The sequence below is a fragment of the Streptomyces sp. NPDC059255 genome (assembly GCF_042752355.1).
Lineage (GTDB): Bacteria > Actinomycetota > Actinomycetes > Streptomycetales > Streptomycetaceae > Streptomyces.
Genome location: NZ_JBHYZP010000009.1, coordinates 110,694 through 167,398, shown reverse-complemented (window position 1 = coordinate 167,398; position 56,705 = coordinate 110,694). Strand labels below are relative to the sequence as shown.

The window sequence follows — 56,705 nt, the reverse complement described above, 5'->3', positions numbered from 1 at the left end:
CCAGGCTTCGGGCTGGTCGTAGTGGACGAAGTGGCCCGCGTCGAGCACCTCCGCGTACTCGCCCCTCGGGAGCACCCGGACCATTTCGTGGGCCTCCGCCCTGCCCAGCTCGCCGTCGAGTCCCCGGACCACCAGCGTGGGGCACTGGACCTGGGCCAGCTCCTCCCAGTGCGCGTCATGGACCCAGGTCTCGCGGGACGTCATCATCTGGCGGCGTGAGAAGACCGGGCGCCAGCCGTCCGGGCGCTCGGCCATGACCTCCGCGAAGAACTCGCCCCGGGCCGGCGTGGGGCGCTCGGCCCAGGGGTCTTCCTCGCCGAACCACTTCCGTACATCCGCGAGCGACGCGAACGGGACCGGCCAGGCGCGGAACCAGTCGCCCCACTCCCGCTGCGACGCGGCGCCCAGCGCCGAGGCCCGCATGTCGCAGATGACCAGGGCGCGGACGAGATCGGGGCGCGCGGCGGCGAGTTGCCAGGCCGTGAGCGCGCCCATCGAGTGGCCTATCAGCGTGACGGGGGCGAGCTCCAGCCGCTCGATCACGGCCGCCGCGTCGGCGACGTACGCCTCGCGCGTGAACGGCCCCTCCGGCGGCTTCTCGCTCTGGCCATGGCCCCGCTGGTCGAACGCGACCGCCCGGTGCCGGGCGGCGAGCCAGCGCGCCGTGGCGTCCCAGTGCGAGGCGCGGCCCATCAGGCCGTGCAGCAGCAGGACCGCCGAGCCGTCCCCCGGTCCACGCGCCTCCGGTCCGGCCTCGGGCGGATCGGCGAACTCCCAGGCAGCGAGGTGTACGCCGTCCGCTCCGGTCACATCGATGCGCCGCACCATGCGTCCCGGCACCCCCTTCGGTCTCACGGTCTCGCTCACGGTCCTGCGGAGTCCTGCACGATCCTGCTCGCGGTGCGGGGACCGGGCCCGTGTCACGTCCCGGACTCTCACCGCACCAGCCACACCAGGCTATCGAACCTTTATTCGAACGCGCGGTTTTCGCGCCCAACACCGCTCGTTCGAGTGACCACGGTCCAGGATTGCCGGGCGGCCCTCAGGGGAGATCTTCTCCGGGAGGCGGGCCGCTCGGGGATGACGGTCCGAAGGGGACGACCCTGGGAGCTCGGGGCTCCGGGTCGGCGTGGGGGCGGCCGGGCTCCGGTGCCGCAAGGCGCCGGGGCCCGGTTCGCGTGCCGCGTCGGAGCACGGCTCGCGTACAGCGCCGGGGCCCGGTTCGCGTGCGGCACCGGGGACAGGCGGCCGTGCGGCGTCGGGCGCGGCGGGACGCCATCGGCCCCCACCGCCGTACGCACAGATCACGCCACGCATCAGCCGCTCCCTCCCTGCCGCCGCGGACGTCCCCACGCCCGCCGCGGCTCACCCCCCGGGCACCGCAGGCACCCGCACCACCGACCGTCCGGGCCGTACCGGACACAGCCCGGCCCCGCCCGTCACGCTCGTCCTGCTCGACGTCACCGGTCTCGCCGGGCCCACCCAGTGACGTACGTACCTACGGTCGGCCCCGACCGATGCGCCCCGCTCTCAGCGCTTGGCGACGAAGACGTGCGACGCCACCTCGGACACCAGCTCCGCCGCCTCGCCACTGCTTCCTACCAGTACCCCACCCGCCGACTCCGTCACACTCACCACGGAGCCGGGCTGCACACCCGCGCGCCGCAGCGCGTACATGAGCTGGGCGTCCGTCTGGATCGGCTCGCCGATCCGCCGTACGACGACCGTCTTGCCCTCGGCGCCCGGATCCAGCTCCGCCAGACTCACCATCCCCGCGTCGAGGAAGGGGTCCGCCTCGGCCTTCTCGCCCAGCTCCTCCAGGCCCGGGATCGGGTTCCCGTACGGCGACTCCGTCGGGTGGCGCAGCAGCTCCAGCACCCGTCGCTCCACCGCCTCGCTCATCACGTGCTCCCAGCGGCACGCCTCCGCGTGCACCTGCTCCCACTCCAGGCCGATCACATCGACCAGGAGGCATTCCGCGAGCCGGTGCTTGCGCATGACCCGTGTCGCCAGCCTGCGCCCTTCTTCCGTGAGCTCCAGATGCCGGTCGCCCGCGACCTGCACCAGGCCGTCGCGCTCCATGCGCGCCACGGTCTGGCTGACCGTCGGGCCGCTCTGATCGAGCCGCTCCGCGATCCGGGCGCGCATCGGGACCACGCCTTCCTCTTCGAGTTCAAGGATGGTGCGGAGATACATCTCCGTCGTGTCGATCAGTCCGGACATTCGTGCCCCTCGAATAAATCGTGCGCTGGCCCTGACCCAATTCTGACGCATACCACCGACAAGCGTGCCTCGCCGGAGAGCACCACCCTTGACCCGCTTGCCCGCACCGGCCTCGGACCGGGCGGCGCCGGGCCCGTCACGGCGGCCGGCAGCGGTATTGACAGGGCAATGGTCCAGACCTCAACGTGATCGGCGGCACAGACATTCCCCGCCCCCTGGGCCACTCCCGGAAGGTCACCCGATGAGCGAGAGCACGCCTGCCGATCAGTTCTTCGACGCGGCGATCGGCCTGCTCCAGCGGGTACGGGAGAAACAGTCCGCCGCCGTCGCCGCCGCCGGCACGGCGGTCGCCGACACCGTCGCCGCCGGGGGCCGGCTCTTCGCGTTCGGCGCCGGGCACTCCTCGCTCGCCGCCCAGGACGTCGTCTACCGGGCCGGCGGCTTCGCCACCATGAATCTGCTCACCGTGCCCGGCGTCGTCGGCGTCGACGTGATGCCCGCCCCTCTCGGCTCGGCGCTGGAGCGGGTCGAGGGCCTCGCGGGCGCCGTGCTCGACTCCAGTCCGGCCGCCGCCGGGGACCTGCTGGTCATCGTCTCCCTCTCGGGGCGGAACGCGCTGCCCGTCGAGATGGCCCTGAACGCGCGGGCCCTGGGGCTGACGGTGATCGGGGTGACCTCCGTGGCGTACGCGACGGAGACCAGCTCCCGGCACCGCACCGGGACGTTCCTCAAGGACCACTGCGACATCGTCCTCGACAGCGGGATCGCGGTCGGCGACGCGGAGCTGACGGCCCCCGGCATCGAGGCGCCGTTCGCGCCCGCCTCCACGGTCGTCACCAGCGCCCTGATGCAGGCGATGATGGCGACGGCCGCCACGGAACTCGCCGGGCGCGGCGTCGAACCGCCGCTGCTGCGGTCGGGCAACGTCGACGGCGGCACCGAGTGGAACGGCCGGGTGATGACCGAGAACCGGGACCGGATCTTCTACCGCCACTGACGGTCTCCTGCCGACGGTCTTTCAGCCGACCCGGCCGTCTCCCCCCGCCGTCGCGGGCGCGCGACACATTCCCGAAACTATCGCCGCGGCGCGCCCGGGTGGCTCCGCGTCACCAATGCAACGCCTCTTCGCCCGTGCGATCGAATAACCGCAGAGCCTCCTGTGAATGCCGGGGCCTGCGGGAATCACCCCGAGTGACTTTGCTCGCACACTTGATCCAGAACCGCCACTTTGCGTCACGAAAGGCGCACTTGGCGGAATTTTGATCTTTCACCTAGAGGTAATGTTCAGGCAAAGTAGTGGAGGTTGCCATGCCTCATCATGGGAACCGGCACCGCGTTGCCGTGTAGCAACGTGTTCCGCGTACCGACCGAAGGAGAGGGCGAGCAGTGAGATTCCGACCGAACCACGCGTTCACCCTCAGACGCGGAATCCACGCCGCCTGACCCGGCGGCTCTTCATCTCGCTACACCCCCCACTGACCCGACCACACCGCGCCCCGGCAAGAGAAGACCGGGGGTGCAGGAGGCAGGCCATCATGAAGTCACTCATCGATCACGCCCGTTCATTTTCCGTGCAGGTGGCGGAACGCCCCGACGAGTTCCGTGAACTCGCCGCGGGGCAGTCGCCCGAAGCGCTCTTCATCACCTGCTCGGATTCCCGAGTCATCCCGTCCCTCATCACCGGCGCCCGCCCGGGTGAGCTGTTCGAACTGCGTACGGCGGGCAACATCGTCCCCCGGTACGACGAGGGGCGGCCCAGCGGCGAAGCCGCGACCATCGAGTACGCGCTGCGCGTGCTCGGCGTCCGCGACATCGTCGTCTGCGGGCATTCGCACTGCGGCGCGGTCGGCGCCCTGGTGCGCGGCGACGACCTGTCCGCCGTGCCCGCCGTGCGCGGCTGGCTGGACCTGGGCGGCGGCGAGCTGCCGTCCGCGCAGGGCCTCGCCCACTGCGTGCAGCACCACGCCGCGGCGCAGCTCGACACCCTGCGCGGCTACCCCGCCGTCCGTGAGCGGCTCGCCGACGGGCAGCTCTCGCTGCACGCCTGGTACTACGAGGTGGACACCGGCGCGGTGAGCAGTCACCGGCCGGAGCTGGACGGGGCGTTCAGACCGCTGTGAGCACGGCCCAGGGCACGACCTCAGCCACGGCGACCGGCCGTGGCTGAGCCGTCGTTCCCGGGCCGCACGCCGCACCGCGTCGCACGCCCCGTCTCACAGCTAGGACATCCCTCATGTTCAGCCTCTTGAAGGACCGTGAGGTCCTCAGGCGCGACTTCCTCGCGTCACTCGTCGTCTTCCTCGTCGCCCTGCCCCTGTGCGTCGGCGTCGCCGTCGCCTCCGGGGTGCCCGCCGAACTCGGCCTGGTCACCGGCATCGTCGGCGGCATCGTCGTGGGCGTCCTGCCCGGCAGCTCGCTCCAGGTGAGCGGCCCCGCCGCCGGACTCACCGTCCTCGTCTACCAAGCCGTCCAGGACTTCGGTCTGGGCGTGCTCGGCGCCATCGTCCTCGTCTCCGGGCTGCTCCAGCTCGCGCTCGGGGCCTTCGGCCTCGGCCGCTGGTTCCGGGCCATCTCGGTTGCCGTCGTCCAGGGCATGCTGGCCGGCATCGGCCTGGTGCTGGTCCTGGGCCAGGTGTACGCGATGGCCGACACCGCCCAGCCGTCCGGCGGCATCCCCAAGCTCACCGGCCTGCCCGGACTGGTCGGCGAGATCTTCACGAACGGTACGGCGCTCACCGCCTTCCTGGTCGGCGCCGGTACGGTCGCCGTCCTCGTCCTGTGGCCCAAGCTCCCCGCGAAGGTCCGCGTGGTGCCGGGACCGCTGGCCGCCGTGGCGCTCGCCACCGGCGTGACGCTGCTGTTCGACCTGTCCATCGCCAAGGTCGAGGTGAAGGGCCTGCTGGAGTCCATCAGCCCGCCCGGCCTCGGCGACTTCAGCCAGCTCGGGGGCGTCGCCGTACTCGGCACCGTCCTCGCCTTCACCCTGATCGCCTCGGCGGAGAGCCTGTTCAGCGCCGCCGCCGTCGACCGTATGCACGACGGACCGCGCACCGACTACAACAAGGAGCTGATGGCCCAGGGCGTCGGCAACACGATCTGCGGCGCGCTCGGCGCGCTGCCCATGACCGCCGTCATCGTGCGCAGCGCCGCCAATGTCCAGGCGGGGGCGCGTACGTCGCTCTCCCGGGTCCTGCACGGCGTGTGGCTGCTGCTCTTCGCGGCGCTGCTGCCCGCGGCGATCGGCGTGATCCCGCTGGCCGCGCTCGCGGGCGTCCTGGTCCACGCGGGGTGCAAGCTCGTGCCCGTACGGGAGCTGGCCCCGCTGTGGCGCGAACACCGCGGCGAGGCCGTGATCCTGGCCATCACGGCGATCGCGGTCCTGGTCACCAACCTCTTCGAGGGCGTGGTGCTGGGGCTGCTGCTCGCCGTGGTCAAGACCGCGTGGGAGATCTCGCACCTCCATGTGGACGTGCGGGAGCTCACCGGCGGCCGGCTGGTGGTGTCGGTCACCGGGAACGCGACGTTCCTGCGGCTGCCCCGGATCATGGAGCAGCTCGAAGCCCTGCCGAAGGACCGGCCGATCGAGCTGGACCTCTCGGAGCTGCGCCACGTCGACCACGCGTGCCGTATCGCCCTGGAGAACTGGGCGCTGCGGCACAACGACGCGGAGACCGAACCGGTCAGGATGCTGCCCCCGACGGCGTCGGAGGCGTCCCGACCGTAGCCGTACGGTCACGAGCGGGCGGGGCCGTACGCGTACGGCCCTGCCCGCTCAGGCGTGTCCGCTCAGGCGTGTCCGCTCAGGCGTGCGTGCTCAGGCGTGCGTGCTCAGGCGTGCGTGCTCAGGCGGCTCCGCTCAGGCGGCTCCGCTCAGGCCGGTCCGCTCGGTTCAGTCGTCCGCGGCCGGCAGCAGGGCCGAGAGGTCCAGGCAGGCGGCTATCCGTACGGTCACGTCCTCCGCGAAGACGGCGTCGGGGCGTTCGAAGGCGGCGCGGCTCGCACCCCTGAGGAAGGTCACCACGCCCAGCGACCTGCCCCGGCTGCGCAGCACCGTGCACAGGGCGTGGACGGAGTCCTCCGGCCACTGCCGGGACGACGCCCACGCGGGCGCGGGCACCGGCTGCCGCGCCGCGTCGCTCGCGCCGCCGCCGTTCCCGCCCCGGTTCCCACCCGCGTTCCCGCCCCTGTTTCCGCCTCCGCCCGCGTTCCCGCCGGTGTTCGCGCCCGCGGTCCCGCCCGTGCCCGTCGGGGCGCTCGCCCGGACCGAGCCGATCCGGTCCATCGCCTGGAGCGCCGGATGCCCGGCCGCGTACCGCACGGGTATGAAGCCGGACCCGGTCTGTGTGCTCGGCCCCGAGGCGCCCCCGGCGGGCGTCGCGACCGTACGGACCAGCCGTACGGGTCCCGGCGTACCGGAAGACGTACCGGAAGCGAACCCTCCGGAGCCGCGCCCCTCCGCCACCAGGTCGATCAGGGCGTGGTCGGCGAAGCCCGCCAGCGCGAAGTCCAGATAGACCGTCGCCGCCTCCATCGGGTCCTCGCACTCGGCCGCCGCCCGGCCCGCGCGGTGCAGCTGGCTGCCGCGGAACCGCAGCCGGTCCGCCTCCTGCACGGCCACCTTCATGTCGGTCACGTCCTGGAACATCCAGCCCACACCCAGCGGAACCGGTTCTTCCGCCAGTGGTGACGCCAGCCGCAGGAAGCCGCACCGCCAGCAGCGCCGCCGCTCGCCGTCCGGTGTGCGGACCGTCATCCACAGCTCGGCGACGGCGGACGGCGCGCCCTCCGACAGCACGTGGTGGAGCGCGGACTCCAGCTCCTCGACGCCCTGGGTGATCAGCTCGCCCAGCGGCCGTCCCAGTACGGAGGTGCGCCCGGTGCCGAGCAGCCGCGCCGCCTGGAGGTTGACGACCGTCGGCCGCAGATCGACGTCGACGAGGACGACACCCCAGGACGCGTCCTCGAAGAGCGCCTCGCTGAGCGCGACGGACCGTTCGAAATCCACCTGGTCATGGACCTCGCTGAAGGCGCTGTACACCCCGGCGGGCTTCCCGTCCGCGCCGCGCACCGCGGACGACTGCGTACGGATCAGGACCCGGCCGCCGTCCTTGCGCAGCAGCGCGAACTCGTCCACCTGCCGGTCCGGGCCGTCCATCACGGCCATCAGCCGCGCCTGGACCTCGTCCGCGTCGGCGGTCCGCACGGCCCACCCGGCGAAGCCGTGCCGTCCGACGGCCTCCTCGGCGGACCAGCCGAGGATCCGCTCGGCCTCACGGTTCCAGTGCGTGATCACGCCGCCCGCGTCGAACGCGCAGAGCGCCGCGTCCATCCCGTCGAGGAGCGCCGCGAGCAGATCGGACCCCGGCCCGTCGCGGCCGGGCACCTCCGCCCCGGGGCCCGGACCGGTGTCCGACCCGGCATCGGACTCCGGTTCGTCCGGCCCGGCAGGATTGGTGGTCTCACTCCGAGAAGCACTCACGCTGGCACCCCCTGCGGGACATCTCCGCCTGTGCTGCTGACTCTGCTGCCGCACCTACGATCATTCAACTCGAAAGTGGCCCACCTCACACATCGTTCCCCGAAATCGCCGCCGCGACCGGTCGCGAAAGTGATCCGTTAAATGGGTTGAGCCGGGACGGCCCCCTTCCTAGAGTGTGGAACACACTGAAAGGAGGTGATTCGGAAGTGATTTCTTTCCGGACTCGTGAGGTGGCTGCGGGCTGACAGCCCGACGTCGCACTCAGTGCGGAGCCGGTGAAGCGCCGGCCCAATCCACAGCAGTCACCGCCCCGCAGGCTCGCCGGTACGTCCGGCCGGCTCCTCCTCGGAGGAACCCGAGCCTGCGGGGTTCTGCTGTTCCCGAGGCTTCCCCCGCGTGGGCCCGTAGCACCGGGTTGACGGCGCTACGGGCCCGCGCCGCTACGGACAGAGCCGCTCGACCCGCCACCCGGGCCGGCCGTCCGGGCCCTCGCCGCGGACGTAACGCAGCCGGTCGTGGAGCCGGTTCTCGTGGCCCTGCCAGAACTCGACCGTCTCCGGCGTGACCCGGAACCCGCCCCAGTGCGGCGGCACCGGAACCTGCTCGCCCTCCGGGTAGCGGGCCGCCAGCGCCTCGTACCGCTGGAGCAGGTCCGCGCGGGAGCCGATCGGGGTGGACTGGTCGCTGGCCCAGGCACCGAGCTGGGAGCCGTGCGGGCGGGTGCGGAAGTACGCGGCCGTCTCGTCGCGGCCGGTGCGGGCCGCCGTACCGGTGACGATGATCTGGCGGGCCAGCGGATGCCAGGGGAAGAGCAGCGAGACCTGGCGGTTGGCCGCGATCTCCTGGCCCTTGCGCGAGGTGTAGTTCGTGAAGAAGACGAAGCCGCGGTCGTCGTACGCCTTCAGCAGCACCATCCGCGAGGACGGGCGGCCCTCGGGGGTGGCGGTGGAGACCACCATCGCGTTCGGCTCGTGGAAGGCGCAGGACGCGGCCTCCTCGAACCAGCGGGCGAACTGGCCCATGGGTGTGGCGGCGAGGTCCGTGTCCAGCAGCGGGGTGCCGCGGTAGTGCTCGCGCATCGCGGCGGGGTCCGCGGGGGCGACGGAATCCGCGGGAGCGGTGGGATCTGCGGGAGGCGTCGCATCGGCGCGGGGCGTCGAATCCGCAGGGGCGGCGGAGGGGTCCGGGGTCTCGTGAGGCACGGGATCATCCTGCCGCAGGGCCGAGTTTGCCCCGCACGGAGGACCGCCAATCCTCGGGGGACAAAAACTGGCAGTGTGCCGGTTATCACGCACCGCCGCGTCTTTCCGTACCGTCGAAACCCGCCAAAATCTGGGGACAGGTCGGCCACGCCACTGTGGTCTTCTCACACATCACGCCCCACACGTCACGGTGCGTAACATCGCGCACCGGGACCGTACGCCGCGGAGACGCGGAGACGCGGAGACAACGCCGCGTACAGCCGCACGCGTGCACGCATGCACGCACGCATCACGTCACGACCCGTCACGTACAGACGCGCAGACGCCGCACACAACGCGAGGAGCCGCCCGATGTCCGACTTCGACACTTCCTTCGTCCCCGGACTCGAAGGCGTCGTCGCGTTCGAGACGGAGATCGCCGAACCGGACAAGGAAGGCGGCTCCCTGCGCTACCGGGGCGTCGACATCGAGGATCTCGTCGGGCAGGTCTCCTTCGGCAACGTCTGGGGACTGCTGGTCGACGGGGCGTTCAACCCCGGCCTGCCGCCCGCCGAGCCCTTCCCGATCCCGGTCCACTCCGGTGACATCCGCGTCGACGTCCAGTCCGCGCTGGCGATGCTCGCGCCCGTCTGGGGACTGAAGCCGCTCCTCGACATCGACGAGCGCACGGCCCGCGACAATCTGGCGCGCGCCGCCGTAATGGCACTCTCGTACGTGGCCCAGTCGGCGCGCGGCCAGGGGCGCCCGATGGTCCCGCAGCGTGAGATCGACAAGGCGCACTCGGTCGTCGAGCGCTTCATGATCCGCTGGCGCGGCGAGCCGGACCCCCGGCACGTCAAGGCCGTCGACGCCTACTGGACGTCCGCCGCCGAGCACGGCATGAACGCCTCCACCTTCACCGCCCGCGTCATCGCCTCCACCGGCGCCGATGTCGCCGCCGCGCTCTCGGGCGCCGTCGGCGCGATGTCCGGGCCGCTGCACGGGGGCGCGCCCTCGCGGGTCCTCGGCATGATCGAGGAGATCGAGCGCACGGGCGACGCCACGGCGTACGTCAAGCGGGTCCTCGACCAGGGCGAGCGGCTGATGGGCTTCGGCCACCGGGTCTACCGGGCCGAGGACCCGCGGGCCCGCGTGCTGCGGCGTACGGCGCGGGAGCTGGCGGCGCCGCGGTTCGAGGTGGCGGAGGCGCTGGAGAAGGCGGCGCTGGAGGAGCTGCACGCGCGCCGGCCCGACCGGGTGCTGGCGACGAACGTCGAGTTCTGGGCGGCGATCGTGCTGGACTTCGCGGAGGTTCCCGCGCACATGTTCACGTCGATGTTCACCTGCGCCAGGACCGCGGGCTGGTCCGCGCACATCCTGGAGCAGAAGCGGACGGGACGGCTGGTCCGCCCGTCGGCGCGGTACGTGGGGCCGGGCACGCGGAGCCCCCGGGAGATCGAGGGGTTCGGCGACATCGAGCGGATCGCCTGACCCAAGGCATGGTGCGAGGCCGGGGCGGGGCCGGCGGCGCGGGGCGGGGCGGGGCGTCAGGTGCTCTCCCGCGCCTCCCGGTCCCGCGCCTCCCTGTCCCGCAGCTCCCGCCGGAGGATCTTGCCCGAAGCGGCGCGGGGCACGCCGCCGACGAACTCGACCCTGCGGACCTTCTTGTACGGGGCGACGCGCTCGGCGACGAACGTCATCACCTCGGCCTCGGTCAGCTCCTCCGCGCCCGAGCGGCGCACGACGAACGCCTTCGGCACCTCGTTGCCGTCGTCCTCGTACACGCCGATCACCGCCGCGTCCGCGATGGCGTCGTGGGTGAGCAGCAGGGCCTCCAGCTCCGCCGGGGCGACCTGGAAACCCTTGTACTTGATCAGTTCCTTCACCCGGTCGACCACGAAGAGCCAGCCCTCCCCGTCCACCCGCCCGACATCGCCGGTGTGCACCCAGCCCGCCGGATCGATCATCCCGGCCGTGGCCTCGGGGCGGCCGAGGTAGCCCTTCATCACCTGCGGGCCGCGCAGCAGGATCTCGCCCTCAGTGCCGGGGGCGGCGTCGCGCTCCGGGGCGTCCAGGGCGATCACCCGCATCTCGGTGCCGGGCAGCAGCTTGCCGACCGCGCCGGGCGGCGGGTGCTCGGCGGTGAGCGGGACGACATGGGTGCCGGGCGACAACTCGGTCAGGCCGTACGCCTGCCGTACGCAGGACAGGCCGAGCCGCTCGGAACAGGCGGCGGCGAGCCGTGCGTCCAGCGGCGCGGCGGCGCTCAGGACGTAGTCGAGCGAGGAGAGGTCGTACCGCGCGACGGCCGGGTGCTTGGCCAGGGCGAGCACGATGGGCGGCGCCACGTACAGCCCGGTGATGCGGTGCTTCTCGATGGCCGCGAGAAACTGGTCGAGGTCGAAGCGGGGCAGGACGACGACGGTCGCGCCGTGCCGCAGGGGCGCGTTCATCAGCGCGGTGAGCCCGTAGATGTGAAAAAAGGGCAGAACCGCAAGAATCCGGTCGCCCGGCTTCATCGCCATGACGGGTTCCAGCTGCGCCAGGTTGGTCGCCATCGAGCGGTGCGTGAGCATGACGCCCTTCGGGACACCGGTGGTGCCCGAGGAGTACGGGAGCGCCGCGATGTCCTCACCGGGATCGATGGCGACCTCGGGCACCGGCGCCGCCGACCGGGCCAGATCGAGGACCGAGCGGTGCCCCTGCGCCCGGTCGCAGACGAAGATCTCCTCGATCCCGCCGACCAGCTCGGCCGCCCTGCGGGCCACTTCGAGCAGCGGCGAGACGGTGACGACCCACCGCGCCGCGGCGTCGCGCAGTTGCGCGGCGAGTTCTTCGGGGGTGGCGAGCGGGTGGACGGTGGTGACGGACGCCCCGGCGCGGGTCGCCGCGTGGAACACCGCCGGGTACGCGACGGTGTTGGGGCTGTGCAGGGCGAGGACATCGCCCTTGCGCACCCCCGCGTCGGCGAAGGCGGCGGCGATCCGCCGGTGCGCCCGGTCGAGTTGGGCGTACGTGGTGGTCGCGCCGTTCGTCCCGTCGACGAGGGCGACGGTGTCGCCGTACGCGGCGGCACGGCCGAGCACGGCTTCGTGGATGGGCAGCTCCACGGCCGGGACGTCCGCGTACTCACTGCGGAACACACGGCCCCCGCCGGACCCGTCCGAACTGTCGAACTCCATGGCGATCCCCTTCCGCTCCGACTCGCACGAACCCGCTCGAACCAGCTCGAACCCGCTCCGACTCACTTCGTCTCAGTACGACTTGGGGAGACCCAGGGACTGGTGGGACACGTAGTTCAGAATCATTTCGCGGCTGACGGGCGCGATCCGGGCCACGCGGGCGGCGGTGACGAGTGAGGCGAGTCCGTACTCACGGGTGAGGCCGTTGCCGCCGAGGGTGTGCACGGCCTGGTCCACGGCGTGCACGCAGGCTTCCCCGGCGGCGTACTTGGCCATGTTGGCGGCCTCGCCCGCACCGGTGTCGTCGCCCGCGTCGTAGAGGAACGCCGCCTTGCGCAGCATCAGTTCGGCGAGTTCGATCTCGATGTGGGCCTGCGCGAGCGGGTGCGCGATGGCCTGGTGGGCGCCGATGGGTGCCTTCCAGACCTGCCGGGTCTTCGCGTACTCGACGGCCCGGCCGAGCGCGTACCGCCCGATGCCGAGCGCGTACGCGGCGGTCATCACGCGCTCGGGGTTCAGCCCGGCGAAGAGCTGGCGCAGCCCGGCGTCCTCGTCGCCGACGAGCGCGTCGGCCGGGAGCCGTACGTCGTCGAGTACCAGCTCGAACTGCTTCTCGGCGGTGTGGAGTTCCATGTCGATGGGGGTACGGCCGAAGCCTTCGGCGTCGCGCGGGACGATGAAGAGGCAGGGCTTGAGTCCGCCGCCGGCCCCGCCCGCCCCGCCGGCCCCATCGGATCCGGAGTTCCCGGGGTTCCCGGTCCTCCCGGTCCGCCCGACGATGAGCGTGGCGTCCGCGATGTCGACGCCGGAGACGAAGACCTTGCGGCCGGTCAGGATCCAGCCGTCGCCGTCCGGGTCCCGGCGTGCCGTGGTCGTGATCCGGTGGGAGTTGGAACCGGCGTCGGGCTCGGTGATGCCGAAGGCCATGGTGCGGGAGCCGTCGGCGAGGCCGGGCAGCCACTGCCGCTTCTGGGCGTCCGTACCGAAGCGGGCGATCACCGTGCCGCAGATGGCGGGCGACACGATCATCAGCAGGAGCGGGCAGCCGGCCGCCGCCAACTCCTCCATCACCAGGGACAGTTCGGCGATTCCGCCGCCTCCGCCGCCGTACTCCTCGGGCAGGTTCACCCCGAGGTAGCCGAGTTTGCCGGCCTCGCGCCACAGGGTCTCGCGGTCGTAGCCGCGTCCGTGGCGGCGGCCGAGGGCGGCGACGGCGGCGCGGAGCGCGGTGTGCTCCTCGCTCTCGGTCAGGAAGCTCGTACGGTCCGGGGTGCCGCTCATGAGGGATCTTCCTCCGGTGCGTCGGTGGCGGTGACGACGGCGAGCAGTGCGCCGACCTCGACCTGGCGGCCGGGGACGGCGAGGAGTGCGGTGAGCGTGCCGGAGGCGGGCGCGACGACGCGGTGCTCCATCTTCATCGCCTCCAGCCAGACGACCGGCTGCCCGGCGCCGACCCGTACCCCCTCGGCCAGCCCCTCCGCGACCCGTACGACGGTCCCGGGCAGGGGCGCGAGCAGCGAGCCCGGCTCGGCGCCCCGGCTCGGGTCGGCGAACCGGGGCCGAGCCCGCAGCCGGTACGAACCGGTGGCGGAGTCGACGTGGACCTCGTCGCCGTACGCGGCGACATCGAAGTGCGTGACGACGCCGCCGGTTTCGAGACCGACACGGGAGGGCGAGACGGAGGTGACCCGTACGGTGCCGGCTGCCCCGTCCCCCTCCACGGCCGCTTCGGCGCCCTCCGCCGTCACTTCGGCGTCCTCCGTCGCGTTCTCGACCACGAAGCCGTCGCGGGTCGCCCGGTAGCGGATCTCGTGCGCGCCGTACGTCTTGGTCTGCGGCGCCGACGGTACGTTCCGCCAGCCGCCGAGGCGGGCCGGGACGGCCCCGCCCCGGGACCGGGCGGCGGCGTCGGCGAGCGCGGCGGCGACGGCGGCGTGCCGCTCACCGGCGCCCGGGGCGGGGGCGGTGAGGGCCGCCAGGTGGCGGTCGTAGAAGCCGGTGTCGAGCCGCCCCGCGAGGACCTCCGGATGCTCCAACGACCGTACGAGCACGGCCCTGTTGGTGTCGGGGCCGTGCACCCGGGCGCGGCGCAGCGCGTCCCGGAGACGGCGCAGGGCGGCGGCCCGGGTGGGCGCCCAGGCGATGACCTTGGCGATGAGCGCGTCGTAATGGACGCCGATGGTGTCGCCCCCGGCGTACCCGGCGTCGACGCGCAGCCGGGGCGCGTCCCCCCGCGCGCGCCCGGGGTCCCCGGCCCCCGGCACCTCCAGCAGGTGCAGCCGGCCCGCCCGGGGGGCCCAGCCGTCCGCCGGGTCCTCGGCGTAGAGGCGTGCCTCCACCGCGTGCCCGCGCGCGGCCGGCGGCTCCGGCGGAAGGGGCGTGCCCTCCGCGACGGAGAGCTGCAGGGCGACCAGGTCCAGGCCGAACACCTCTTCCGTGACGGGGTGTTCGACCTGGAGGCGGGTGTTCATCTCCAGGAAGTAGGGGCGGCCGTCGGCCGAGATCAGGAACTCGACCGTGCCCGCGCCCCGGTAGCCGACCGCGCGGGCCGCGGCGACGGCCGCCCCGGCCAGCTCCGTACGGAGCGCGTCGGGCAGCGCGGGCGCCGGCGACTCCTCGATCACCTTCTGGTGGCGGCGCTGCAGTGAGCAGTCGCGGGTGCCGAGCGCCCATACCGTGCCGTGCGCGTCGGCGAGTATCTGCACCTCCACATGGCGGCCACCGGTCACATAGGGCTCGGCGAAGACCTCGCCGTCCCCGAACGCGGCCCGCGCCTCCGCCGACGCCTCCCGCGCTTCCCGTTCCATGTCGCCGAGTTCGCGCACGATCCGCATGCCCCGGCCGCCGCCGCCCGCGGCCGCCTTCAGCAGCAGCGGCAGGTCCGCCCGGGTCGCGGCGGCCGGGTCGACGGGCGCGAGCAGCGGCACGCCTGCGGCGGCCATCAGCTTCTTCGCCCGGGTCTTCGACGCCATCGCCTCGATCGCCTCCGGGGGCGGCCCGATCCACACCATCCCGGCATCGAGGACGGCCCGCGCGAACTCCGCGTTCTCGGCGAGGAATCCGTACCCGGGATGGACCGCGTCCGCGCCCGCCGCGAGCGCCGCACGCACCAGCAGATCGCCGCGCAGATAGGTGTCGGCGGGCGCGGCCCCCGGCAGTCGTACGGCCAGGTCGGCAGCGCGTACGTGCAGCGCGCCCGCGTCGGCGTCCGCGTGCACGGCGACCGTGGTGATCCCCAGCTCCCGGCAGGTGCGGAAGACGCGGCAGGCGATCTCGCCCCGGTTCGCGACCAGAACAGCACCGATCATCGTCTCTCCCTCATCTCTCGTCCCCCTCACCCGTCCCGTTCACCTCACATCAGGTCACATCAGGTCACATCCGGTCACATCCGGTCACATCCGGAAGACGCCGAAGCCGCCGCGCACGCCCTCGACCGGGGCGCTGTGCACGGCGGACAGGCACAGCCCGAGGACCGTGCGGGTGTCGCGCGGGTCGATGACACCGTCGTCGTAGAGCCGCCCCGAGAGGAAGACCGGCAGCGACTCGGACTCGATCTGCCGCTCCACCATCGCGCGCAGCGCCGCGTCCCCCTCCTCGTCGTACACCTGCCCCTTCGCGGCGGCCGATGCGCGCGCCACGATCGACAGGACGCCCGCGAGCTGCTGCGGTCCCATGACGGCGGACTTGGCGCTCGGCCAGGCGAAGAGGAAACGCGGGTCGTACGCCCGGCCGCACATGCCGTAGTGCCCGGCGCCGTACGACGCGCCCATCAGGACCGAGAGGTGCGGGACCTTCGAGTTCGCCACCGCGTTGATCATCATCGCCCCGTGCTTGATGATGCCGCCCTGCTCGTACTCCTTGCCGACCATGTAGCCGGTGGTGTTGTGCAGGAAGACGAGGGAGATGTCGCGCTGGTTGGCGAGCTGGATGAACTGCGCGGCCTTCTGCGACTCGGCGGAGAACAGCACGCCCTGCGCGTTGGCGAGGATCCCGACCGGATAGCCGTGCAGCCTGGCCCAGCCCGTCACCAGGCTGGGCCCGTACAGCGGCTTGAACGCGTCGAAGCCGGAGCCGTCCACGATCCTGGCGATCACCTCGTGCGGATCGAAGGGGATCTTCAGGTCGCCGGGGACGATGCCGAGGAGTTCGTCCTCGTCGTACGCGGGCGGCTCCACGGAGTCCGGTGCCGGATCGGCCTGCGCCTTGCGCCAGTTGAGGCGCGCGACGATACGCCGGGCCTGCCGGAGCGCGTCGGGTTCGTCGCGCGCGAGGTGGTCGGCGAGTCCGGACGTACGGGCATGCATCGCCGCCCCGCCCAGGGACTCGTCGTCGCTCTCCTCGCCCGTGGCCATCTTCACCAGCGGCGGCCCGCCGAGGAAGACCTTCGACCGCTCCTCGATCATGACGGTGTGGTCGGACATCCCGGGCACGTACGCGCCGCCCGCCGTCGAGTTGCCGAAGACGACGGCGACGGTCGGGATCCCGGCTGCGGAGAGCCGGGTGAGATCGCGGAAGAGCGCGCCGCCGGGGATGAAGATCTCCTTCTGGGAGGGGAGATCGGCGCCGCCGGACTCGACGAGGCTGATGAGGGGGAGGCGGTTGGCGTACGCGATCTCGTTGGCGCGCAGGGCCTTGCGCAGGGTCCACGGGTTGGACGAACCGCCGCGTACGGTCGGGTCGTTGGCGGTGATCACACACTCGACGCCCTCGACCACCCCGACCCCGGTGACCATGGACGCGCCGACCGGGTGATCACTGCCCCAGGCGGCGAGCGGGGAGAGCTCCAGGAACGGGGTGTCGGGGTCGAGCAGCAGCTCGATCCGCTCCCGGGCCGCCAGCTTGCCGCGCTCACGGTGGCGGGCGGTGTACTTCGGGCCGCCGCCGGCGAGGGCCTTGGCGTGCTCGGTGTCGAGCTGCGCGAGCTTGGCGAGCATGGCGGCGCGGTGGGCGGCGTAGTCGGCGGAGGTGACGTCGAGGGTGGAGGGGAGCACGGTCACTGCGGGGCCTCCGGTGCGTCGGTTCCGTGGGTTCCATGGGTGCCGTGGGTTCCATGGGTGCTGGGGGTTCCGTGGGTGCTGCCGGTACTGCCGGTACTGCCGGTGCTGTCGGTGCTGTCGGTGAGCTGAGGGGCATCCGGGAGCAGCGACACCGGGATGTCGAGATGGCGCGAGCGCAGCCACTCCCCCAGCGCCTTCGCCTGGGGGTCGAACCTGGCCTGCGCGGCGACCCCCTCGCCGAGCAGCCCCTCGACGGTGAAGTTGACGGCGCGGAGGTGCGGGAGGAGATGCCGCTCGACGCGTAACTCAGCGACCTCGGGGAGGAGTTGGCGGAACCGTTCCACTGTCATCTCATGCGCCAGCCACCGCCACGCGGCCTCGCTCTCCGTCCAGAGCCCGACGTTCGCGTCCCCGCCCTTGTCGCCGCTGCGGGCGCCCACGACGGCTCCGAGGGGGGCGCGGCGGGTGGACAGCCCGGCGGGCAGCGGCGGCGGAAGTCCGGGGGACGGCACCACGGGCGGCGAGGTGTCCGGCTCGGCCGTACGTAAGGGACGCGGGACGGACCGCCGGGTCCCGTCCGGCAGTACGGCCACCTGCGTCACCTCGCCCGCGTCGATGTAAGCCGCCTCGAAGACCCCGTACGGCGTGCCCTTGCCCGGCGGGGCCGTCACGTGGAAGCCCGGGTAGCTGCCGAGGGCCAGCTCGACCGCCGCCCCGGTGACCGCCCGCCCCACCGTCTCCGGGTCGCTGTCGCGCACGACGAGCCGGAGCAGCGCGCTCGCGGTCTCCTCGGTGGCGGCGTCCGGCCGGTCCGTACGGGACAGCTCCCAGCGGACCTCCGCCGGGCGGCGCCTCGGGGCGGGCCCGTCGAGTGCGTCCTCCACCTGGGTCCGGACGAGGCGGGCCTTGGCCTCGACATCGAGACCGGTGAGGACGAAGACGACCTCGTTGCGCCAGCCGCCGATCCGGTTGAGCCCGACCTTGAGCCCCGGGGGCGGCGGTTCGCCGCATACGCCGGTGATCCGCACGCGATCGGGGCCGTCCTGGTGGAGCCGTACGGTGTCGAGCCGGGCGGTCACGTCCGGGCCCGGATACCGGGCGCCCCCGGTCTCGTAGAGGAGCTGTGCGGTGACGGTGCCGATGTCCACGACCCCGCCCGTACCGTCGTGCTTGGTGATGACCGCCGAGCCGTCGGCGTGGATCTCGGCGAGGGGGAAGCCGGGACGGCGCACGTCGTGCCGGGCGAAGAAGGAGTAGTTCCCGCCGGTCGCCTGGGTGCCGCACTCCAGCACATGCCCGGCGACGACCGCACCGGCGAGCGCGTCGAGGTCGGGGCCGGGGTCGGCCCCCGCGTCGGCCGCCTCGTCCCAGCCGAAGTGCGCGGCGGCGGGGCCCGTCACCAGCGCCGCGTCCGTGACCCGCCCGGTGACGACGACATCGGCGCCGGCCCGCAGGCAGGCCGCGATCCCGGCGCCGCCGAGATAGGCGTTGGCGGCGAGGACGCCGTCGCCCCACTCCCGACGTCGCAGCAGGTCGTCGCCCTCGACATGGGCGACCCGTACGGGCACTCCCACCCGGTCGGCCAACTCCCGCACGGCGTCGGCCAGTCCGGCCGGATTGAGCCCGCCCGCGTTGGTGACGATCCGGACGCCCCGCTCATGGGCGAGCCCGAGCCCCTCCTCCAACTGCCGGAGGAACGTCTTCGCGTACCCCGCGCGCGGGTCCTTCCGGCGGTCCCGGCCCAGGATGAGCATGGTCAGTTCGGCGAGATAGTCGCCGGTCACGACGTCGAGAGGCCCGCCGGTGAGCATCTCGCGCAGGGCGTCGAAGCGGTCGCCGTAGAAGCCGGAGGCGTTCCCGATCCGCAGCACGCCGCCGCCGCTCACTCCGAGCCCTCCGGCGCCCGCCCCGCCCCCGGTGGCCCGGCGAACGCCTGCGCGATGTCCAGCCACCGCCCGGCGTCGGCGCCCTCGGCCCGTACGGCGAGATCCGCGCGATGGGCCCGTCGGGTCACCAGCAGACAGAAGTCGAGCGCGGGCCCGGTCACGTACTGGCCCGCCCCCTCGGGTCCGTACGCCCACAACACCCCTCCGGGGCCGGTCAGTTCGACGCGGAACTGCTCGGCGGGCGGCTGTTCCCCGCGTACCAGGAAGGCGTAGTCGCGGGCCCGTACGCCGATCCTGGCGATGTGTCGCAGCCGCGCGGTCGGCGCGCGCGTCACCCCGAGCGCGTCCGCGATGTCCTGGCCGTGCGCCCAGGTCTCCATCAGCCGCGCCGTGGCCATCGAGGGGGCGCTCATCGGCGGCCCGTACCAGGGGAAACGCGCACCGGCCGGCGCCTCGTCAAGGGCGCGCCGCAGCCGCTCGCGGCCGTCGCGCCACCGGGCGAGGAGTACGGGGGCCGGCAGCGCGGCCCCCGCCCGAGCACCGTCGTCCACGAAGGTGGCGGGGGCCGTGACGGCCTTCTCCGCCTCCCCGGCGAAGGCGGCCGGGTCGGTCGCGGCGAGCAGCGCCACCCGGTCGGTCCAGGCGAGATGGGCGATCTGGTGGGCGATGCTCCAGCCGGGGGCAGGGGTGGCCACGGCCCACTCCGGCTCGCTCAACCCGCTTACCAGCAGGTCGAGTTCGTCGCTCTCGACGCTCAGGTCCCCGAACACGGCGGTGGCGTCGGACACTGCGGCGTCGGACACGGGTGCGCTCCCCTCGGGGCACGGCGATGTGCGTGCCCCGGAGCATGGCAGTACCCGAATTGACAAGCAAGCACACTTACCCGTCGACGCCTTGCTCCCCGGCGCCCACTCTCCCGGCGTCCTACTCCCCCGGCGTCCCACTCCCCCGGCGCCGCGCCTTCCCCAGCGCCTTGCCTTCCCGTGCCCCGCTGCGGGTCCGCTCCCGCGCCCGCACCCCCACCTGGGTCCGTACGGCCCCCATGCTCGCCGCGATGACCAGCACGATCGCCAGCGCGTCCAGCGTGGAGAGCGCCTGGTCCAGGATGAGGAACCCGCAGGCCGCCGCGACACCCGGCTCCAGGCTCATCAGCACGGAGAAGGTGGGCGCGGGCATCCGCCGCAGCGCGATCAGTTCGAGGGTGTACGGCAGGACGGACGACATGAGCGCCACCACCAGGGCCAGCCCCAGCGTGGACGGCTCCAGCAGCTTCGCCCCCGACTCCAGGAAGCCCAGCGGCAGGATGAGCAGCGCCCCGACCGCCATCGCCAGGGCCAGCCCGTCCGCCTGCGGGAAGCGCCGGCCGGTGCGCGCGCTGAAGACGATGTACGTCGCCCACATCACGCCCGCGCCGAGCGCGTACCCGACGCCGAGGAGGTCGAGCCGGTCGAAGCCGCCCCCGCTGAGCAGCACCACCCCACCGAGCGCGAGCACCGCCCACAGCAGGTTGACCAGCCGCCGGGAGACGATCACCGAGAGGGCGAGCGGGCCGAGGACTTCGAGGGTGACGGCGACGCCCAGCGGGATACGTTCGAGGGCCTGGTAGAAGAGGCCGTTCATGGCGGCGAGGGTGGCGCCGAAGACGACGACGGTCCCCCAGTCGGTGCGCGAGTGCCCGCGCAGCTTCGGCCGGCACACGGCGAGCATGACGAGCGCGGCGAGCCCGAGCCGCAGCGTGACGATGCCGACGGCGCCGGTGCGGGGCATCAGCAGGACGGCGACGGCTGCCCCGACCTGCACGGAGAGCCCACCCGCGACGACGAGGGCGACGGGCCCGAGGGGCTGCCGCCGGGACCCGGGGGCCGCCGCACCGGAACCCACCGCGCCGACACCCTCGGCTCCGGTCCGACCGTCAACTCGTTCAGCAGTTCCTGCGGCAACTCCTGCGGCAGTTCCTGCGGCGACGGCTTCGGGCACCGGTACGGCGGCACCCACGGCGGCGGTACGCGACTCCTCCACCACAACTTCCTCCCCTCGGTCTCAACGACACGTCGGAAACGTCCAACAGACACCCGACGGAACATCCAACGAAACATCCAATGAACACGACAGTCCAACATGCTGGACGTTCAATCCAAGATACTGCACTCCGGCAGCTCGCTCATCCGCGCACCGCCCCCTCACGCTACGGCCGCCGTCCTCACCCCGGGAAATACGAAGTGGGCTGGGGTTATGCTCCAGAAGCATGAGCATCGAGCTGCGTCATCTCCGCTGCTTCCTCGCCATCGCCGAGGAGTCCAGCATGACCAGGGCCGCGGCCCGGCTCCATCTCACCCAGCCCGTCGTCTCCCGCACCCTCGCGGCACTGGAGAAGCAGCTCGGTGTGCGGCTCGTGGAGCGCTCCACCCACCATCTCGCCCTCACCGCCGAGGGCCGCGCCTTCCGTACCAGGGCGGCGGCCGCGGTCACCGCGTTCGACGAGGCGCTCGACACCGGCCGGCTGGGCCACCGCCCGCTGCGCCTCGGCCACGCCTGGTCGGCCTTCGGCCCGTACACCACGCCCCTGCTGCGCCGCTGGCAGCGGGAGCACCCGGAGGCCCCGCTCGAACTGCTCAGGATCGACGACCGTACGGCGGGGCTCGCCCGGGGGGAGGTCGACGCGGCGCTGCTGCGCGGGCCGGGGCAGCCGGGGGCGGAGACTCCGGGGCTGGTCGCGGAAGCGCTGTTCACCGAGGCCCGGACGGCGGCGGTCCCCGCCGACGGTCCGCTCGCCGCCCGCGCCTCGCTGACGCTGGCGGAGCTGGCGTCCGAGACGGTGGTCGTGAACACGGTCTCCGGCACGACGACCCCGGCGCTGTGGCCGGGGAGGACGGGCCCGACGAGCACGCTCACGGTCGGCAACACCGACGACTGGCTGACGGCGATCGCGGCGGGCCGGGGCGTCGGCGTCACGGGCACCTCGACGGCGGCCGTGCACCCGCACCACGGGGTCGCCTACCGCCCGCTGCCGGACGCGCCGCCGCTCCAGCTCTTCCTGGCGTGGCGGGCGGCGGCCCCGCACCCGGCGATCCACGATCTGGTGGCACTGGCGCGCGAGCTGGCGGCGGGATCGTAACCGCACGGCACCCCACCGGCCACATGGACGATTGAACCGAAACCGCCGCCGGTCCGTACAGTTTGGCGGCGGTCCCGGCCCGACGGGTCCGGTCCGCCGTGCCACAAGGGGTTTCGCACGGAAGGACCTTCAGGTTGTCGCTCTGGACGCGCGCTCGTCGGCTGCTGAACACGGACAATGCGAAGGCTCCGGAGCCGGCCCCGGAGCACACACCGAACACGCCTGATGCCCCGGAGGGCACACCGGACGCTCCGCAGGGCGCACCGGAACGGCCGGACGCATCGGCACCGACACCCACTCCGGCACCGGCACCGACACCGGCACCGGCACCGGCATCGGCACCCACCGGCCTGCGGGACCGGCACCCGTCCCTGGTCAGGGCCGCGTCCTGGACGCTCACCGGCCTGGCCGCCGTGCTGGTCTTCGTCGCCCTCCTCCTCCCGAACGAAGCCTCCCTCATCACCCCCGAAGCCTTCGCGCACCTGCCGGGGGAGGTGATCATCGGCGCCGCCGTGCTGCTCGTCCTGCCGCCCAGGGCGGGCCGGGTGGCGGCAGTCGTCGCGGGCGCGGGCCTCGGCCTGCTGACCCTTCTCAAATTCCTCGACCTGGGCTTCTACACGGTCCTGGACCGGCCGTTCGACCTGGTGCTCGACTGGATCCTGTTCGACGACGCCGAGTCCTTCCTCCGGGACACGCTCGGCCGGGCCGGCGCGGTCGCCGCCGTGATCGGGATCGTGGTCCTCACCTTCGCCGTGGTCGTCCTGATCACGCTGGCGGTCGTACGACTGGCCGGCCTCATGGTCCGCCACAGCGGCCCGACGACCCGTACCACCCTGCTGTTCGGCACGGTGTGGGTGACCTGCACGGCGCTCGGCGTCCAGATCGCCGGGGTGCCCGTCACGTCCAGGAGCGCGGCCGATCTCGTACGGAGCCACGCCGACCTGGTGAGTGCCGGGCTGAAGGACGGCAAGCAGTTCGCCAAGGAGGCCGCCGTCGACCACTTCCGCGACACCCCGCCCGACCAGTTGCTGACGGCGCTGCGCGGCAAGGACGTCATCTTCACGTTCATCGAGAGCTACGGCCGCAGCGCGATCGAGGACCCGGCGATGGCACCGCAGGTCGGCGAAGTGCTTGACGGCGGTACGGAAAGGCTCAAGGCGGCCGGGTTCGCCTCCGAGAGCGGCTGGCTCACCTCGCCGGTCGCGGGCGCCGGGAGCTGGCTGGCGCACTCCACCTTCATGTCCGGCATGTGGATCAAGAACCAGCAGCGCTACCGCAGCGCCACGTCGAGCGACCGCCTCACCCTCACCGGCGCCTTCGGACGCACGGGGGACTGGCGGACGGTGGGCATCATGCCGGGCGTCACCCGCTCCTGGCCGGAGGGGAAGTACTTCGGCCTCGACCACATCTACGACTCGCGGGACATCGGCTACCAGGGCCCGAAGTTCAGCTGGTCGCCCGTACCCGACCAGTACAGCCTGGACGCGTACGAGCGCCTGGAGCACGGCAAGAAGGACCGCGGGCCGCTGATGACGGAGATCGTCCTCGCCTCCAGCCACAACCCCTGGTCGCCCATCCCGAAGATGGTCGGCTGGGACGAGATCGGGGACGGCTCCATCTACCACGGGATCAAGAAGGAGGGCACGAACCCCACGGAGGTGCTGGCCGACCCCGAGAAGCTGCGCAACGAGTACCGCCGGGCGATCGAGTACTCGCTGAGCAGCCTCATCTCGTACGTGGAGAAGTACGGCACCGACGACACCGTCCTGGTCTTCCTCGGCGACCACCAGCCCAACGCGACCGTCACGGGCCCCGGCGCGGGCCGCGACGTCCCGATCTCGATCGTCGCCCGCGACCCGAAGGTCCTGGACCGGATATCCGGCTGGAACTGGCAGGACGGCCTGAAGCCGGGCCCGGACGCCCCGGTCTGGCGCATGGACACCTTCAGGGACCGCTTCCTGACGGCGTACGGCCCGCAGAAGAGCACCGCGCAGGCGGCACCCCGCCCGGACGCCGAGCCGGGCGCCGAGCCGGGCGCCGAGCCGTCGGGCAAGGTGGCGTCGGGCGGCCAGGCGAAGGAGTGACCGGACGGACCCGCGCAACCGTCAGCCAGGGGTGACGGGAGCCGACTGCCTGCCCAGCCCGAGGAGCGCGGGCCGTCACTCCAGGGTGATCCGGGCGGCGACCGGCAGGTGGTCGCTGCCGGTCGCCGGCAGGGTGCGTATATGGCCGACCGTTCCGCCGCGGACCATGACCTGGTCGATCCGGGCCAGCGGGAAGGCCGTGGGGAAGCTGAAGGCCATGCCCCGTTCCGCCACGTTCATCCGGGAGGTCACCGGGGCCAGCCCACGGTCGTCGACCGTGCTGTTGAGATCGCCCAGCAGGATCACCGCCTCGACCTTCTCCGCGGCGATTTCCCCGCCCAGCAGACCCGCGCTCTCGTCGCGCCAGGCGGACGCGAGGCCGGTCGCCCGGATACGTATCGAGGGCAGGTGGGCGACGTACGCCGCGACCTCGCCGTGCGGCGTACGGACCACGGCCCGCAGCCCCCGCCGCCACCCCTCCCCGATCCCCTGGGGGCTGATGTCCAGCAGCCCCGCCTCGGTCAGCGGATGCTTCGACCAGAGCCCGACGGTGCCCTGGACCGCGTGGTGGGGGTACTCCGCGGCGAGCGTCCTCTCGTAAACCTCCAGCGCCGGGGACACCAGCTCCTCCAGCGCGATCAGATCGGGCCCGGCCGCGGCCAGCGCGCGGGCCGTGCCCGCCGGGTCGGCGTTCTCGTCGCTGACGTTGTGCTGCACCACGACCAGGTCGCGCGGACCGGGCCCGGGGGCGGGCAGCAGCAGCCCGCCGAAGAGGTACGTCCAGGCCGCCACCGGCAGCAGCAGCGCCACCAGCGCGAGAGCGGAACGGCGCAGCAGCGCGAGGCCGAGCAGGACCGGGACCGCCAGGCCGAGCCAGGGCAGGAATGCCTCCAGCAGACTCCCCAGCCGGCCCGCGGAGTTGGGCACGGCCCGGTGGAACACCAACAGCCCGGCCGTCACCACCGCCACCCCGGCGACCACCCGCCCCCGCGCCCAGGCGGACCGCCCCTCGCCGCCACCCTCCCCACGCCCCGCCACACGCCGGAACACCGCCTTCACCGTCGACGGCGATGTCGACGCAGCACCGCTGTCCGCCCGTACCTGCTCCACCATGGCTTCCCGTCCACTTGACCTTGTCCCTCAGGACGAGTGGCCGGGCCGATCAGTTTCAGTCCGTCACCAGGCTGTCCGGGCACCATGTTTTCCTGGAGCCCGCGTTCCCCTTCAGGGCGGTGAGTGCCGTGTCCTCGGCGTGTTCCGGGGTGCTTGCCAGGCGTACGCTGCGGGTACTGGAGCCCTACTCGTCAAGGGAGCGCGCACCATGACTGATCTGCCCGCAGAGCTGACGACCGGTGAGCGGATCCGCATTCTTCGAGAACGCCGAGGGATGAGCCGGGCCGTGCTCGCCGCTCTGGTCGGCCGGTCTTCGGACTGGTTGAAGAAGATCGAGAACGGCGAGCGGGAGCTCAGGTCGATCACGCACCTTGTGCGGCTGGCTCAGGTGCTGCGCATCGCGGATGTGGCCGTACTGACGGGGGACGAATTGGCCATCCCCGCCGATGCGGTGGGCAAGCTCTCGCACACTTCCGTGACGCCCATCAGGGCGGCTCTGCACGGCGTCTCGTTCGGCGGACGCCCGACCCTGGGCACGTACTCCCCCGAGGCTCTGAAAGGCCGCGTGGAGGGCGCTTGGCGGCTCTGGCACGGCAGCACCCACCAGCGAACGGAAGTCGGCGCGCTGCTGCCTGACCTGATCAAGGACGCACACGCGTGCGTCAGGGCTCACCATGGCGACGACCGCCGCGCGGCTCATGCTGTGACGGCCGACCTGTATCGGCTCGTTCAGCGCCTGCTGGCACACATCTGTGAACCTGAGCTGTACTGGCTCGCCCTGGACCGTGGACGGGCGCACAGCGAGGAGGCGGACAGCCCCGTCGCCCTCGCGCTGGCCGCGTGGTCCACGGCTATTGGGCAGCGTGCGGCGGGCTTCGCGGAGGAAGCCGTTCAGACCGACGAAGCGGGTATGGCGCTGCTGCGTGATCTACTGGAGGACGGAGCAGCCGAAGTACTCGGAGTCTACGGCGCGTTGAATCTTCAGGCGGCCATCTCGTGTGGGCTGGAAGGCCGCTCCGGCGACGCTGAGCGGTACCTGGCCGAAGCGGACCGTACGGCGTCCCGTCTGCCCGCCGGGTACACGCACGGCCCTTCAGCGTTCGACGCGTCCAACGTCGCCATTCACAGTGTCAGCGTCGGTGTGGGACTGCTGACTCCCGGCGAGGCGCTGCGACGCTCCGAGCACCTCACGCCCGAATCGGTCGGCTCACTGGAACGCCGCTCCCGCCTACTGCTCGATATCGCGGCCGGGCACCACCAGAAGCACGAGACGGCGGCAAGCGTGCACTACCTGTCAGCAGCGCACAGGGTCAGCCCGGAAGGCGTGCGCTACGTGCCCTTCGCGCGTGGCCTGGCAGGAGACTTGGCCAAGGCTGCGAGTGGCCCGCTGAAGGCTGATGCCGTCGCGCTCGCCGAGGCCGTTGGGGTAGCTGCCGCTTAGCCCGAAAGAGTGAGGGGACAGTTTGGGTCCGGCACCAAGTCGCCTTCCACCTACCGTACTTCCAACTACGAAGGAGTACCTCATGGGTGGACAGCACAGCGGCGGCTCCGGAAGCGGCCAGGGCGGCAGCCAGCAGGACGACAGCAACAGCGGGGCCAAGCACGGTGGCGGCGGCTCCGACGAGGGCGGCAACACGTCCGACGGTTCCGGCCCCGCGACGGGTAAGTAGGCGCACGTGACCCCACGTACGGAGGAGGCGGGCTCTTCGGGGCTCGCTTCTGCGCTCGTGGAAGCGGGCGCCCTGACTTCTGACTGGCTGCCGACGTTCAAGGCGGTCCCACGCGAGCTGTTCGTGCCCGACCGCATCTGGCCGGGTATCGCGGACGGCACTCGGCAGGCCACGTTGGTGGACCGTGCCAAGGACGCCGACGCGTGGTTCCAGGCGGTGTACTCCGACATTCCTCTCACGACGCAGTGGGACGACGGACAACACGCGGGGGATGGACTGGGAGTCACACCGACAAGCTCCAGTTCCATGCCACGCATGGTCTTCTCGATGCTCGCCGACCTGGGCGTGCAGGAAGGACACCGTGTACTGGAAATCGGTACCGGCACGGGCTGGAACGCGGGCCTGCTCTCTCACCGCCTCGGCGGCGCGAACGTGGTCAGCGTCGAGTACGACGAGGACGTGGCCAAGGACGCCGGGGAGAACCTCCGGGGCGCCGACCTGTCCCCCCTGGTCATCGTGGGAGACGGCCGCTCAGGTCACGCCGGCGGTTCCCCGTACGACCGTGTCATCGCGACGTGCTCGGTCGGGGAGGTGCCCCGGACCTGGATCGAACAGACTTGCCCCGGCGGGGTCATCGTCGCTCCGTGGGGAACCGAGTACGGCGGTGAGCACATCGTGCGCCTTGTCGTGGGCGCCGACTCCACGGCGAGCGGCCCCTTCACCCGCTCCAGTGCCTTCATGCGCCTGCGGCAGCAGCGCACGGAGCGCCCGCCCTTCTCCGCCTACTTCAACGGCCGGAAGTGGCCCGCAGGCGGCGCGAGAAGCACGACCGCACTTTCCCCCGCCGACATCGGCGGGTGGCTGCAACAGTTCGTCATCGGCCTGCTTCTACCTGGGGCGTTCTGGCGGGTCGAACGCTACGACGACGGCTCCTACACCCTGTGGACGTACAGCACCGACACGGAGTCATGGGCGTCCGCCGACTATGTGCCGAAGGCAGACCGGTACGAGGTGGTCCAGTCCGGCCCGCGCAACCTGTGGGACGAGACGGAAGGTGCGTACCGCTGGTGGGAGGAGCAAGGCCGCCCCGGCTTCGAACGCTTCGGGCTCACGGTGGACGGTGACGGCGAACGGGTCTGGCTCGACTCCCCGTACCGCCCGGTACCGATCCGGAACCCCTGACAAGGGCGCGTGAGCCTGCCCCTGGCCGACCCCGGTTCGGCCATCAGCCGAGAGCGCCGAGCAACTCGCGCTCCCGCCGGGCACTCAGCCCGGCCCGCCGTACCCGGTCGAGTCCCTCCTCCCGCTCCCAGCGCAGCGTGTCGGCCAGCAGCTCCGCCCGGGGCCGATGGCGGAGCCCCGCCGCGCGCGCCGCCGCCCCGCTCCGGGCCTGCCACCCCTCCCAGCCGGGCTCGACCAGCCACAACGGCAGCGATTCGGCTCCCATGAACTCCCCGACGCCGTTCGCGACCAGCCAGGCCGAGTCGGCGGTGACCACCGGGCCGGTGTGCCCGCCGAGCTCCCGGGACAGCTCGATCCACTCCCCGAACGGAAGGACAGGGCCGACGGCGTCGTACGTACCCGTGCCGCCCTTCTCCGCGCTGTCGAGCAGCCAGGCGGCCAGGTCCCGTACGTCGACCACCTGGGTCGGCATGGCCGGTGCGTCGGGAACGAGCATCGGCCCGTGCGGATCACGCGCTCCACGGGCCACCCAGTAGCCGGAGCGTCCGCTGTGGTCGCCAGGACCACCGATGAGACCGGCGCGCGCGATGAGGAGACGGTCACCCACGACGGCCGCCGACTCCTGTTCGCAGGCCACCTTCGCCTCGCCGTACACCTCACGGTCGGCCTCGCCCAGATCAGCCGGGGTCGGAGGGAGCAGGGCCGTGGACTCGTCCGCGTCCAGCACACCATGGGAGGCGTAGGCGCTGACGGAGGAGACGTATGTCCAATGCCCGGCCCTGCCCCCGAGCGCGTCGAGCGCCCCGCGAACGAAACCGGGCTGCCAGGACACCTCCATGACCGCGTCCCACTCGCGGTCGAGCAGCGGTTCGTACGCCGAGGAATCACGCCGGTCGGCGGCCACCATCCGTGCCCCGTCCGCGACTTCACCGCTCTCGCCGCGCGCGAGGCACGTCACCTGATGGCCGCGCCTGAGCGCCTGCCGCGCCAATTCCCTGCCCAGCCAGGCCGTTCCGCCCAGAATCAAGATCTCCATGCCCGCAGCCAAGCACCGCGAGCAGCGGGTGCCCAGACGGATTAGCTGTCAGCAGAGCGTCCCCCGGCCCGTCCCTCGCACCGGCACCCGCCGATCGCAGCACCGTCGTCCGGGCCCCGGTCGGGCCGCCGGTGGCTCGGCGCCGGGGTGAAGACCAGCCCTCCCGCCACCAGTCCCAGACAGACGCCGGCCACCACCAAGTCCCACATCGGCCCGTCGGTCGCGGACTCCGTCACGCACCCGCCGCCTCACGCCCGGCCAGCGTGAACCAGACGGCTTTGTGCGAGGGCGAACATCCCCCGTAGATCGTCGCGCCCCACGCGGCGGCGAGGCGCGCGACGAGCAACAGCCCCTGTCCCTTTTCCCGTTCGACGTCCATGGCGGGCGCGGGAGCCCCCGGTACCGGGAGGACCCAGGGGTTCTCGTCGGCGACGAAGACGGTGACCCGTTTGCGGCTGACCGTCACCTGCACGCGGATCAGGCGCGTACCGGAGTGCCGGTGCGCGTTCGTCACAATCTCGGTGACACACAGACGCGCATCGTCCACGAGGCGGAGATGCCTGCTCACCGCGAGCAGCGAGGCGACGAAGTCTCGCGCGATCTTCGGCGCGGACGCCGTGTTGGGCAGGAGGAGCCGGTAGGTCTCGCCTCCCTGCGGCAGCGGGGGTACGGAAGGAACGGGAAGGGCGGTGACAGAAGCCATGTCGTTCTCCAACGCGATGCGATACGAAACGAACGGTTGCGCTGCGCTGCCCGCCAAGCGTGGCGATGGCCGTACCGGCGCGAGTTCAAGGCGCGCCGGGGCGGCTGCACTTCGGTCTTACTGACGGGCGACGCGGTGCCACATCAACGGTATGGGTAACTACATTCACCGGTCCATCTATGTAACTCGATCTGATGACCCTGAGTGGACCGGCGAGGCGGCAGCGCGGGAGACTGTTTCGGGAAGCGAGGAAAGTGACATGCCACCAAGGGACAACCCGAGCGTCCGCCAGGTACGCCTCGGCACGGAGTTGAAGAGGATGCGGCTGCGAGCAGGGAAGACAGCCCGCGAGGCCGCCGGCCTCTTCTCGACGGATCAATCCAGGATCAGCAACATCGAATGTGGCCGCCTCGGTATCAGCGAGGAGCGGGTCCGCAAGCTGGCGGTCTACTACGAGTGCGGCGACACGGCTTTGGTCGAAGCCCTGTGCGGAATTACGAACGAGCGTCGCGGCCAGCACTGGTGGGACGCGTATCGCGGTATCCTCCCTCCCAGCTTCCTCGACGTCTCCGAGACGGAACACCACGCGGTTTACCTGCGCTATCTGCAACCAGTGACGTTCCCCGGAATTCTGCAGACAGAGGACTACTCACGGGCGCTGTTCGACAGCGCACTCCCGAAGCTTCCCGCCGACGAAGTGAAGGCACGGACCGAGCACCGGATGAGGAGGAGTTCCCTCCTCGACCGCGAGAACCCTCCGAACCTTGAGGCCATCGTGCACGAGGCCGCACTGCGCATGCGTATCGGCGGGCGGAAGACCGCCCGCAGGCAGCTCGAACACCTCATAGAGATGTCGGAGCGCCCCGACATCATGATTCGCGTCATCCCGTTCGCCAGCGAGGACTTCACCCGCCTCACCCAGACTGCGCTCTACGCGGGCGGTGTCGTGCCGCAGCTCGACACCGTTCACCTCGACAACAGCTACGACGGCCGCTTCCTCGATACGCCCACAGATCTGGAGAATCACCGGACGGTGCTCGACGTTGCCGAGCAGGCTTCTCTGGAGCCCGCTGAGTCGCGCAGCTTCATTCATCACATCGCACGTGAACTGTAAGGGCAAGGCATGAATTCAGATATCAAGTGGCAGAAGTCGTCATTCTCCGAGGTGGGAGCGCAGTGCATCCAGATCGCCCACCACGACGGCGGGATCCTTCTGCGCGAGAGTGACGACCCGAACGTGGTAACAACCACCAGTCCAACCAAGTTCGCCGCGTTCATCTCAGGCGTCAAAACAGGCATGTTGGATCACTTCACAGACTGAGACTCACCCGACCTGCGCCAGGAGCCCTGCGCACCACTCCACCAAGGGAGCCCTCGACATACACCGGACGCCCCTCATTCCGGTACATACTTGCAAAGCTCCGTTCGGTGACGCTACGGTCACCACACGTCGTCAATCGGGGTCGGCTCCTCGGCAGGACCCTGCCCTGAGCAGCGGCGACTCTCCCCGCCCTGTGCGTTGTCGGGGAGAGCGCGAAGGGGTTGCCCCAGCCCGCCGCTCCTCATGCCGGTGGCAGGCCAGGGGCAACCCTGTTCCCCCGCACCGTGCGCGTCGAGGAGAAGGACCCCATCGCCATGAATCCACCTCCGCCCGCCGAGGAAAGCCCCAACGGCGCCCCGGAACACGGCAGTTCCGCACGGCAGCGCCTCTCCCTGCTGATCGCCGCGTTCGGGGTGAACGGCACGCTCGTCGTACCCAACGACGTGTGCACCGGCCCGGCGGCCGACGGGGATCGGCACGGTCAGCGCTTCGCTTACGACGCGGTCGGGGCGGCGGGCAGGCCGGCGAGGCGGCGTACGGCCGCGAGCCCGTCGGGGGTGCCGGGCCAGTGACGCTGAAGGGCGTCAGCTCCGGCGTGGCGGACGACGGAGCGCAGGACGGCGGCGACCATGATGGCGTCGTCGGCGTAGCCGAGGACGGGAATGAAGTCCGGTACCAGGTCGATCGGCATCGCCAGATAACCGAGCAGCAGCCACAGTCGCACCCGCACCCCGCGGGGCAGGCTCCGGTCGCGCGACAGTCGAGCGATGAGCCGCAGCAGGTCGGGCAGCAGCCGTATCGCCTCGGTGAGCAAGTTGCCGCGGGGGCGGACGAGGGCCAGCGCCCCGAGGGCGAGCAGCCACAGGAGCGCCAGGCCGCCGACGATGGCGAGTGCGATGGTCAGCCAAGGGTTCACGGTCGGCGCCCCTGCCCTTCGACGGCGGGCAGCCGGACCGAGGCGCGCCCGGTGCTGGTGTCGGGGATGGTCTCGGCCGCGAGGGCAGCGGCTTCGAACGCCTTCATCGCCTCGCGGGCGCGGTCCAGTTCGGCTCGGACCTCGGCGCCGATCGGGGCTGCGAAGTAGTCGCGGGCTTCGATCTTGGCGAGCCAGGTCTCGAAGCGAGCCAGGTCCGCCTCGGACTCCTCGACCTCGGCGTAGGTGGCGCGGCCCTTGGCCGTCTCGGTGGCGATCTCGGCGAAGAAGGCAGGCAGGCGTTCCAGCACCTCGCCGTATTCGGTGGCGACGGATGCGCGGAACTCGCCGATCAGCTCGCCGCGCTCGACCGGATCGTTCAGGGTCAGATGCAGGCAGCGGGCGGTGCCGCCCTCGGCGCGTACCTTGTCCACCAGCCTCCGTACCGTGCCGGTGACCTGGGGACGGTCGGGCAGCAGGCACACCGACTGCTGTATGTACACGGCCCCGAGCCCGCGCAGCTTGCGCCACACATGCACCCGCAGGGAGTCCGTGGCGCCTGCGGTGCTCACCGCGACCAGCAGCCAGGCATCTTCGGCTGCGGGGATCTTCCGCTGCCCCACCGGGCCGTTCTTCTCGCCATCGTTCATACCCTCGATGATACGTCCGTAACGACCACTGGTGACGGGCTGCGCGGCAGCTTTCGGCTCTGCGTAGAGCATGCTTCCTTGCAGGACGGACACAGCCCTTGATCAATATGTTACGGCCGTAACACCCGAATCTGTTCGTGAGGTCGCCCTCCCGGCGGGAAAAGTTGTCCGCTTGCAGGCGGCTCGCTGGCCGCATGCTGGCCGGCTCTTTGACTTTCTGTTTCTAGGGTCGTTGACGTTCCCCCGGCCCCGGCCGCGCACCGCTCACCGCACGGCTGAGAGCCAGTGATGTCCCCGAGCCACGGAGTTTCCATGAACGTCAAGACCCGCGCCCTGACCGCTCTGTCCACCGGTGTCCTGCTCTTCGGCCTGGTCGCCTGTGGCGGCTCCGATTCCGGAGAATCCCCCGCCGGTGCGAGCAACGCGCAGGCGTCGCAAGGGGCCCCCGCTCCTGCCACGGGCGGGGAGAAGGACACCGGGGGCGACGACGCGGGGGATCCGGTGGAGACGCCACTGACCGGGGAGGCGAAGCAGAAGACGGAGGCAGCCGCGCTGGCGGCCTTTCCGGGAACCGTGGTGAAGTCCGAGGAGGACAAGGAGAACCCCGGTCTGTACGCGGTGGAGATCAAGAAGGCGGACGGCACCGAGGTCGAGGTCTACCTCGACCCGAAGACCTTCGAGGTCGTCAAGACCAAGGACGAGGACGGCAGCTGACCCATGCGGCAACGGGGGGCGGGAGAGCCGCCCCCCCGTTCCGCACCCGGCGGTGCCCGGTGGATGCGGCAGGGCAAGGCGGTTTGCGTGACCACTCCACATGTGGCGGCCGGGCTGTGTGAGTCTGGCGCCATGCAGGTGTTGCTCATCGAAGACGACGAACGGATCGCCGGTCCGCTGGCCGAGGGCCTCGGCCGGTACGGCTTCACCGTCGAGCGGGCCGGGACCGGCGCCGCCGCGCTGGCCGCGCCCGAACCGGAGATGGTGCTGCTGGATCTGGGCCTGCCCGACATGGACGGCATCGACGTCTGCCGGGCCCTGCGGCAACGCTCCGACGTGCCCATCATCATGATCACTGCCCGGGGTGAGGAGATCGACCGCGTACTCGGCCTGGAACTCGGCGCGGACGACTACATGGCCAAGCCGTTCGGCGTACGGGAACTGGTGGCCCGCATACGGGCGGTGACCCGCCGGGCCCGTGCGGGCGCGACGAGTGACAGCACCGGGGTCCTTCCGCAGGTTCCCGGACAACTCCCCACGGCGACCACTGCGGGCGGCACCCCGGCCGCGGACAGCTCGCGACAGGTGGGGCCGCTCGCCGTCGACCCCCGCACGCGGCAGGTACACCTCGCCGGATCGCCCATCGCGCTGGCGCCGAAGGAGTTCGACCTGCTCGCCTACCTCGCTGAGGATCCTGGCGCGGTGTACTCGCGTCAGCAGATCGTGGACCAGGTGTGGGACCCGCACTTCTTCGGCCCCACCAAGACCCTGGACGTGCATGTGGCCGCCCTGCGCCGCAAGCTCGGTGACCCGGCCTGGATCGAGACCATCCGCCGGGTCGGATTCCGCCTGCGCGTACCCGACGGCTCCGCACCGCCGACCGGCCCGGAGGCGGTCTCCGGGCGTGGCATGGACGCCCGGTGACCCGGCGTCTGCTGGCCAGCTATCTCGCTCTGGTGCTGCTGGTCCTGCTGGGCCTGGAGATCCCCTTCGGCCTCGTCTACGCCCGCGGGGAGCTGTCCCGCTTCTCCAACACCATCGAGCGCGACGCCGGAATGCTCGCCGAACTCGCCGAGGAGCGCATCGAGGAAGGCGAGGCCGCCACACTGCCCCAGTTGGCTTCCGGCTACACCGCCGGCACCGGCGCCCGCGTCGTCGTGGTCGACAAGACCGGCACCGTCCTGACCGACACCGCAGGCCCCGCCGGCGCGGACCTGTCCGCCGCACCGGATATCGCCGCCGCCCTGCGCCACCGGCCCACCGTCGGCACCGCCCGCGATGCCGCCACCGGCGCCGAGACCCGTTACGCCACGATGCCCGGCTCCTCCGGCACCACGATCCGCGGCGCGGTGCGGCTGAGCCAGCCCACCACGGTGCTGACCGACCGCACCCAGGCCCTCTGGCTCACCCTCGCCGTCACCGGCCTGGGTGTGCTCGCCGCCGTGGCAGTGATCGCCTTCGCCCTGGCTCGTTGGATCATCCGCCCCGTCCACGCTCTGGAGCGTGCCACCGCCCAGCTCTCCGACGGCACCCTGACCGACCCGCCCGCCACCGATCTCGGCCCGCCCGAACTGCGGCACCTGGCCGCCTCCTTCACCGCGACCGCCACCCGCCTGCAACACCTGCTGCGCGCCCAGCGCGCCTTTGCGGCCGAAGCCTCCCACCAGCTGAAAACCCCGCTGACCGCCCTCCGGATACGTCTGGAGAACTTCGAGCCCTACCTCGACGCGTCCGCCCACGAAAGCCTCGACGAAGCGATCGACGAGACCGAACGCCTCGGCCGCATGATCCAGGGACTGCTCTCCCTGGCCCGCCTGGAAAACAGCGCTACCACTCCTGAACCGGCCGACTTCGACGCCGCAGTCGCCGACCGCGCCGCCACCTGGGACCCTTTCGCCGCCGAACAACACGTCCATATCGCCGTCACCGGCCGCCCGGCCGGGCAGGTCTGGGCCATCCCCGGGGCCCTGGAGCAGATCATCGACAATCTGCTCGCCAACGCCCTGCGCGTCTCACCTCCCGGCACCACCATCACCCTCGCCACAGCCATCACGCCCGGCGGCGTCGAGCTGCATGTGATCGACCAGGGACCGGGCATGACCGAGACCGAGCGCCAGCGCGCCTTCGACCGCTTCTGGCGGGCCTCCAGCACGCGCCATGACGGCACCGGCCTCGGTCTGCCCATCGTCGAACAACTCACCCACGCCAGTGGCGGCCACATCACCCTGGAGGCCGCCCCCGGCGGCGGCCTCGACGCCGTTGTCCGCCTCCGCCCCGCCACAGGCACGCCTCGTCCGGCGTCCGTTGTCGGGGCTGCTGCCCCGGGCCCTGCCGTCGGACGGCTGATCACCCGGTGACGGGGAATCGGTGGACGGGGATTCGTCGGACAGCGGGTAGTCGGACGGCGGTGCCGCGCACGCGGTGGGGGACCGTACTCCTCCGGTGACGAAGACGGAGGGGTAACCGGTGTCGAAGTGCATGTAGTCGGGCACCTTGATGTTCTGCCAGATCCAGTCTTCGTCGATGAAGGTCTGCCACACGAGGGCGCCGTCAAGGATGGCCCCCTTGGCACTTGTCGCTGGGGGACCAGCACTTGCAACGGAGGTCCTTCCAGGGGGTTCTGCAGCGGGTTGATGTCGATGGCGCGCCCGTTGGCGTGGGAGGGGATACCTTCGGCCAGGCGGCGGAAATTCTCGCCGAAGACGGCGCCGACCGCGTCGGTCAGGGCGGCGAAGGTCGCGCCGACGACAGTCAGTCTGCTCGTCGGCGACCGGAGCCGGATGGGGATCCTGGAGCGGCGCAAGGACGAGGCCGACCGGCGCCGGCGGATCACCGGCATCGCGGCCGAACGGCACCCCGCGATCCGGGACCGGCTCGCCCCGGGCGCGGCATCCTGGCGGAAGGCACTGGCTCCCCTGACGCCGGATCAGCGGCGCATGTCCGTCGACACCCTGCTCGCGTACGAAGCAGCTGTCAGCGGCGAGGAGCAGGGCTGAGGCGCACCCGGGGGCGGGCGACGGGCCAGGCGTCAGTCCTCCGGCGTCTCCTCCAGCGCCTCCGCCAGGACCTCCGCCAGGTGCCTCGCCCGGGTGCCGTTCAGCTGTTCCAGCTGCGTACGGCAGGAGAAACCGTCCGCCAGGATCTCCGTGCCGTCCGCGGCCGCCCTTACGGCGGGGAGCAGTTGGTCCTCGGCGCAGGCCACCGACACGTCGTAGTGGCCGCGTTCGAAGCCGAAGTTGCCCGCGAGTCCGCAGCAGCCGCCGCTCAATTCACCGGTGAGACCCGCGCTTTCACGCAGCCGGCGTTCCGCCGCATCGCCCAGGACCGCGTGCTGGTGGCAGTGGGTCTGACCGGCGACCGCGCGGTCCAGGCGCGGGGGACTCCACTGCGGGGCGCACTCCTCCAGCACCTGGGCGAAGGTACGGACGGACCCGGCGAGGCGGGCCGCGCGGGGGTCGTCGCCGAGGAGTTCCGGGAGGTCCGTGGTGAGCGCGGCGGCGCAGCTCGGCTCCAGGACGACCACCGGGAGGCCCGCGTCGAGGAGCGGCTCCATCGTGTCGAGGGTGCGGCGCAGGACCGTACGGGCCCGGTCGAGCTGGCCGGTGGAGATGTATGTGAGCCCGCAGCAGACCCTGCCGCGCGAGACCCTGCCGCGCGCGCCGGCCCCCGGTGTCACGAGGTCGAGGCCCGCCGCCTCCAGCACCCGTACCGCCGCCCGGCCGACCGACGGCGACAGGTACTCCGTGAAGGTGTCCGGCCACAGGACGGCCCTGGGCCCGCCCTCCGGCCTGCCCTCCGCCCCGCCCCTCGGCCCGCCCCCCGGCCCGTCCGGGGACACGGTCCGCCGGCCGCGGCGCAGCCAGCGGCCGAACGTCTCCGGTGCCAGCGCCGGGATCCTCCGCTCGGGGGCGATCCCGCCGAGCCGTTTCGCGGGCGCCGCCAGGGCCGGTACCCGCGCCGCCGCGTTCAGTACGCGCGCGAAGGGCGCCGCCGCGCGGAGCCACAGCGGCAGCCACCCCATCGCGTAGTGGGCCGCGGGGCGGCGCCGGCCCGCGTAGTGGTGGTGCAGGAACTCCGCCTTGTACGTGGCCATGTCCACGCCGACCGGGCAGTCGCTGCGGCAGCCCTTGCAGGACAGGCAGAGATCGAGGGCGTCCCGTACCTCCGTCGAACGCCAGCCGGCGTCCACCACCTCACCCGCGAGCATCTCGTGGAGCAGCCGGGCGCGCCCACGCGTCGAGTGCTGTTCCTCGCCCGTGGCACGGAAGGAGGGGCACATCACGCTCTCGCCCGAACTCGGTCCGGCCACGCGGCACTTGGCCACGCCCACGCAGCGCCGTACGGCCGCCGAGAAGTCCCCGCCGGCGGGGCCGTCGTGCGGATAGCCGAACGCGACGTCGACGGGCTCGCGGGGCAGCACGGCGAAGCGCAGGTTCGCGTCGAGGCGGGCCGGCCGGGCCAGTACGCCCGGGTTCATGCCGCCGTCCGGGTCCCAGATGTCCTTGAACTCGGTGAAGAGTCCGACCAGTTGGGCCCCGTACATCTTCGGCAGCAGCTCCGCGCGCGCCAGCCCGTCGCCGTGTTCGCCGGAGAGCGAGCCGCCGTGGGCGACGACGAGTTCCGCGGTCTCCTCGGAGAAGCGGCGGAAGCGCCGTACGCCCTCCTCGCTCAACAGGTCGAAGTCGATGCGGACATGGATGCAGCCGTCGCCGAAGTGCCCGTACGGCGTTCCCCGCAGGCCGTGTTCGGCCAGCAGCGTCCGGAACTCCCGCAGATACGGGCCGAGTCGGGCGGGCGGGACCGCGCAGTCCTCCCAGCCGGGCCATGCCTCACTGCCGTCCGGCATGCGCGTCGCGGTCCCGGCGGCGTCCTCCCGTACGCGCCAGAGTGCCCGCTGCCCGGCCGGGTCGGTCACGACGGCGGCGTCGAGCGCGTCGGCCGCGCGCACGATCTCCTCTGCGCGGGCGCGCGCCTCCGCAGGGGCCGCGCCGCCCGTCTCCACGAACAGCCAGGCGCCGCCGCGCGGCAGGTCGTGGCCGCCGCGCACCAGGTCCTCGGCCATGCCCTCGACGGTGAGCGGTCCGTACGGGAGGAGCCCGGCGGCGGCCTCGGCCGCGGCGCTCTCGTCCGGGTAGCCGAGCACGGCGAGGGCGCGGGCGGCGGGCGCCTCCACGAGCCGTACGGTCGCTTCGGTGACGACGCCGAGCGATCCCTCACTGCCGCAGAAGGCGCGGGCGAGGTCGGTGCCGTTCTCGGGGAGGAGCGCGTCGAGCGCGTAACCGGAGATGCGGCGGGGCATCGCGGCGGGGAAACCGGTGCGCAGGAGCGCCAGGTTCCGCTCCACCAGCGCGCGCAGCCCGGCGGGCGCGCCGGGGGTGCCGGGGGTGCCCGGGCCGGTGGCGTCCGGGCCCTTGGCGCCCGCGCCGGAGCCCGTGGGACCCCCGCCCGGGCCGTCGGGGCCCCAGCCCCGTTCCAGGCGCAGCGACTCGCCCCCGTACGTCAGGACCGACAGGCCGTGGACGTTGTCGGCGGTGGTGCCCCAGGCCACCGAGTGCGATCCGCAGGAGTTGTTCCCGATCATCCCGCCGAGCGTGCACCGGCTGTGCGTGGAAGGATCGGGGCCGAAGGTCAGGCCGTACGGGCGGGCCGCGGCGCGCAGTTCGTCCAGGACGACGCCGGGCTGGACGACCGCCGTACGGGCCGCCGCGTCCACCGACACGACGGAGCGCAGATGGCGGGTGAGATCGAGGACCACCCCGACCCCCGTGGCCTGCCCGGCGATCGAGGTACCCGCGCCGCGCGGCACCACCGGTACGCCGCGCTCGCGGCAGACCGCGAGGGCCGCGGCCACGTCCGCCGCGTCGCGCGGCGCGACCACCCCGACCGGTACCCGGCGGTAGTTGGACGCGTCCATGGTCATGAGGGCCCGCGTGGCGGCCCCGAAGTCGACCTCACCGCGCATGGCTGATTTCAGCTCCCGCGCGAGGACGGTGGACGTCCGGATCGCCGCTGCTGTCGATTCCCGCTGCTCAACCTGGTCGGCCATACCTCCAGGATGCCCCCGGGACGGTCACGGATCAGGGGTTTCCCTCTCCGCCACACCCGTTGAAGAGAAGAAAGCAGACAGGAGGCTCCCATTCTGATCGTCAATTCTCATATAGTGGCCACCGTTTGAACACGTTAAGTAGTGCCCTGGATAGTTCCCTGGGCGCCCCCCTGGGTGGCGCCGCACGGGGAAGTCAGCTCAAGGGGAGAGCACGATGAAGGCAAGAACCGCGCAAAACCTGTCGGAACACGCCTAAACCAGCCACAATCCGTACTCCTCCCCCACCCCCACCGCACCGTCTCCGAGGTAGCCGAATTTGCGCCGCTCACTCCGGTTCACCGCCCCGGCCCTGCTGATATCGGCTGCCGTCAGCGGCCTCCTCTGCTACTGGGCCGTATCCCCCGACGCCCCCGACGCGGTCAGAACCCCCCTCGCGTGGGGCGCCGCCGCGGCGCTCGTCGCCGCCGTCACCGCCGTCGCACACCTCACGGCGGCCCGTGAGCAGCTCCGTGAGCGGAACGCCCTGCTCAACACGCGCATCGAGCAGCTCAACGCCGACTTCGAGCGGGCCGCCGAGGACGTCCGGCACGCCGTCGGCGACGCGCGGCGCAGCGCCGAGGCCGCCTCCCGCAGCGAGTCCAACCGCGCCGCCGCCATCTCCGCCTGCGCCAACGCCGCCGGGCGGATGCAGGCCCTCGCGACGAGCATGCTCGCGGACCTGCGCGAGATGGAGCACCACCACACCGACGAGGACGTTCTCGGCGATCTGCTCCATCTCGACCACCGCACCGCACAGGCGGGCCGGCTCGCGGACTCCCTCGCCGTGCTCACCGGCGCCCGCTCCGGACGGCGTTGGGCGAAGCCGATCGTGATGGAGTCCATCCTGCGCGGCGCGATGGGCCGGATCAGCGGCTACCAGCGGGTGCGACTGCACTCGACGAGCCAGGTCGCGATCGCCGGCCACGCCGCCGAGGGCGTCATGCACACCCTCGCCGAACTCCTCGACAACGCGGCGAACTTCTCGCCGCCGACCGCCGAGGTCCACGTGTACGTGGAGGAGGTACCGGCCGGGATCGTCATCACCATCGAGGACAGCGGGCTCGTGATGAGCGATGTCCAGCTGCGCCGCGCCGAACAGGCCGTCACGACGGTGCCGTCGGACCTCAGCGGCCTCTCGGGCACCCGGCTCGGGCTCTCGGTCGTCGGCCGGCTGGCGCGCAAGCACGGGCTGACGGTCTCGTTCCGGCCGTCCGCGCGGGGCGGTACGGGCGCGCTGGTGATGCTGCCTCAGGACCTGCTCACACAGTTGCGCGCGGGGGCACCGGACCAGGCGCCCCTGCTGACGGGGCAGGCGACGGTCGCCGCGGCCCGGGCATCGAGGAGCGCGGGCGCCAGGAGTAAGGCGGCCACCGCCTCGGCGGGCGCGACCCCGACGAGCATGGACCTGATGGGCACGGATGTGATCGGCGCGGACCCGACGGGCACCGACACCACGGGCGCCGACATCACGGGCACCGGCTCGACGGGCGCGGCCCCGGCCGAGCCGCCGCGCCGCAGGACGGCGACCCCGAAGGCGGCCTCGGGGTCGGCCCCGAGGGCGACCAGGACCGGGGACGCGACGTCGGCCACGAAGACTGCCACGACGGCGGACACGTCGCCGACCATGACGGCGACCACGGCCGCGGACGCGACGCCGCCCGCCCCCCGGCGCGTACGCAGGCCCGGCACCGGCCCCATTCCCTCCCCCGCACTCGCCCCTGACCTCGTCCCTGATCTCGCCCCTGATCTTGCCCCGCCCGCGACCCCGGCACCGGCCCCGACTCCGGCACCGGCCCGCGAAAAGGCCAAGCGCCCGGCTCCCGAAGCCGCCCCGGAACCGCCCATCGAGTTCGGCGAGAGCGGGCTGCCCAAGCGGCGCCGTGGCCGTACGCTCGCCGCCTCGATGCGCCGTACCGGCGAAGGCGCCCCCGCCACTCCCCCCACACCTGCGTCGAGCCCGGCCGTCCAGGCGGCCCGGTTCAGCAGCTTCCGCAAGGCCGTACGGGACAACCCGCAGCACCCGGCCACGACCACTCACCCGGATCCGGAAGGCGATTCCCGATGAACGGCACCCCCACACCCACGGACGAGAAGCTCAACTGGCTGCTCGAGAACCTCCTCCGGCGCACCCCCGGCGCCCGGCACGCGCTGGTCCTGTCGCGGGACGGCCTCAGGCTCTGCCGTACGCCCGAACTCTCCGTCGACCAGGCCGACCAGCTCGCCGCGATCGCCGCCGGTATCCAGAGTCTGTCCCACGGCGCGTCCATCGAGTTCGGCAACGGGCAGGGCGGCGTACGGTCCGCCATGGCCGAGTTCTACGGCGGCCTCCTGCTGATAGTGGAGGCCGGGGACGGCGCCCACCTCGCCGTCGTCGCCGGTGAGGACTCCGACGTCGGCCTGGTCGGGCACAACATGAGCGAACTCGTCGAGCAGCTCGGCGAGTACCTCAGCTCGCCCCCGCGCACGTCGTCGTCCCCCTCCTCGGCCCCTTCGTCGTCCCGCTCCTCATCTCCAAGTAGCACGTCCACGGGCGCCACGGGCGCCGTATGAGCAGCCCGGGCTTCGGCGGATCGACCGGTCCCGGGCGGCGCGCCGGGCGGCACGACTCCCCCGACCGGCTGTACACCCTCACCGGAGGGCGCAGCCGCTCGGACTCGGCCACCTTCGACCTGGTGACGCTCGTGGTCGCGGAGTCCGCCCCGACCCCGGGCATGCAGTCGGAGCACCGCACGATCCTGCGCATGTGCCAGACCCCGACGGCCGTCGTGGAGATCGCCGCCCAGCTCCAGCTGCCGGGCAGCATCATCCGGATCATGCTCGCCGATCTGCTCGACACGGGCCGGATCAGCGCTCGTCATCCCCGTACGGACCGCTCGGCCGGGCGGCTACCCGATCCCGACATCCTGGAGCAGGTGCTCGTTGGACTCCGCAACCTTTGAACGGCCTGCCGGCCCCTCGCCGGCCGGTCCGTCCCTCGCCAGCACCGCCGACAACGGTCTGAAGATCGTCGTCGTCGGTGGTTTCGGCGTCGGGAAGACCACCATGGTCCGTTCCGTCAGTGAGATCCGTCCCCTCAACACCGAGGAGACGATGACCCGCGCGGGCGAGGGGATCGACGAACTCGCCGACCTCGACGGGCTGCAGAAGAAGACCTCGACCACGGTCGCGTTCGACTTCGGCCGGATATCCCTCGACAAGCGGTCGGTGCTCTACCTGTTCGGCGCCCCCGGACAGGAACGTTTCTGGTTCCTGTGGGACCGGCTCTTCTCCGGAACGCTCGGCGCGGTGGTCCTCGTCGACACCCGCAGGCTCGCCGACTCCTGGTACGCGATCGACCGGCTGGAGCACTACGGCACGCCGTTCATCGTGGCGTGCAACGACTTCGGCGGGCCGCTCCACACCGAGGAGCAGATCAGGGAGGCGCTGGACATCGCGCCGGACGTGCCGATGGTGGAGTGCGACGCGCGGGACCGTTCGTCCAGCAAGTACGTGCTGATCACGCTCGTGGAGCACCTGCACACCCTGTCCGCCATGGCCGCGAAGCACGCGGCGGACGCGACGCCCCCACGGGGCTCGGAAGGCTCAGAGGACACACGGTGAGCACGCCCGACGACTACAGGAACGGACGCGGGAACGGAGCCGGGAACGGCCCCGGGAACGGCACGGGCAGCGGCCCCGGGGACGGAGGCGGATTCGGGGCCGGCGGGGCGTGGAGCGGCGCCGTGCCCCTCAGCGGCGTCCGCCTCCAGAGCGACCCCACGGGCCTCTACCGGGAGCTGCGGCGCGACCACGGCGCCGTGGCCCCCGTGCTCCTCGACGGCGGCCTCCCGGCCTGGCTGGTCCTCGGCTACCGCGAGCTGCACCAGGTCACCGGCGACCCCACGCTCTTCAGCCGGGACTCCGGCCTCTGGAACCAGTGGGACAACGTCCCCGACGACTGGCCGATGGCACCGATGATCGGCCGGGACCAGCCGTCCGTGCTCTACACCGTCGGTGAACAGCACCGCGACCGGGCCGGGACGATCAGCGAAGCGCTGGAGGCGGTCGACCCGTTCGCACTCAAGCGGTACGCCGAGGAGTTCGCCGACGAACTGGTCGACGACTTCTGCGCGGAGGGCCGTACGGAGATCATCTCCCGGTACGCGAAGCTCCTCCCGGTCCGGGTCCTCGCCAGGATCTACGGCTTCCCCGACGAACAGGGCCCCGGCGTCGTCAAGGCCCTCAACGACCTGACCGACGGCAACGCGGGCGCGCTGGCGGGCCGGCGCTTCCTCGCGGAGGCGGTGGCCGCGCTGCTGCGGGAGAAGCATGTCGTGGGAGGCCAGGACGTCGTCTCCCGGATGCTCCGCAACCCGCACGGCTTCACCGACGAGGAGATCGCCGAGGACCTGATGGTGATGATGGCGGCGGGCCACCAGCCCACCGCCGACTGGATCGGCAACTCGCTGCGGCTGATGCTCACCGACGACCGGTTCGCCGCCTCGCTCTCCGGCGGCCGGCACAGCGTCGCCGAGGCCATGAACGAGGTCCTGTGGGAGGACACCCCGACCCAGAACGTCGCGGGCCGCTGGGCCACCCGCGACACCACCCTCGGCACCCGCCGGATCAAGGCGGGCGACCTGATGCTCCTGGGGATCGCGGGCGCCAACTACGACCCCCAGATCCGTACGGACAGCTCCACGCTCACCGGCGGCAACAACGCCTTCTTCTCCTTCGGGCACGGCGAGCACCGCTGCCCGTTCCCGGCCCAGGAGATCGCGGAGATCGTGGCCCGCGCGGGGATCGAGGTGCTGCTCGACCGCCTCCCCGACCTGGACCTCGCGGTCCCCACCGAGGCGCTGACCTGGCGCCGGTCGCCCTGGCAGCGAGGGCTGGCGGAGCTGCCGGTGATCTTCACCCCCGCCCCGGCGTACGGGGCCGCGTACTGACCTGCGTCCTGCCCCGCGTCCTGGCACCTTCCGCTGACGGAACCGCACTGCTCACGGAGGCACACCATGAACTGTCCTCACGCGCAACAGCCCGGTCCCTCCCCCGACGCCCCCGACACCGCCCGTGCCACCCGTACCACCCGTCCTGCTGTCCCTGCCGAACCTGTCGTCCTCGATCCGCTCGTCACCGACCTCGACGCCGAGAGCGCCGCGCTCCGGGCGGCCGGCCCGCTGGCACGCGTCGTGCTGCCGGGCGGGGTGGCCTGTTACGCGGTGACCCACCACGCCGAGGCGCGGCGCCTCCTCACCGATGCCCGGCTGGTCAAGGACATCGGTGTCTGGGGCGCGTGGCAGCGCGGTGAGATCCCGCCGGACTGGGCGCTGATCGGGCTCGCCAACCCCGGCCGTTCCCTGCTGACCGTGGACGGCGCGGACCACCGCCGCCTGCGGGCGCTGGTCGCACAGGCGCTGACGGTGCGCAGGGTGGAGCGGCTGCGCGGCCGTATCGAGGAGCTGACGTCCGCCCTGCTGGACGCCCTCTCCGAACGCCGGCGGGAGCCGGTCGTCGACCTGAAGGCGGAGTTCGCGTACCGCCTGCCCATGAGCGTCATCAGCGAACTGATGGGGGTCGACCCGGCGGACCATCCCCGGCTGAAGGAGCTGTACGAGAAGTTCTTCTCCACGCAGACGCCGCCGGAGGAGGTCCCGCGCATGATGGCGGACCTCGGGGAGCTGTTCACCCGGGTGGTCGAGGCGAAGCGCGCGGCGCCGGGCGACGACCTGACCAGCGCGCTGATCGCCGCGTCGGAGGACGGCGACCGGCTCACCGCGGACGAGATCCTCAACACCCTGATGGTGATGGTCGCGGCGGGCCACGAGACGACGATCAGCCTGATCGTCAACGCCGTGGTCGCCCTGGAGACCCACCCCGAACAGCGCGCGCTCGTGCTGGCGGGCACGATCCCGTGGGAGAACGTGATCGAGGAGACGCTGCGCCGGTCCTCGCCCACCTCGCACGTCCTCTTCCGGTACGCGACGGAGGACATCGCCGTCGGCGACGCCGTCCTCCCTGCGGGTGAAGCCCTGGTCGTGTCCTTCGGGGCGATCGGCCGCGACGAGCGGCAGCACGGCCCGACGGCCGGCGCCTTCGACGCGACCCGCACCCCGAACCGCCACATCGCCTTCGGCCACGGCCCGCATGTCTGCCCTGGCGCGGCGCTCTCCCGGCTGGAGGCGGCCGTGGCCCTGCCCGCGCTGTACGCCCGCTTCCCCGGCCTGCGCCTGGCCGTACCGGCGTCGGACCTGCGCAACAAGCCCGTGGTCACCCAGAACGACCTGTTCGACCTCCCCGTACACCTGACGGAGGTACGGACGGGGGTCTGAGCGGCGGTGTCTCACCCGACGGACACGTTTCCGTCCCGTTTGGGGAACGGCTAGGCTCCGGCCCGTGGCCGATATCCAGATTCCCGCTGACATCAAGCCCGCCGACGGCCGTTTCGGCGCAGGCCCCTCCAAGGTGCGGACGGAGGCGGTGGACGCTCTGGCCGCCACCGGCACCTCTCTCCTCGGCACGTCCCACCGCCAGGCCCCGGTGAAGAACCTGGTCGGCTCCGTACGCTCCGGAGTGAGCAGCCTCTTCTCGCTGCCCGAGGGGTACGAGGTGATCCTGGGCAACGGCGGCTCCACCGCCTTCTGGGACGTCGCGACACACGGGCTGATCGACAACAAGTCGCAGCACCTCTCCTTCGGTGAGTTCTCCTCCAAGTTCGCCAAGGCGGCCAAGCTCGCGCCGTGGCTGACCGATCCGACCGTCATCTCCACCGACCCCGGCTCGCACCCGGACCCGGTGGCCGAGGCGGGTGTCGATGCCTACGCCTTCACCCACAACGAGACCTCCACGGGTGTCGCGGCCCCCCTCAAGCGGGTCGCGGGCGCCGACGAGGGCTCGCTGGTCCTGGTCGACGCGACGTCCGGCGCGGGCGGTCTGCCGGTGGACATCACCGAGACGGACGTCTACTACTTCGCCCCGCAGAAGTCCTTCGCCGCCGACGGCGGCCTGTGGATCGCCGTCTTCTCGCCGGCCGCCCTGGAGCGCGCCGCCCGTATCCACGGCTCGGGCCGCCACGTCCCGGAGTTCTTCTCGCTGCCGACGGCGATCGACAACTCGCTGAAGAACCAGACGTACAACACCCCGGCACTGGCCACGCTCTTCCTGCTCAACGAGCAGCTCACCTGGCTCAACTCCCAGGGCGGCCTGGACTGGGCGGTCGGCCGCACGGCCGCCTCCGCCCGGAACCTGTACGGCTGGGCCGAAGCGTCGAAGTACGCGACCCCGTTCGTGGTCGACCCGGCGAAGCGTTCGCAGGTCATCGGCACGATCGACTTCGCGGACGAGATCGACGCGGCCGCGGTGGCGAAGGCGCTGCGCGCCAACGGCATCGTCGACACCGAGCCGTACCGCAAGCTCGGCCGCAACCAGCTCCGCGTGGCGATGTTCCCGGCGATCGACCCGGCGGACGTCGAGGCGCTGACGACGTGCATCGACTACGTCATCGAGCGTCTCTGACACCTCTGGACGTCTCTGGACGTCTCTGAGGACGCCTTCGCCGCTCCCGCGGCTCTCGTAGTCTCTCGTGGTTCGGACGGGCCCCGTCGCTGTGTGCGCCGGGGCCCGTCGGTGCCCCGTCGCTCACCCGCCGCTCGTCTGCCGAGCCGCCGGAACCTCCGTGATCACCATGGTCACGCCCGCGGCGCCCCTGACCTCAGCCCTTGCGGCGCAGCCGCTTGTAGCCGAGGTACAGAACCGCCCCCGCGCCGAGGACGATCGCCCCGAACGTGGCGTTCCCCGTCTTCTCGCTCCCGGCGGCGGCACCGCCCGTATCGCCGCTGCCGGACGTACCGCCCCCGGATCCCGAACCCGACCCCGACCCCTTGTTCAGGTCCACCCGTACGACCTCGCTCAGGCTTCCCTCGGAGCCGAACATCAGCGCGCTGCCGTCCGTCGTGTACGTCACCGACTCCGCCTGCCGCTGGATCGGCGCCCGCACCCGGTGGTCCGCGCCGAGCCGGCCGTTCTTCCAGGCGTAGGCGCGGGCGCTGAAGTACGAACGGAGCGTCAGCTCCTCGCCGTCCGGCGAGAACGCCCCGTCCGTCACCCACGGCACCTCGCCGATCCGCCGGAAGGTGTTCGTACCGGACGGACTCAGCTCGGCGGGGCCCTCGTACAGCCCGCCGCCGTCCTCGTTCTTCGACGCGATGTAGACCCGGCCGGTCTTCGGATGGACCATCATCGCCTCGGCGTCGCGCGGCCCGTCGGCGTACTCGACGGTGAACTGCGTGGCCCGGACCGTCGCGTCCTTGAGCTGCTCGGGCTCCGGGAACCGGTAGATCCAGACGTGGTCCCAGGTGCCGTTGAGGTTGTCGCCGATGTCAGCGACGTAGACGTTCCCGTCCGACCCGATGGAAATGGCCTCCACGTCCCGGGGCTTGCCGACACCCCGCATGGTGATCGTCGCGACGGTCTCGCCGGTACGGGAGTCCACGGCGTAGACCTGTGGCCCGTAACCGCTGTCGTTGTGCGTCCAGTACACGCCGGGGTGACGGCTGCTGGCGGCCAGCCCGCTGGACTCGGTGATCCGCTCGTCCTTGATCGTGAAGCTCCGGTCGGGCTTCCCGTCGTCGGCCACGGCGTCCGTGGCCGCCCCGAACACGGACGCGGACGCGAACACGGACGCGCCCAGCAGTACGGCGACGGCACCGCCCACGGCGGAAGGGCGGACGACGGCCCCCGGAAGGCGGCCGGGACCACGCGAAGGAAGACGCATCCCCCCAGCCTGCCATCCCGCGTGGCGGACCGGGCCACACGGTCCGGCGCCTTCCACACCACCCCACCGCGTCAACAGAGCGAATCACGCCAAGCATCCGGGCTTGCTTCGAGTGCGCTCGAACGCGTTGGCTGTGGAGCCATGGAGTACACGCAGCTCGGACGCACCGGACTCAAGGTCAGCCGACTCGTCCTCGGGACGATGAACTTCGGACCCCTCACCAATGAGGCCGACAGTCACACCATCATGGACGCCGCGCTCGACGCGGGCATCAATTTCTTCGACACCGCCAATGTCTACGGCTGGGGCGAGAACAAGGGCCGCACCGAGGAGATCCTCGGCACCTGGTTCGCCAAGGGCGGCGACCGCCGCGACAAGGTCGTGCTCGCCACCAAGGTCTACGGGAACATGGCCGGCGACGGCGACCCCTGGCCCAACCACGACAAGCTCTCCGCCCTCAACATCCGCCGCGCGGTCGACGCCAGCCTCAAGCGGCTCCAGACCGACCACATCGATCTCTACCAGTTCCACCACATCGACCGCTCCACCCCGGTCGAGGAGATCTGGCAGGCCATCGACACCCTGATCCAGCAGGGCAAGATCCTCTACGCGGGCTCGTCCAACTTCCCCGGCTGGAAGATCGCCCAGACCAACGAGACCGCGCGCCGCCTCGGCTCGTACGGCCTGGTCAGCGAGCAGTGCCTCTACAACCTGGCCGAGCGCCGGGCCGAGATGGAGGTCATCCCGGCCGCGCAGGAGTACGGCCTCGGCGTCATCCCGTGGTCGCCGCTGGGCGGCGGCCTGCTGGGCGGCGTGATCAAGAAGGAGGTGCAGGGCGGACGGCGCGCTTCCGGCCGCTCCGCCGACGCGCTCGCCGACACCGCCACCCGCGCGCGGATCCAGTCGTACGAGGACCTGCTCGACAAGCACGGGATCGACCCGGGCGAGGCGGCGCTGGCCTGGCTGCTCACCCGGCCGGGCGTGACGGGCCCGATCGTCGGCCCGCGCACGCTCGACCAGCTCGAATCGGCCGTACGGGCCGTCGGCGTCACGCTCTCCGAGGAGGTCCTGTCCTCGCTGGACGAGATCTTCCCCGGCCCGGGGCCGTCGCCGGAGGCCTTCGCCTGGTAGCGACCGGAGCGCCTCGGCCAACGGCCGTGACGAGGACGGTGCGGTAGCAGAGGTGGCGGGTCGCGGTCGGTCGGGCCCTGTCGAGCAGGGCCTAGCCGACCGCGGCCGCCACCGCGATGATCGCGAACATCAGCACAAGCACGGCGGCCATGACGCGGTTACGGGTTTTCGGGTCCACACGTCGAGGTTAACGGGCAGGTCCGACACTCCCGCCGCCCGGGTGTCCTCGCCCGCCCCGCCCGCCCCGTCCCAGCGGACAGCGCAGGACCGTCTCGTACCGCGGCTGCTCCCCCGCCACCCCCGAGACCGGCAGCCGGCTCCGCACGAGAACCAGCTCCGACACCTCCCACGGCCTGCCTTCGAAGCCGCTCAAAGCCTCGACGTACGGCCGGAGGTCCACACCGTCGCCCCTGCGGCCGCGCGCGAGCGTGAGGTGCGCCCGGTAGGCGCGGTGCTCCTCCATCGGCACCCCGGCCCGGCGCGCGGCGGCACCGGCGCGTTCCGCGAGGAGCCGCAGCTCGTCGAGGCCCCCGGCGGCACCGGCCCACAGCGTACGGTCGCCGAAGTGACCGCCGCCGTGGAGCCGGATCCGGAACGGCTCGGTCCGGTACGCCGCCCGCTCCAGCCGTAGGGTCAGCTCGGGCAGCAGCGCCTCGTCCACGTCGCCCAGGAAGGCGAGCGTGAAGTGCCGCCCCTCCTGCCCGGTCCACCGCAGCCCGTCGGCCCCGGGCAGATCGCGCAGGTGCCGTACGGCATCGGCCAGTTCGACGGCGGCAGCGGGGGGCGGCAGAACGGCGGCGAACAGTCTCATGCTCATGCAGACGAGTGTTCCAGCCATAGGCTGTCATATGACAGAGAGGGCGTTACCCGGTCACCGTGCGTATCGTTGTACCGCGCGGCTGCCGCATCCACGCGGGAGCGGGGAGGAGCGCCAGGATGACCGTCGTAGACATCGACAGGATCGACATGGCCGACGAGAGCAATGTGCAGACTCTGGACGCGATGTTCGAGATGCTCGAGAACATGCCCGTCCCCGAGGGATACAAGGTCGAGATCGTCGGGGGAAGCATTTTCATGTCGCCGCAACGGGACACCCACTGGGAGATCATCCGCCGCATCGTACGGGCGCTGGAGGATGAATTCGGCAGGGAGGTGAAGGTGAAGTCGGACGTACGGATCGACTTCCCTGGACACCTCAACGGATTCTGCCCCGATGTCGCCAAAGTGGCCGACAGCGCCTCTCGGAACGCTCACGGACAGTGGAACCCCGAAGATGTGGAGTTCATTGCCGAAGTGATCTCCAAGAGCACCGCCGCCAACGACTACGGTCCGAAGAAGGCCGCCTACGCCGCCGCCGGTGTCCCCGTCTATCTGATCGCCGACCCCTACACCGGCAGGTGTCGCGTCTTCACACATCCGAAGAGCGACGACTACACCACTGAACTGACCGTCACGTTCGGCGACGAAATCAACCTCACCGCCACCGAGTTGGGCTTGATCCTGAAGACCGACAAGTTCCCCCGCGACTGACAGGAACGGTGGTCCGGGGCCGGCGCCCGCCGGCTCCGGACCACCGCCGTCGCTCACGCGGCCGTCGCGAGCTGTTCGCGCTCCTTCTTCGGTACGAACTCCATGTGCGGCCGTCCGCCGCGCAGGTCGAGCCGGAGCCGTACCCCGGCCACCCGGGTGAGGATCAGGCCGATCCCCGCGGCCGCGAGGAGGGAGAACACGCCGCCCGTGGCGAAGCCGACGCGGGCGCCGTAGGTGTCGGTGACCCAGCCGAGGAGCGGGCCGCCTATGGGGGTGCCGCCGACGAAGACCATCATGTAGAGGCTCAGAACGCGGCCTCTCATCTCCGGGTCCGCGGCCATCTGCACGCTCGTGTTGGCGCTGATGTTCGTCGTCATGCCGATCATGCCGATCGGCAGGAGCAGCAGTGAGAACAGCCAGACCGACGGCGAGAAGGAGACCGCGATCTCCAGCAGGCCGAAGGCCATCGCCGCCAGGATGAGCAGCCGGATCCGGCTGGAGCGGCGGCGGGCGGCGAGCAGGGCGCCGGCCAGGGAGCCCGCGGCCATCAGGATGTTGAAGAAGGCGTAGAGCCCGGCTCCGCCCTCGAAGACCTCGTGCGCGAACGCCGTCAGCCAGATCGGGAAGTTGAAGCCGAACGTACCGATGAAGCCGATGAGGACGATCGGCCAGATCAGGTCGGGACGGCCGCGCACGTAGCGGAGCCCTTCTCTGAGCTGACCCTTCGCGCGCGGTACGCGGACGGATCTGTGCAGCTCGTGCGGGCGCATCAGCAGCAGTCCGACGAGCGGGGCCAGGAAGGAGAGGCCGTTCAGCATGAACGCCCAGCCACTGCCCACGGTGGTGATCAGCACACCGGCGACCGCGGGGCCGATCAGCCGGGCGGACTGGAAGTTGGCCGAGTTGAGGCTGACCGCGTTGCGCAGCCGGTCCGGGCCGACCATCTCGGAGACGAAGGACTGGCGGGTCGGGTTGTCGACGACCGTGACCATGCCGAGCAGGAACGCGAGCAGATAGACGTGCCAGACCTGGACATGTCCGGAGAGCGTCAGGACGGCGAGGGCCAGGCCGCACAGGCCGAGCGCGGCCTGGGTGAAGAGGAGGAGCAGCCGCTTCGGGTAGCGGTCGGCTATGACGCCGCCGTAGAGGCCGAAGAGCAGCATCGGCAGGAACTGGAGGGCCGTCGTGATGCCGACGGCGGCGGAGGAGCCGGTGAGGCTCAGGACCAGCCAGTCCTGGGTGACGCGGGACATCCACGTACCGATGTTGGAGACGACGGCGCCCGTCGCGAACAAGCGGTAGTTGCGGATCTTCAGCGAGGAGAAGGTGCCGCCGGTGGCCGGTTCCTTCTCGGCGGAGTCGGTTCCTGCGGAGTCGGCGGCTGTGCAGTCGGCGGCTGTGGGGACGGTGCCTGTGGGGACGGTACCTGCGGAGTCGACGCCTGTGGCGGCGGAGCCTACGGAGTCGGCGGCTATGAGGCCGCTGCCTACGGGGTCGGTGCCTATGGTGTCGGCGCCTGTGAGGTCGGTGCCTATGGTGTCGGTGCGGCCGGCGTCGCCGGTACGACCGATGTCGTCGGTGCGACCGATGTCGTCGGTACGGCGGGTGCCGTTCGTACAGCCCGTGGAGTCGGGGTCGTCCGCTTCAAGGGTGATGCGGGTGAAGCGGGTGGTGCTGTCGTGGGCGGATTTCGGTGCGGGGGCGGAGTCTGCTCCGGATCCCGTACTCAATGGGGGTTCGCCTCCTTACGGCGCGCGGTCTACAAATGGGCGAGCTTCTCCAGCACGGGAGCGGCAGCGCGCAGCTTCGCCCACTCGTCCTCGTCCAGGCCCTCGGCGAGGGTCGCCAGCCAGACGTTGCGTTTGCGGCGGCTCTCTTCGAGCATCGCCTCGGCCCGCTCGGTCTGGCTGACCACCTTCTGCCGACGGTCGTCGGGATGCGGCTCAAGCCTGACGAGACCTTTCGCCTCCAGCAGAGCCACGATGCGGGTCATCGACGGCGGCTGCACGTGTTCCTTACGGGCCAGCTCGCCCGGGGTGGCGGAGCCGCAGCGGGCGAGGGTGCCCAGTACCGACATCTCGGTCGGGGACAGCGACTCGTCCACACGTTGGTGCTTCAGACGCCGGCCCAGCCGCATGACGGCGGAGCGGAGGGCGTTCACGGCGGCTTCGTTCTCGTTGTCGTCACCGTGGGGCAGGTCAGGCATGTATTTAGGGTAACTCATTACCCAAGCTAAATACCACTTGCGTGCCACACCTCTGCCCCACCTCTCACCAGGTGGCTACATCACTCGTACGAGTGAGACTGGCACGGAAAGCGACTCGCCGCAGCGCGCGTTCCCCCGACCCTGGTGCGCATGGGATCGACAGTGCTCAGCCTGCGCATAGACGGAGAGCTGCTCGAACGGCTCCGTCACCATGCCGCCAAACGAGGAATGAGCGTCCAGGACTATGTGACCCGGACGCTCATTCGTGACGACTTCGACGAGCGCTTCAAAGCGGCCGTCGACGAGACGGAGCGGTTCTACGGCGTGCAGTAGCGGCGGCCCGGCGCCCCGGCCCGCACCAGGGCTCAGGGCCAGGCCGGCCGGGCCGGCTCAGGTCAGGCCCAGCGCCGGCATCGCGTAGTAGAAGACGAAGACCGCCGAGACGGCATACAGCGCCGCCGGCACCTCGCGGCCCCGCCCGGTCGCCAGCCGCAGCACGCTGAAGGTGATGAACCCGATGCCGATGCCGTTGGTGATCGAGTACGTGAACGGCATCATCACCATGGCCAGGAAGGCGGGCACGGCGATGGTGAAGTCGCTCCAGTCGATGTCCCGTACGGAACCGGCCAGGATCAGGAAGCCCACCGCGATCAGCGCGGGCGTCGCCGCCTGGGACGGGACCATCGTCGCCAGCGGGGTGAGGAACAGCGCCACCGTGAAGAGCAGGCCCGTCACGACCGAGGCCAGCCCCGTCCTGGCACCCTCGCCGACGCCCGCGGTGGACTCCACGTAACAGGTGTTGGCCGAGGCCGAGCCGGCGCCGCCCGCGGCGACCGCGATGCCGTCGACGAAGAGGACCCGGTTGATCCCGGGGAGGTTGCCGTCCTTGTCCATCAGCTTGGCCTCGTCGCCGACGCCGAGGATCGTGCCCATCGCATCGAAGAAGCACGAGAGCAGCACGGTGAAGACGAACAGCACCCCGGTGAGGATGCCGACCTTCTCGAAGCCGCCGAAGAGGCTGACGTTCCCGATCAGACCGAAGTCCGGGCTCGCGACGGGGTTGCCGGGCCACTTCGGGACGGTGAGGCCCCAGCTCGGCACCTTGGTGACCGCGTTGATGATCATCGCGAGCACCGTCATCGCGACGATGGAGATCAGGATCGCGCCCGGCACCTTGCGGATGATCAGCGTGAGGGTGAGCAGCACGCCGAGGGCGAAGACCAGGACCGGCCAGCCGTGCAGATGCCCGTTCGAGCCGAGCTGGAGCGGCACGGTGGTCTGCGCGACGTCCGGGATGCGGGAGACGAATCCGGAGTCGACCAGTCCGATCAGCATGATGAAGAGGCCGATACCGATCGCGATGCCCTTGCGCAGTCCCAGCGGTACGGCGCTCATCACCCGTTCGCGCAGGCCGGTGGCCACGAGCAGCATCACCAGCAGACCCGCGAGCACGACCATGCCCATCGCGTCCGGCCAGCTCATCCGGGGCGCGAGTTGCAGCGCGACCACGGTGTTGACGCCGAGGCCGGCGGCGAGGGCGATCGGCACGTTGCCGATGACGCCCATCAGGAGCGTGGAGAAGGCCGCGGTCACGACGGTCGCGGTGACGAGCTGACCGTTGTCGAGCTGGTGCCCGTACATGTCCTTCGCGCTGCCGAGGATGATCGGGTTCAGCACGATGATGTAGGCCATCGCGAAGAAGGTGGCGAAGCCGCCACGTATCTCACGGCCGACCGTGGAGCCACGCTCCGAGATCTTGAAGAAACCGTCGAGCCCGCCGGACGACTGCCCGGGAGTCGGCGGCTGGGCGTCGGAACCGACCGGAGCGGTGGCCGAGGAGGGCATGCGGAACCTCAACGTCATACGGGGAAGGGGGACCGGGACTGGAGTGGTGACGGACTGGAGTGGTGGACTGCAGTGGTGGCGGAACTCGATCAGACTTGTATGTTCATTGGATTTCTATTGGATGTTCAAACGAACAAAACAAGACATCAAGAAACCGTTTCAGTATGAACAGATCAAGTGAAGATCGCTATCTCCGCGCGTAGACCCCCATCCCGCCTACACTGAGCCCATGACCGGTTCTACGCCCCAGCGCGCCGCACCCGAGCCTTTGGAGGGGCCGGTCGTCGGCACCGTCACGGGTGGCACGATCATCTGGTTCGTCCTCTTCCTCGTCCAGCTTCCCTTCTACGGCTGGTACAGCGACCACGGGCACGCCTGGTGGATCTGGACCTGTCTCGCCGGCGCCGGGCTCGGCCTCATCGGGATCTGGTACGTACGGGGCCGCGACGCGGCGCTCAAGCGCGCGGCGGCGACCGCCGAAGCGGCGAAGGGGAAGGACGGGTCCGGGAGGGACGGGTCCGGGACGGAGACGTCCGGCCCCGACGGGACCTGAACCCCTACCGCCCCCACCCGGCCGTACTGCCCAAGGACGATTCCGCGCCCGAACCGTCGTCCCGGGGTCGGATCTTCGCCCTCGCCGGCGGGTGAACGGGCCCTGGTCACCGTACGGTCGGAACATGACGCAGCGGGCGAAGATCAACACCGACGGACCGGAGCCCCCCGGCCCGGAGCCGCACGGCCGCGGATCCCATGGCCCGGCCCCCGCCGGTCCCGGCTCCCCCGCCGGTCCCGCCATCGACGCGGGCGCCGAGCTGGACCCCGTACACCCCATGAAGCCGCCCCGGCCCCGGCCCGCCGGCCGGGGCACCGGGCTGACCGCCGCCGAGGTCGCGGCGCACGTGGCGCGCGGGGAGGTCAACGACGTACCCGTCCGCAGCAGCCGGTCCACCACCGAGATCGTCCGCGCCAACGTCTTCACCCGGTTCAACGCGATCATCGGCGTGCTCTGGGTGATCATGTTCTTCGTCGCGCCGATCCAGGACACCCTGTTCGGCTTCGTGATCATCGCCAACACCGGTATCGGCATCATCCAGGAGTTGCGCGCCAAGAAGACCCTCGACGGCCTCGCGGTCATCGGGGAGGCCAGACCCACCGTCCGGCGGGACGGCGTCCCCGCCGAGATCTCCACCTCCGAGATCGTCCTCGGGGACCTCATCGAGCTGGGCCCCGGCGACAAGGTCGTGGTCGACGGCGTGGTGGCCGAGGCCGACAGCCTCGAAATCGACGAGTCGCTGCTCACCGGCGAGGCGGACCCGGTGCTGAAACGTCCCGGCGACCCCGTGATGTCCGGCAGCTTCGTGGTGGTCGGCGGGGGCGCCTTCCAGGCGACGAAGGTGGGGCGCGACGCCTACGCCGCGCAGCTCGCCGAGGAGGCGTCCCGCTTCACGCTGGTCGACTCCGAACTGCGCAACGGCATCAGCACGATCCTCAAGTACGTGACCTGGATGATGATCCCGACCGCGATCGGGCTCATCCTCAGCCAGCTCGTCGTCAAGCAGAACGACTTCAAGAACTCCATCGCCCGAACCGTCGGCGGAATCGTCCCGATGATCCCCGAGGGCCTGGTGCTGCTGACCTCCGTCGCCTTCGCGATCGGGGTCATCCGGCTCGGCCGGCTCAAGGTCCTCGTCCAGGAACTGCCCGCCA

The 56,705-nt window shown here is 71.5% G+C and carries 50 protein-coding genes (3 of these 50 running past the window's edge); 28 read left to right on the top strand and 22 right to left on the bottom strand.

What is annotated here, in order from left to right; translation table 11 throughout:
• Positions 1–22, top strand: the 3' portion of a protein-coding gene (locus ACFXKG_RS14530) for a hypothetical protein (RefSeq protein WP_384837428.1). The gene continues 521 nt to the left of window position 1, outside the view; 22 of the gene's 543 nt are visible here — the last part of the coding sequence; its start codon lies beyond the left edge, outside the window; its stop codon occupies positions 20–22.
• Here the strand turns inward: ACFXKG_RS14530 and ACFXKG_RS14525 are convergent.
• Positions 1–828 carry the 5' portion of an alpha/beta fold hydrolase gene (locus ACFXKG_RS14525; RefSeq protein ID WP_384837552.1) on the bottom strand. Its footprint begins 45 nt before the window's first position, so 828 of the gene's 873 nt are visible here — the first part of the coding sequence; its start codon is at positions 826–828; its stop codon lies off the left edge, out of view. The two genes, ACFXKG_RS14530 and ACFXKG_RS14525, sit on opposite strands and share 67 nt — an antisense overlap.
• Positions 829–1,530: 702 nt before the next feature.
• Positions 1,531–2,223, bottom strand: coding sequence for a metal-dependent transcriptional regulator (locus ACFXKG_RS14520; protein WP_384837426.1), 693 nt, complete (start codon positions 2,221–2,223; stop codon positions 1,531–1,533).
• A 241-nt stretch (positions 2,224–2,464) separates the two neighbouring features.
• On the opposite strand from ACFXKG_RS14520, the gene ACFXKG_RS14515 reads away from it, so the two are divergent.
• From ACFXKG_RS14515 to ACFXKG_RS14505, 3 genes are all read left to right on the top strand, one after another.
• Complete coding sequence (locus ACFXKG_RS14515; RefSeq protein ID WP_384837423.1) at positions 2,465–3,220, top strand: SIS domain-containing protein; 756 nt, start codon at positions 2,465–2,467, stop codon at positions 3,218–3,220.
• Positions 3,221–3,758: 538 nt separating this feature from the next.
• The gene (locus ACFXKG_RS14510; protein ID WP_384837420.1) at positions 3,759–4,343 is read left to right on the top strand and encodes a carbonic anhydrase; all 585 of its coding nucleotides are present in this window, start codon (positions 3,759–3,761) and stop codon (positions 4,341–4,343) included.
• A gap of 113 nt (positions 4,344–4,456) precedes the next feature.
• On the top strand, positions 4,457–5,947 hold the full coding sequence (locus ACFXKG_RS14505) for a SulP family inorganic anion transporter (protein WP_384837417.1): 1,491 nt from the start codon (positions 4,457–4,459) through the stop codon (positions 5,945–5,947).
• 165 nt (positions 5,948–6,112) lie between these two features.
• Here the strand turns inward: ACFXKG_RS14505 and ACFXKG_RS14500 are convergent, their stop codons facing one another.
• Both ACFXKG_RS14500 and pdxH read right to left on the bottom strand, forming a co-directional pair.
• Positions 6,113–7,702: a PAS domain-containing protein gene (locus ACFXKG_RS14500; protein WP_384837414.1), complete on the bottom strand. Its 1,590-nt coding sequence runs from the start codon at positions 7,700–7,702 to the stop codon at positions 6,113–6,115.
• Between the two features lie 440 nt (positions 7,703–8,142).
• Positions 8,143–8,781, bottom strand: a complete 639-nt coding sequence (pdxH, locus tag ACFXKG_RS14495; RefSeq protein WP_384837549.1) for a pyridoxamine 5'-phosphate oxidase — start codon at positions 8,779–8,781, stop codon at positions 8,143–8,145.
• A gap of 474 nt (positions 8,782–9,255) precedes the next feature.
• On the opposite strand from pdxH, the gene ACFXKG_RS14490 reads away from it, so the two are divergent.
• On the top strand, positions 9,256–10,374 hold the full coding sequence (locus tag ACFXKG_RS14490) for a citrate synthase 2 (protein ID WP_384837411.1): 1,119 nt from the start codon (positions 9,256–9,258) through the stop codon (positions 10,372–10,374).
• Positions 10,375–10,430: 56 nt separating this feature from the next.
• Here ACFXKG_RS14490 and ACFXKG_RS14485 read toward each other — a convergent pair whose 3' ends face one another.
• The 7 genes from ACFXKG_RS14485 to ACFXKG_RS14455 all read right to left on the bottom strand — a co-directional run bounded on the left by ACFXKG_RS14485 (position 10,431) and on the right by ACFXKG_RS14455 (position 20,967).
• The gene (locus ACFXKG_RS14485) at positions 10,431–12,065 is read right to left on the bottom strand and encodes a 4-coumarate--CoA ligase family protein (RefSeq protein ID WP_384837408.1); all 1,635 of its coding nucleotides are present in this window, start codon (positions 12,063–12,065) and stop codon (positions 10,431–10,433) included.
• Positions 12,066–12,137: 72 nt separating this feature from the next.
• Positions 12,138–13,346, bottom strand: coding sequence for an acyl-CoA dehydrogenase family protein (locus ACFXKG_RS14480; RefSeq protein WP_384837405.1), 1,209 nt, complete (start codon positions 13,344–13,346; stop codon positions 12,138–12,140).
• Positions 13,343–15,373: a biotin carboxylase N-terminal domain-containing protein gene (locus ACFXKG_RS14475; RefSeq protein WP_384837403.1), complete on the bottom strand. Its 2,031-nt coding sequence runs from the start codon at positions 15,371–15,373 to the stop codon at positions 13,343–13,345. Before ACFXKG_RS14475 ends, ACFXKG_RS14480 begins: the two co-directional genes overlap by 4 nt.
• 84 nt (positions 15,374–15,457) lie before the next feature.
• Positions 15,458–17,062: an acyl-CoA carboxylase subunit beta gene (locus ACFXKG_RS14470; protein WP_384837400.1), complete on the bottom strand. Its 1,605-nt coding sequence runs from the start codon at positions 17,060–17,062 to the stop codon at positions 15,458–15,460.
• Entirely contained in the window at positions 17,059–18,948 is a 1,890-nt protein-coding gene (locus tag ACFXKG_RS14465; RefSeq protein WP_384837397.1) for an acyclic terpene utilization AtuA family protein, read from the bottom strand. Before ACFXKG_RS14465 ends, ACFXKG_RS14470 begins: the two co-directional genes overlap by 4 nt.
• Entirely contained in the window at positions 18,945–19,736 is a 792-nt protein-coding gene (locus tag ACFXKG_RS14460; RefSeq protein ID WP_384837546.1) for a TIGR03084 family metal-binding protein, read from the bottom strand. The genes ACFXKG_RS14465 and ACFXKG_RS14460 overlap by 4 nt, the downstream gene beginning before the upstream one ends.
• 136 nt (positions 19,737–19,872) lie before the next feature.
• A complete protein-coding gene (locus ACFXKG_RS14455) occupies positions 19,873–20,967 on the bottom strand; it encodes a DMT family transporter (RefSeq protein WP_384837394.1) in 1,095 nt (364 codons plus the stop codon).
• 226 nt (positions 20,968–21,193) lie between these two features.
• Here ACFXKG_RS14455 and ACFXKG_RS14450 point away from each other — a divergent pair, with 226 nt between their 5' ends.
• A complete protein-coding gene (locus ACFXKG_RS14450) occupies positions 21,194–22,063 on the top strand; it encodes a LysR family transcriptional regulator (protein WP_384837391.1) in 870 nt (289 codons plus the stop codon).
• A 134-nt stretch (positions 22,064–22,197) separates the two neighbouring features.
• On the top strand, positions 22,198–24,147 hold the full coding sequence (locus tag ACFXKG_RS14445) for a sulfatase (protein ID WP_384837389.1): 1,950 nt from the start codon (positions 22,198–22,200) through the stop codon (positions 24,145–24,147).
• 75 nt (positions 24,148–24,222) lie between these two features.
• Here the strand turns inward: ACFXKG_RS14445 and ACFXKG_RS14440 are convergent, their stop codons facing one another.
• Positions 24,223–25,260: an endonuclease/exonuclease/phosphatase family protein gene (locus ACFXKG_RS14440; protein ID WP_384837386.1), complete on the bottom strand. Its 1,038-nt coding sequence runs from the start codon at positions 25,258–25,260 to the stop codon at positions 24,223–24,225.
• A gap of 208 nt (positions 25,261–25,468) precedes the next feature.
• On the opposite strand from ACFXKG_RS14440, the gene ACFXKG_RS14435 reads away from it, so the two are divergent.
• From ACFXKG_RS14435 to ACFXKG_RS14425, 3 genes are all read left to right on the top strand, one after another.
• Complete coding sequence (locus tag ACFXKG_RS14435) at positions 25,469–26,701, top strand: helix-turn-helix domain-containing protein (protein ID WP_384837383.1); 1,233 nt, start codon at positions 25,469–25,471, stop codon at positions 26,699–26,701.
• Between the two features lie 82 nt (positions 26,702–26,783).
• Positions 26,784–26,930, top strand: a complete 147-nt coding sequence (locus tag ACFXKG_RS14430; protein WP_384837380.1) for a hypothetical protein — start codon at positions 26,784–26,786, stop codon at positions 26,928–26,930.
• Positions 26,931–26,936: 6 nt separating this feature from the next.
• Positions 26,937–28,112 carry a protein-L-isoaspartate(D-aspartate) O-methyltransferase gene (locus tag ACFXKG_RS14425; RefSeq protein WP_384837377.1) on the top strand — a complete coding sequence of 392 codons (1,176 nt, stop codon included), beginning with the start codon at positions 26,937–26,939 and terminating at the stop codon, positions 28,110–28,112.
• A 43-nt stretch (positions 28,113–28,155) separates the two neighbouring features.
• Here the strand turns inward: ACFXKG_RS14425 and ACFXKG_RS14420 are convergent, their stop codons facing one another.
• Entirely contained in the window at positions 28,156–29,148 is a 993-nt protein-coding gene (locus tag ACFXKG_RS14420; RefSeq protein WP_384837374.1) for an NAD-dependent epimerase/dehydratase family protein, read from the bottom strand.
• A gap of 232 nt (positions 29,149–29,380) precedes the next feature.
• The gene (locus ACFXKG_RS14415) at positions 29,381–29,851 is read right to left on the bottom strand and encodes an ATP-binding protein (RefSeq protein ID WP_384837371.1); all 471 of its coding nucleotides are present in this window, start codon (positions 29,849–29,851) and stop codon (positions 29,381–29,383) included.
• A gap of 151 nt (positions 29,852–30,002) precedes the next feature.
• Here ACFXKG_RS14415 and ACFXKG_RS14410 point away from each other — a divergent pair, with 151 nt between their 5' ends.
• Together ACFXKG_RS14410 and ACFXKG_RS14405 are read left to right on the top strand one after the other, a co-directional pair.
• Positions 30,003–30,965 (top strand): helix-turn-helix domain-containing protein, encoded by a 963-nt coding sequence (locus ACFXKG_RS14410; RefSeq protein WP_384837368.1) that lies wholly within the window; start codon positions 30,003–30,005, stop codon positions 30,963–30,965.
• A gap of 9 nt (positions 30,966–30,974) precedes the next feature.
• Positions 30,975–31,172 carry a DUF397 domain-containing protein gene (locus ACFXKG_RS14405; RefSeq protein ID WP_384837365.1) on the top strand — a complete coding sequence of 66 codons (198 nt, stop codon included), beginning with the start codon at positions 30,975–30,977 and terminating at the stop codon, positions 31,170–31,172.
• A gap of 493 nt (positions 31,173–31,665) precedes the next feature.
• Here the strand turns inward: ACFXKG_RS14405 and ACFXKG_RS14400 are convergent, their stop codons facing one another.
• Together ACFXKG_RS14400 and ACFXKG_RS14395 are read right to left on the bottom strand one after the other, a co-directional pair.
• A complete protein-coding gene (locus ACFXKG_RS14400; RefSeq protein WP_384837362.1) occupies positions 31,666–32,088 on the bottom strand; it encodes a YkvA family protein in 423 nt (140 codons plus the stop codon).
• Positions 32,085–32,735 carry a Chromate resistance protein ChrB gene (locus tag ACFXKG_RS14395; RefSeq protein ID WP_384837359.1) on the bottom strand — a complete coding sequence of 217 codons (651 nt, stop codon included), beginning with the start codon at positions 32,733–32,735 and terminating at the stop codon, positions 32,085–32,087. The genes ACFXKG_RS14400 and ACFXKG_RS14395 overlap by 4 nt, the downstream gene beginning before the upstream one ends.
• 312 nt (positions 32,736–33,047) lie before the next feature.
• Between ACFXKG_RS14395 and ACFXKG_RS14390 the strand changes: the two genes are divergently transcribed.
• The 4 genes from ACFXKG_RS14390 to ACFXKG_RS14375 all read left to right on the top strand — a co-directional run bounded on the left by ACFXKG_RS14390 (position 33,048) and on the right by ACFXKG_RS14375 (position 36,445).
• Entirely contained in the window at positions 33,048–33,449 is a 402-nt protein-coding gene (locus ACFXKG_RS14390) for a PepSY domain-containing protein (protein ID WP_384837356.1), read from the top strand.
• A gap of 132 nt (positions 33,450–33,581) precedes the next feature.
• Positions 33,582–34,373, top strand: a complete 792-nt coding sequence (locus ACFXKG_RS14385; protein WP_384837353.1) for a response regulator transcription factor — start codon at positions 33,582–33,584, stop codon at positions 34,371–34,373.
• Positions 34,370–35,806, top strand: a complete 1,437-nt coding sequence (locus tag ACFXKG_RS14380; RefSeq protein WP_384837350.1) for an ATP-binding protein — start codon at positions 34,370–34,372, stop codon at positions 35,804–35,806. The genes ACFXKG_RS14385 and ACFXKG_RS14380 overlap by 4 nt, the downstream gene beginning before the upstream one ends.
• A gap of 282 nt (positions 35,807–36,088) precedes the next feature.
• Positions 36,089–36,445 carry a hypothetical protein gene (locus tag ACFXKG_RS14375; RefSeq protein ID WP_384837346.1) on the top strand — a complete coding sequence of 119 codons (357 nt, stop codon included), beginning with the start codon at positions 36,089–36,091 and terminating at the stop codon, positions 36,443–36,445.
• A 32-nt stretch (positions 36,446–36,477) separates the two neighbouring features.
• On the opposite strand, the gene ACFXKG_RS14370 is transcribed toward ACFXKG_RS14375, so the two are convergent.
• Positions 36,478–39,495, bottom strand: a complete 3,018-nt coding sequence (locus tag ACFXKG_RS14370; RefSeq protein WP_384837343.1) for an FAD-binding and (Fe-S)-binding domain-containing protein — start codon at positions 39,493–39,495, stop codon at positions 36,478–36,480.
• A 316-nt stretch (positions 39,496–39,811) separates the two neighbouring features.
• Here ACFXKG_RS14370 and ACFXKG_RS14365 point away from each other — a divergent pair, with 316 nt between their 5' ends.
• The 7 genes from ACFXKG_RS14365 to serC all read left to right on the top strand — a co-directional run bounded on the left by ACFXKG_RS14365 (position 39,812) and on the right by serC (position 47,028).
• Positions 39,812–41,599 (top strand): ATP-binding protein, encoded by a 1,788-nt coding sequence (locus tag ACFXKG_RS14365; RefSeq protein WP_384837340.1) that lies wholly within the window; start codon positions 39,812–39,814, stop codon positions 41,597–41,599.
• Positions 41,596–42,084: a roadblock/LC7 domain-containing protein gene (locus ACFXKG_RS14360; RefSeq protein ID WP_384837337.1), complete on the top strand. Its 489-nt coding sequence runs from the start codon at positions 41,596–41,598 to the stop codon at positions 42,082–42,084. Before ACFXKG_RS14365 ends, ACFXKG_RS14360 begins: the two co-directional genes overlap by 4 nt.
• The gene (locus ACFXKG_RS14355; RefSeq protein ID WP_384837334.1) at positions 42,081–42,473 is read left to right on the top strand and encodes a DUF742 domain-containing protein; all 393 of its coding nucleotides are present in this window, start codon (positions 42,081–42,083) and stop codon (positions 42,471–42,473) included. The genes ACFXKG_RS14360 and ACFXKG_RS14355 overlap by 4 nt, the downstream gene beginning before the upstream one ends.
• Positions 42,454–43,134 (top strand): ATP/GTP-binding protein, encoded by a 681-nt coding sequence (locus tag ACFXKG_RS14350; RefSeq protein ID WP_384837331.1) that lies wholly within the window; start codon positions 42,454–42,456, stop codon positions 43,132–43,134. Before ACFXKG_RS14355 ends, ACFXKG_RS14350 begins: the two co-directional genes overlap by 20 nt.
• Positions 43,135–43,256: 122 nt before the next feature.
• The gene (locus ACFXKG_RS14345; protein ID WP_384837543.1) at positions 43,257–44,462 is read left to right on the top strand and encodes a cytochrome P450; all 1,206 of its coding nucleotides are present in this window, start codon (positions 43,257–43,259) and stop codon (positions 44,460–44,462) included.
• Positions 44,463–44,528: 66 nt separating this feature from the next.
• Positions 44,529–45,845, top strand: coding sequence for a cytochrome P450 (locus tag ACFXKG_RS14340; protein ID WP_384837328.1), 1,317 nt, complete (start codon positions 44,529–44,531; stop codon positions 45,843–45,845).
• Between the two features lie 64 nt (positions 45,846–45,909).
• Complete coding sequence (serC, locus tag ACFXKG_RS14335; protein ID WP_384837325.1) at positions 45,910–47,028, top strand: phosphoserine transaminase; 1,119 nt, start codon at positions 45,910–45,912, stop codon at positions 47,026–47,028.
• Between the two features lie 196 nt (positions 47,029–47,224).
• Here serC and ACFXKG_RS14330 read toward each other — a convergent pair whose 3' ends face one another.
• Entirely contained in the window at positions 47,225–48,286 is a 1,062-nt protein-coding gene (locus ACFXKG_RS14330) for a WD40 repeat domain-containing protein (protein WP_384837322.1), read from the bottom strand.
• Between the two features lie 141 nt (positions 48,287–48,427).
• Here ACFXKG_RS14330 and ACFXKG_RS14325 point away from each other — a divergent pair, with 141 nt between their 5' ends.
• Complete coding sequence (locus tag ACFXKG_RS14325) at positions 48,428–49,417, top strand: aldo/keto reductase (protein ID WP_365810151.1); 990 nt, start codon at positions 48,428–48,430, stop codon at positions 49,415–49,417.
• Between the two features lie 187 nt (positions 49,418–49,604).
• Here ACFXKG_RS14325 and thpR read toward each other — a convergent pair whose 3' ends face one another.
• On the bottom strand, positions 49,605–50,228 hold the full coding sequence (thpR, locus tag ACFXKG_RS14320; RefSeq protein WP_384837540.1) for an RNA 2',3'-cyclic phosphodiesterase: 624 nt from the start codon (positions 50,226–50,228) through the stop codon (positions 49,605–49,607).
• 125 nt (positions 50,229–50,353) lie between these two features.
• Here thpR and ACFXKG_RS14315 point away from each other — a divergent pair, with 125 nt between their 5' ends.
• Entirely contained in the window at positions 50,354–50,947 is a 594-nt protein-coding gene (locus tag ACFXKG_RS14315; protein WP_384837318.1) for a Uma2 family endonuclease, read from the top strand.
• Between the two features lie 53 nt (positions 50,948–51,000).
• On the opposite strand, the gene ACFXKG_RS14310 is transcribed toward ACFXKG_RS14315, so the two are convergent.
• Together ACFXKG_RS14310 and ACFXKG_RS14305 are read right to left on the bottom strand one after the other, a co-directional pair.
• Entirely contained in the window at positions 51,001–52,263 is a 1,263-nt protein-coding gene (locus ACFXKG_RS14310; protein ID WP_384837537.1) for an MFS transporter, read from the bottom strand.
• Between the two features lie 443 nt (positions 52,264–52,706).
• Complete coding sequence (locus ACFXKG_RS14305; protein ID WP_384837315.1) at positions 52,707–53,153, bottom strand: MarR family winged helix-turn-helix transcriptional regulator; 447 nt, start codon at positions 53,151–53,153, stop codon at positions 52,707–52,709.
• Between the two features lie 150 nt (positions 53,154–53,303).
• Here ACFXKG_RS14305 and ACFXKG_RS14300 point away from each other — a divergent pair, with 150 nt between their 5' ends.
• Positions 53,304–53,486, top strand: a complete 183-nt coding sequence (locus ACFXKG_RS14300) for a ribbon-helix-helix protein, CopG family (protein ID WP_365810157.1) — start codon at positions 53,304–53,306, stop codon at positions 53,484–53,486.
• A 57-nt stretch (positions 53,487–53,543) separates the two neighbouring features.
• Here the strand turns inward: ACFXKG_RS14300 and ACFXKG_RS14295 are convergent, their stop codons facing one another.
• Positions 53,544–54,998, bottom strand: a complete 1,455-nt coding sequence (locus ACFXKG_RS14295; RefSeq protein WP_384837534.1) for an NCS2 family permease — start codon at positions 54,996–54,998, stop codon at positions 53,544–53,546.
• 229 nt (positions 54,999–55,227) lie between these two features.
• Here ACFXKG_RS14295 and ACFXKG_RS14290 point away from each other — a divergent pair, with 229 nt between their 5' ends.
• Positions 55,228–55,551: a DUF2530 domain-containing protein gene (locus ACFXKG_RS14290; RefSeq protein WP_384837312.1), complete on the top strand. Its 324-nt coding sequence runs from the start codon at positions 55,228–55,230 to the stop codon at positions 55,549–55,551.
• Between the two features lie 124 nt (positions 55,552–55,675).
• Positions 55,676–56,705 carry the 5' portion of a cation-translocating P-type ATPase gene (locus ACFXKG_RS14285; protein WP_384837309.1) on the top strand. It continues 1,628 nt past the right edge of the window, so the window shows 1,030 of its 2,658 coding nt (coding positions 1–1,030); the start codon lies at positions 55,676–55,678; its stop codon lies beyond the right edge, outside the window.

What these genes read in the sequence shown, in the direction of transcription:
- ACFXKG_RS14520 (WP_384837426.1), bottom strand. Translation starts at nt 2,223, where the DNA reads ATGTCCGGACTGATCGACACGACGGAGATGTATCTCCGCACCATCCTT.
- ACFXKG_RS14515 (WP_384837423.1), top strand. Translation starts at nt 2,465, where the DNA reads ATGAGCGAGAGCACGCCTGCCGATCAGTTCTTCGACGCGGCGATCGGC.
- ACFXKG_RS14510 (WP_384837420.1), top strand. Translation starts at nt 3,759, where the DNA reads ATGAAGTCACTCATCGATCACGCCCGTTCATTTTCCGTGCAGGTGGCG.
- ACFXKG_RS14505 (WP_384837417.1), top strand. Translation starts at nt 4,457, where the DNA reads ATGTTCAGCCTCTTGAAGGACCGTGAGGTCCTCAGGCGCGACTTCCTC.
- pdxH (WP_384837549.1), bottom strand. Translation starts at nt 8,781, where the DNA reads ATGCGCGAGCACTACCGCGGCACCCCGCTGCTGGACACGGACCTCGCC.
- ACFXKG_RS14490 (WP_384837411.1), top strand. Translation starts at nt 9,256, where the DNA reads ATGTCCGACTTCGACACTTCCTTCGTCCCCGGACTCGAAGGCGTCGTC.
- ACFXKG_RS14485 (WP_384837408.1), bottom strand. Translation starts at nt 12,065, where the DNA reads ATGGAGTTCGACAGTTCGGACGGGTCCGGCGGGGGCCGTGTGTTCCGC.
- ACFXKG_RS14480 (WP_384837405.1), bottom strand. Translation starts at nt 13,346, where the DNA reads ATGAGCGGCACCCCGGACCGTACGAGCTTCCTGACCGAGAGCGAGGAG.
- ACFXKG_RS14475 (WP_384837403.1), bottom strand. Translation starts at nt 15,373, where the DNA reads ATGATCGGTGCTGTTCTGGTCGCGAACCGGGGCGAGATCGCCTGCCGC.
- ACFXKG_RS14450 (WP_384837391.1), top strand. Translation starts at nt 21,194, where the DNA reads ATGAGCATCGAGCTGCGTCATCTCCGCTGCTTCCTCGCCATCGCCGAG.
- ACFXKG_RS14440 (WP_384837386.1), bottom strand. Translation starts at nt 25,260, where the DNA reads ATGGTGGAGCAGGTACGGGCGGACAGCGGTGCTGCGTCGACATCGCCG.
- ACFXKG_RS14435 (WP_384837383.1), top strand. Translation starts at nt 25,469, where the DNA reads ATGACTGATCTGCCCGCAGAGCTGACGACCGGTGAGCGGATCCGCATT.
- ACFXKG_RS14430 (WP_384837380.1), top strand. Translation starts at nt 26,784, where the DNA reads ATGGGTGGACAGCACAGCGGCGGCTCCGGAAGCGGCCAGGGCGGCAGC.
- ACFXKG_RS14420 (WP_384837374.1), bottom strand. Translation starts at nt 29,148, where the DNA reads ATGGAGATCTTGATTCTGGGCGGAACGGCCTGGCTGGGCAGGGAATTG.
- ACFXKG_RS14415 (WP_384837371.1), bottom strand. Translation starts at nt 29,851, where the DNA reads ATGGCTTCTGTCACCGCCCTTCCCGTTCCTTCCGTACCCCCGCTGCCG.
- ACFXKG_RS14410 (WP_384837368.1), top strand. Translation starts at nt 30,003, where the DNA reads ATGGGTAACTACATTCACCGGTCCATCTATGTAACTCGATCTGATGAC.
- ACFXKG_RS14405 (WP_384837365.1), top strand. Translation starts at nt 30,975, where the DNA reads ATGAATTCAGATATCAAGTGGCAGAAGTCGTCATTCTCCGAGGTGGGA.
- ACFXKG_RS14395 (WP_384837359.1), bottom strand. Translation starts at nt 32,735, where the DNA reads ATGAACGATGGCGAGAAGAACGGCCCGGTGGGGCAGCGGAAGATCCCC.
- ACFXKG_RS14390 (WP_384837356.1), top strand. Translation starts at nt 33,048, where the DNA reads ATGAACGTCAAGACCCGCGCCCTGACCGCTCTGTCCACCGGTGTCCTG.
- ACFXKG_RS14385 (WP_384837353.1), top strand. Translation starts at nt 33,582, where the DNA reads ATGCAGGTGTTGCTCATCGAAGACGACGAACGGATCGCCGGTCCGCTG.
- ACFXKG_RS14375 (WP_384837346.1), top strand. Translation starts at nt 36,089, where the DNA reads ATGGCGCGCCCGTTGGCGTGGGAGGGGATACCTTCGGCCAGGCGGCGG.
- ACFXKG_RS14370 (WP_384837343.1), bottom strand. Translation starts at nt 39,495, where the DNA reads ATGGCCGACCAGGTTGAGCAGCGGGAATCGACAGCAGCGGCGATCCGG.
- ACFXKG_RS14360 (WP_384837337.1), top strand. Translation starts at nt 41,596, where the DNA reads ATGAACGGCACCCCCACACCCACGGACGAGAAGCTCAACTGGCTGCTC.
- ACFXKG_RS14355 (WP_384837334.1), top strand. Translation starts at nt 42,081, where the DNA reads ATGAGCAGCCCGGGCTTCGGCGGATCGACCGGTCCCGGGCGGCGCGCC.
- ACFXKG_RS14340 (WP_384837328.1), top strand. Translation starts at nt 44,529, where the DNA reads ATGAACTGTCCTCACGCGCAACAGCCCGGTCCCTCCCCCGACGCCCCC.
- ACFXKG_RS14330 (WP_384837322.1), bottom strand. Translation starts at nt 48,286, where the DNA reads ATGCGTCTTCCTTCGCGTGGTCCCGGCCGCCTTCCGGGGGCCGTCGTC.
- ACFXKG_RS14325 (WP_365810151.1), top strand. Translation starts at nt 48,428, where the DNA reads ATGGAGTACACGCAGCTCGGACGCACCGGACTCAAGGTCAGCCGACTC.
- thpR (WP_384837540.1), bottom strand. Translation starts at nt 50,228, where the DNA reads ATGAGACTGTTCGCCGCCGTTCTGCCGCCCCCCGCTGCCGCCGTCGAA.
- ACFXKG_RS14315 (WP_384837318.1), top strand. Translation starts at nt 50,354, where the DNA reads ATGACCGTCGTAGACATCGACAGGATCGACATGGCCGACGAGAGCAAT.
- ACFXKG_RS14305 (WP_384837315.1), bottom strand. Translation starts at nt 53,153, where the DNA reads ATGCCTGACCTGCCCCACGGTGACGACAACGAGAACGAAGCCGCCGTG.
- ACFXKG_RS14300 (WP_365810157.1), top strand. Translation starts at nt 53,304, where the DNA reads ATGGGATCGACAGTGCTCAGCCTGCGCATAGACGGAGAGCTGCTCGAA.
- ACFXKG_RS14295 (WP_384837534.1), bottom strand. Translation starts at nt 54,998, where the DNA reads ATGCCCTCCTCGGCCACCGCTCCGGTCGGTTCCGACGCCCAGCCGCCG.
- ACFXKG_RS14290 (WP_384837312.1), top strand. Translation starts at nt 55,228, where the DNA reads ATGACCGGTTCTACGCCCCAGCGCGCCGCACCCGAGCCTTTGGAGGGG.